Here is a 55855-nt window from a genome sequence, read left to right on the forward strand (position 1 = left end):
TTCGTGCCCGCGGTCTGCGTCCGGGGGACCGCGAACGCGGCCGTGCCACCGGCGGCGACGACCTTGCTGCCGAGCCCGGCGACGGTGACGGTTCCGGCGACCGGAGCGGTGACGCCCACGGTGCCACCCTTGCCGTACGCGGTGGACAGGCTCTTCGTCACCGGGACGGCCGGGACGAAGGAGAGGGGCGTGTAGGTCTCGAAGGCCGGGTTCGCGGCACCGCTGCCCGGGTACGTGTAGATGCCGAAGCTGCCGCTCATCTCGGGGTTGGCCTGCCGGACGGTGTCCAGGAGCGCCTTGCTGATCTCGAACGAGGTCTCGAACGTGCCGTCGGCGTTCAGCTCGAACGCGCCACCGCTGGAGAGGTCCTCGAACTGACCCGCCGGGAGCGCCCACTTCTGCTGGACGACCTTGCGTGCCGACGAGGGGGCGCCCGCGGACGGACGCCACGTCTCCGAGAAGTACCCGATGACCACGTACGCGCCGCCGGACCGGCCGGCGAAGGGCGGCCGTGTCCCGATGACGTCCTGCGGGTCGAAGCCCGAGCCGTTCACGGTGACCGTGGCGGTCTCGTCGGGAGCGAACGTCACCTTGGAGACGGTGACGGCCGGCTTCGAGGCGACCTCGAGCTGCGCGCTGATGGGATCCAGGGCCGTGCCCGGGGCGTAGAAGGCCGAGCCCTGGTTGGAGAGCAGACCGGAGCCGGCGGCGGTGATCGTGGTCGGCGCGTCGGTGATCGTCACGGCGACGGGGCTGGAGCTCACGGCACCGGCCAGCTGGATGTCGGCGAACGCGACGTCCTCGTGCGCGACGTCCTCGCTGTCGACGGCGTCGACGACGAGCTGGGCACCCGATCCGGCCACGACGATGCGCGGGTCGGAGATGGTGAGGTCGAGCGCGCCGTCGTGACCGTAGAACTTGACGGCACCCTTGGCGCCGACCGAGGCCTCACCGGCGGCCCACGAGCCCGAGGCCTGCGGGAAGACCGTCTGGGTGCCGGTGTCCGTGGCAGGGGCGGTGGGCGTGATCGTGCCGTGGGCGATCGGGCTGGTCAGGTAGTTCCTGAACGACGCCTTCAGGCCCCACGAGATCGAGCCGTCCTCGATCGTCTGCGACTCGGCGGCCTGGGCCGTGGCGGGAGTGAGCGCGAGGACGCCGGCGGTCAGTGCCGCGACGGTCGTCCCGGCGAGCAGGCGACGCCCGCGAACCAAGGTGTGGCGAGACATGCAGATCCTTCCGGAAAGGAAGCCGCCCAACCCGGCGGCCGCTGTAGGTAAGGCACACCTTATAGTGATGAGGTAAGGGTGACCTGACCGGGTCTGCATTCTGACCACCATCCGACGGGAGTGACCGTGCTCGAACGCGCCGACCGGCCCATGCACGTGCGAGTTCTGGGCGTCCTGCTGGCCGCCGTCCTGGCCGTCGCGGCGGCTCCCGCCGTCCGCGCGGATGCTGCCGAGGCTGGAACAAGAGTCACCACCGGGACGATCTCGTGGGGCCTGAAGACGTCCTTCCGGAACTACATCACCGGCCCGATCGCGCACGGCGAGGTCACCACCGGTGCGCCGGCCACCGCGGCGCCCGACGGATTCACGTTCCCCGCGGCCGCGGGCACGTGGGGCGACGCGAGCGATGTCGCCGCCCAGGGCTCCGTCCGCTTCGAGGGGCACGACGGCGTCCTCGACCTCACGATCTCCCGGCCGCGTCTCGTGACGTCGGGCGACTCCGCGCGGCTCGAGGTCGACGCCGTGGTCAACGGCGACAGCCGGTCCGGGATCGCGATCGCCGACGTGGACCTCGCCGGCAGGGTCACCTCCTCCGGCTCCAAGGTCACCGTCGCCGGCGCGCCCGCCGTGCTCACGCAGGCCGGTGCCGCTCTCTTCTCCTACGAGGGCTCGCCCATGTACGAGGCCGGCACGGCGCTCGATCCGGTGTCCGCGCAGCTCACGCTCGCGACGGTCGTGGAGCCCACCGACCCCGAGCCGACCGAGCCGGGTCCCACCGAGCCCACCGAGCCCGCTCCCACGACTCCGCCGGCCAACGACACGAAGGTCACCGGCGGCTCGCTCGCCTGGGGCCTCAAGCAGTCCTTCCGCAGCTACCTGAAGATGGGCTTCGTCGCCGGTGCCACCGAGGCGCTCGCGCCCGCCACCGACGACGGCACGCGCACCACCTTCTCCTCGGCCTCGGGCACCTGGAGCTCCCGGGTGGTCGATGTCCGCACGAGCGGCGGGGTGCGGTTCACGGGCCACCACGGCGTCCTGGACTTCACCGTGCGCAACCTGCGCCTCGTCGTCGACGGCACGCGCTCGGAGCTGCGCGCGGATGTCCGCGACAGCGAGGGCAACGACCTGAGGAACCTCGCCTTCGCGACGGTCGACCTCCGGGGCCGCGCCAAGGTCGCACGCAACGCCGTCACGATCGCGGGTGCACCGGTCACCCTCACCCGGGCCGGGGAGGCGATGTTCGACTACAGCGGCTCGCCGATGTACGGCGCGGGAACCGCACTCGATCCGCTGAACGGCACCATCACCGTCAAGGGCGCCACGGCTCCGCCGAAGACGGCACCCGTCGCCCAGCCGGGCAAGGTCACCCAGCCGAAGGGTGACCGGAGCCGCGGCGGTCGCGCCGGCGAGCTGACGTGGGGCGTCAAGGCCAGCTTCCGCTCGTACATCACGGGCCCCATCGCGAAGGGCTCGGTGTCGGTCTCGGGCGGCGCGTCGTCCACCGGCTCGGGCTACCGCTTCGGGCAGTTCTCCACCACGGCGACGCCGCCGAACCCCCAGGGCTCCACGTCCTACCGGGGCGGCGTGAAGTTCTTCGGACACCACGGGACGCTCGACCTGACGATCTCGCAGCCCTCCGTCCGCGTCACGTCGGGAACCTCGGCGACGCTCAGCGCGAGCGTCACGGGCCGTGGCCGCGTCGACCTGGCCACGCTCGACCTCGCGGCGGCGCAGCGCTCGACCGAGTCCGGCTGGGTCCGGTACGCCGGTGCCCCGGCGCGTCTCACCGCTGCCGGCGCCGGGATGTTCTCCTACCAGGGTCGCGCCTTCTACGCCCCCGGATCACTCCTCGATCCCGTGACCTTCTCGGTCGGATCGGTCTCCTCCGGTGGCGCGGCCAATGCGGTCGTCGCGGCCACCACGAGCGACGACTGGACGCCGCCGGCGACCCCACCCGCGACGACCGGCCTCACCCTCGAGCAGGACGAGGTGAGGGCCGGCGACCAGGTCACCGCGTCGGGCTCGGGCTTCCTTCCCGGCGAGACCGGCATCAAGGTGGTGCTCTACTCGTCACCCATCGTGCTGGCCGAGAACGTCACGGCCGACGCCGCGGGCCGTGCCACGTGGAAGGGCACGATCCCGGCCACCCTCGAGCCGGGGAAGCACACCCTGACGTTCCAGGGCTCGGTCGACCGCGGCATCGTGATCGACGTCGCCGAAGCCGAGAAGATCGTCGGCTGCGAGCTCTCCGACGCGCGCCTCGACTGGGGCTTCAAGGAGTCGTTCCGCGCCTACGTGTCCGGCTCGATCGCGAACGGCGACTGGACCACGCAGGGCGACGCCTCGTACGAGACGCCCGAGTTCACCTGGTCGAAGGGCGAGGGCGTGCTCGACGAGACGACACGCGCGGGCGAGCTGGAGTTCGGCGGAACCGTCGTCTTCACCGGCCACGACGGAGCGCTCGACACCACGATCGCGAACCCCTCGGTGACCATGACCGACGCGGAGTCCGCCACGCTCTCGGTCGACTACACCGGCGGCACGATGGACGCGGCGATGGCCGGGAAGGACGATCGCCGGACGATCGCCGCCGTCCCGTTCGCCGACCTCGACCTCGGCGCGGGCGAGGTCTCCGAGAACGGCCAGACCGTCACGATCTCGGGCATCCCCGCCACGCTCACGAGTGCCGGCAGCGCGGCCTTCCCGAACTACGAGACCGGCGCGGCACTCGATCCCGTGACGCTGACGTACACGGTGGCGAAGGACTGCGCCACCGTCGCGGCGCAGCCCGCCGCGGGCGCCGACGACGCGGCGGCCGTTGCCATCGCCCCGCTGACCCCGACCGCCTCCCGCGACTGGCTGGTGTGGATCGGCGCCACGGTCCTCCTGATGCTCGCGGCGATCGCCGGCACGGTGCTCGTCATGCGCCGCCGGACCCCGGGGTTGGACGCATGACGCGGCCCGTGCGCGCGGCCGCCGCGCTGCTGACCGCTCTCGCGATGCTGCTGCTCACGGCCTGTGGTCCCGGCGAGGCAGGCAGCGACCCCGCTGCCGGGGCCGACCTGCCGGCGCTGTCCGAGCTCGAGGCGTCGCAGCCGGCCAAGGAGATCACCGGACCCAGCACCGCGCTGCTCCGTGATCGTCACATCGAGCCGATCGACACGGACGAGAAGCCGCAGCTGCCGGCGACGGTGGTCTCCCACGTGCGCTCGGGCGACACCAAGGTCACCGTCACCGACACCTCGCGCATCGTCGCCTTCGACATGGCCGGCTCGATCGCGGCCTCGCTGTGGGGCCTCGGCCTGGGCGACCAGCTCGTGGCGCGCGACGTCTCCACCGACTTCCCGGGCGCGGAGGACCTCCCCCTCATCACCGCCGAGGGACACGCGGTCAACGCGGAGTCCGTCATGGCGCAGAAGCCCACCGTGATCATCACGGACGGGTCGATGGGCCCGCGCGACGTGGTCGAGCAGCTCGCCGACACCGGCGTGCCGGTGATCTTCCTCGACAACGACGCCAGCTTCGAGGGAGCCGCCCAGCTGGCTCGCGACGTTGGCGCCGCCGTCGGCCTGCCCGAGTCCGGCCGGGCCCTCGCCGACCGCATCGAGGCCGACGTCGAGGCCGCCAAGGCCGAGGTGAAGCGCTTCGTCCCGGAGCAGGAGTCCGACCGCCTGCGGATGGTCTTCCTCTACCTGCGCGGCAACTCCGGCGTCTACTACCTCTTCGCCGACGACTCCGGCGTGGGCGACCTCGTGGGCGCGCTCGGCGGCGTGAACGTCGCGAACGAGATGGGCTGGAAGGGCATGCAGCCGCTCACCGACGAGGCGCTGGTCAAGGCGAAGCCCGACCTCATCCTCGTGATGACGAACGGGCTCGAGTCCACCGGAGGCGTCGACGGACTGCTGGCCGAGAAGCCCGCGATCGCACTGACGCCCGCCGGCCAGAACAAGCGCTTCGTCGACATGTCCGACGGCGACGTCCTGTCCTTCGGTCCCCGCTCCGCGGGCGTCGTCGAGGCGCTGGCCCGCGCGATCTACGTGCCCGAGGCCCAGAAGTGACGCGGTGGTGAGCGCCGGCCGGCGCACCGCGGTGCTGGCCGGGTTCGCCGTCCTCCTGGTCGTCGGCACGTTCGTGTCGGCCTCGGTGGGCCAGCTCCCCGTCGGCCCTCGCGACGTCGTCGGCGCGATGCTGCACGGCATCGGCATCGACACCTCGTGGCGCCCGGACGACATGATCGTCGAGCAGACGCTGCTGCAGATCCGCTTCCCTCGCGTGGCGATGAGCCTGCTCGTCGGCGCCACCCTCGCCGTGGCCGGCGCGGTCATGCAGGCGATCTTCGGCAACCCGTTGGCCGAGCCCGGCGTGGTCGGGGTCTCCGCGGGTGCCGCCCTCGGCGCGGCCATCGCGCTGTCCTTCGGGTTCGTCGCGCTGGGCGGCTGGGGTGTCGCCGTGCTGGCGTTCGCCGGCGGCTTCGCGGCCACCGTGCTCGTCTACGCCACCGCCCGGGTCGGCGGTCGGACCGAGGTGGTCACCCTCCTGCTGACCGGCATCGCCGTGAACGCCTTCGCCGGCGCCGGCCTCGCGCTGGTGATGTTCGCCTCCGACACCGGCTCGCGCGAGCAGATCGTCTTCTGGCAGCTCGGCTCGATGAACGGCTCGCGCTGGAGCGAGGTCCTCATCGTCGCCGCGGTGGGCCTGCCCGCCGTCGTGGTCGCGTGCCTGCTGGCGCGCCGCTACGACCTGCTGGCGCTGGGGGAGCGCACGGCGGCCCACCTCGGGCTGCGGGTCGAGCGCCTGCGCATCGGCTCGATCCTGCTGGTCGCGCTGCTGACCGGCGTGGCGGTCGCGTTCGCCGGCATCATCGCGTTCGTCGGCCTGGTCGTGCCGCACCTCGTGCGCATGCTGCTGGGCCCCTCGCACCGCACGCTCCTGATCGCGAGCGTGATCGGTGGCGCGGCGCTGCTCGTGTGGGCCGATTTGCTCGCGCGCACGATCGTCCCGGGTTCCGACCTGCCGATCGGCCTGCTGACCTCGCTGATCGGCGGACCGTTCTTCTTCTACCTCGTCCGGGCGACGCGCTCGAAGGCCGGGGGATGGGCATGACCGCGGCGTACGAGGTCCGAGGCCTGGTGTGCCGCCTCGGCGGGCGCGACATCGTCCGCGGGGTCGACCTCGACGTCGTCCACGGTGAGGTGCTGGCGCTCGTGGGCCCCAACGGTGCCGGCAAGTCCACCCTGCTGGGCGCCCTGACCGGTGACGTCCCGATCGCCGAGGGCGACGTGCGCCTCGACGGCCGCCCCCTGGCGCAGTGGTCGGCGCGCGACCTTGCGCGCACGCGTGCGGTCCTCCTGCAGGCCAACCAGGTCAGCTTCCCGTTCACCGTCCGCGAGGTCGTCGAGATGGGGCGCAATCCCTGGGTCGGTCACGCCACGGCGGCGCAGGACGACGAGGCGATCGCCGAGGCCATCGAGCGCACGGACATCGCCCACCTCCTGGAGCGGCCGTTCACGGCCCTCTCGGGCGGCGAGAAGGCCCGCGCGTCCCTGGCTCGCGTGCTGGCGCAGCGCACCGGCGTGGTCCTTCTCGACGAGCCCACCGCGGCCCTCGACCTGCGCCACCAGGAGGAGGTCATGGTCGTCGCGCGATCTCTCGCCGCGGCCGGCCGTGCCGTCGTCGTGGTCCTGCACGACCTGTCGCTGGCGGCGGCCCGCGCCGATCGCATCGCGATGATCGACGGCGGACGCCTCGTCAGCGCGGGGACGCCGGCCGAGGTGCTCACGCCCGAGCGCGTCGAGTCGGTGTACGGCATCGCCGTGCACGTGCTGCCCGCCCCCGACGGTCACCTGATCGTCATCCCACATCGTGGTCTTTCGGACACAGTGTCATCTTGATCTGACAACGTGTCATATCATTGAGCCACACCCCCACAGAGAGGCGCGACCATGACCGTGCTGCCGACCGAGACCGGACTGTCCGTGCAGATGCGCGACGGCTCCCAGGCCGAGCACAAGGACGCCGAGGGCTCGAGCTTCATGTCGTGCCTGCTCGACGGCCGGGTGAACGAGACCGGCTACACCGAGTACCTGGCGATGCTGCGCCCGATCTACGCCGCGCTCGAGTCCGTGGGTGCCGGCCTGGCCGACGACCCGATCGCCGGCGCCGTGATCGATCCCGCGATCAACCGCCTCGCCGCGATCGACGCCGACCTCGCGTTCTGGTCCGGTGGTGCCGGCGTGCCGCAGGTCCGTAGCGCCGCCGTCGACCGCTACGTCGCGCGCATCGAGGCCTCGGCCGCCGACCCCGCGCTGTTCGTCGCGCACCACTACACGCGCTACCTCGGCGACCTGTCGGGTGGACAGGCGATCGGCCGCATCCTCGCGCGCACGTTCGACCTGCCCGAGGGTCAGGGCATCGCCTTCTACCAGTTCGAGGCCGTCCCCAAGCCGAAGCCCTACAAGGACGCCTACCGCGCCAGCCTGGACTCCCTCCCGCTGACCGCCCGCGACCAGCAGCGGGTCGTCGAGGAGGTCAAGGTGGTCTTCGGTCTCAACGGTGCGCTCTTCGCGGAGCTCTCCACCCAGCTGCCGCGCTTCGCCCGCTGACCCTCGCCGCGGGCGGTGACGCCGCCATGCGGGACAATCGGTACATGACCCATGTCGTGATCATCGGTGGCGGACCCGGCGGCTACGAGGCGGCGCTGGTCGCCAGGCGGCTAGGTGCCGAGGTCACGCTCGTCGAGCGCGACGGCCTGGGCGGCTCCACGGTGCTGACCGACTGCGTGCCCAGCAAGACCCTCATCGCGACGTCCGACCTCCTGCACGAGGTCAGCCGCTCCGCCGAGCTCGGCGTCGAGGTGCCCAAGGCGCCGCGCGCCGACCTGGCCTCCGTCAACGACCGTGTCCTGCGCCTGGCCTCGGCCCAGTCCGACGACATCGCCGAGCGCGTGGTCTCCGCCGGCGTCACCGTCCTGTCGGGCGTCGCCCGCGTCGCCGACGCTCGCACCGTGATCGCCTCGACGCCCGACGGTGAGGTGCGGCTCGCGGCCGACGGCATCCTCATCGCGACCGGCGCGCACCCGCGGGTCAGCGCCGACGCGCAGCCCGACGGCGAGCGCATCCTCACGTGGGAGCAGGTGTACGCGCTGCGCGAGCTCCCCGAGCACATGATCGTGGTCGGCTCCGGCGTCACGGGGGCGGAGTTCGCCAGCGCCTACAACGGCCTCGGCGCCGAGGTCACCCTCGTGTCCAGCCGCGACCGGGTGCTTCCGGGGGAGGACCCCGACGCCGCCAACCTCATCGAGGACGTCTTCCGCCGCCGCGGCATGAAGGTCCTCGGGAAGTCCCGCATGGCCTCCACCCGCCGGGAGGGCGACCAGGTCGTCGTCACGCTGACCGACGGCCGAACAGTCACCGGATCGCACTGCCTGCTGGCCCTCGGCTCCATCCCGAACACGGCCGACCTCGGCCTCGACGAGGTCGGCATCGACACCGACGACGGCGGCTTCATCGCGGTGGACAAGGTCTCGCGCACGAACATCCCGGGCGTCTACGCGGCCGGCGACTGCACCGGCGTCTTCATGCTCGCCTCGGTCGCGGCGCAGCAGGGGCGCATCGCGATGGCCCACCTGCTCGGCGACGCCGTGCACCCGCTCGACCTGCGCAAGGTCTCCAGCAACATCTTCACCTCGCCCGAGATCGCCACCGTGGGCGTCGGCCAGCGCGAGATCGACGAGCAGGGCCTGCTGGTCGACACGGCCATCCTGCCGATCGCGGCGAACCCCCGGGCGAAGATGCAGGGCATCCACGACGGCTTCGTCAAGCTCTACGCGCGCCAGGGCATCGGCGCGCTGATCGGCGGCGTCGTGGTGAGCCCTCGGGCCAGCGAGCTGATCCACACGATCTCGGTCGCGGTGTCGGCTTCGCTCACCGTCGACCACGTGGCCGACGCCTTCAGCGTCTACCCGTCGATGTCCGGCACGGTCGGCGAGGTGGCCCGCCGCCTGCACCGCCAAGTCTGAAGCATGACTTGAATCTGGGCTCCCCACGCGTGTAATCACACGCTTGTTGTTTCGCAGGTCAGACCCGAACTGCTGGAACGGCCTTTCAAAGTGTGGTCTGATGCGGGTGCTCCTCCTGCCACATGAGCAACAGATGTACCCGCCACAGAATGGACTTCCCCCATGCATTCCTGGCCGACCCGCTGCAGCATTGGTCTGACCACGATCGCCGTCGCCGGCGCCTGCTTGATGCTGCCTGCCCCCGCGCAGGCCGCCGGAACCGACATCGTCGTGTCGCGCCCTGCCGCCACGGCACCCACCGAGGCCACCACGACCGCTCCGGTCTCCGAGGCCGTCGAGGTCGAGCAGACCGCCGTCGAGCCCGACCCCGCTGCCGACGGTGACGCCGTCGAGCGCGCCACCGTGGACCCGTTCCGGATGGTCGGCGTCACGTGGGGCGCGGACTCCGACGCCGCCGACGTCACGGTGCGCGTCCAGGTGCGGACGAACGGCGCGTGGAGCGACTGGCAGCGTCTCGACGTCGAGGACAGCGCGGACGGCGGTCGCCCGGGGACGTCGCCGCTGTGGACCGAGGCTCCCGCCGATGGCGTCGCCGTCGAGGTCAAGGCCGCCTCCGGCACGGCCCAGGACGTCAAGGTCACGACGATCGACCCGGGCAAGCCCGAGGTCGTCACGCCGGTCACCCCGGCGTCCTACAGCCTCTCCGAGGAGGAGGAAGGCACCACCGAGGCGGTGGCCGCGGACGGCACCCCCAAGGTCGTGCCGATGCCCTCGATCATCACGCGGGCGCAGTGGAAGGCCGGCGCGGGCACCAGTTGCAGCGCCCCGGTCACCCGCCCCAAGGCCCTCGGTGTGGTCATCCACCACACGGCGGGCTCCAACACCTACACGAAGTCCGAGTCCGCGGGCCTCGTGCGCAGCTACCAGACGTACCACGTCAAGGGCCGTGGTTGGTGCGACATCGGCTACAACTTCCTCGTCGATCGCTTCGGCCAGATCTTCGAGGGCCGCAAGGGCGGCATGACCAAGCAGGTGCGTGCCGCGCACTCGGGCGTCGACGCGGTGAACCAGTACGCCACGGGCATCTCGATGATGGGCCACTTCGACTACGTGAAGCCCAGCGCCGCGATGCAGTCCGCGGTCGTGCGGCTCGCCGGCTGGCGGCTGAAGTTCTTCGGTGCGAACCCGAAGGGCACCTACGCGACCGGCGGAAAGCGGTACTCGGTCATCAACGGCCACCGCAACGTGACGTCGACCGGATGCCCCGGCAAGTACGGGTACGCGTGGATCGGCGCCGTCGGCGGCCTGCGCGACCGCGCCGCCACGTACATCTCCAAGGCCACCTCGGCCGCGGGCGCCCCGACGGCGGCTCCGGCCCCGATCAAGACCTACGCGACTCCCAAGGGCGTGAAGGTGTCCGCGTCGACGACCTCGGCGAAGGTCTCCTGGGCTGCCGTCGCAGGCGCTCCGGGCTACCGGGTGATGGTCTCGCCCACGGGCAGCTCGGCCGGCGCGAAGTACTACAACGTCGGCGCCACGTCCGCGACGATCACCGGCCTGTACTCGCGCCGCACCTACGTCTTCCGCGTGTCCGTCTGGAACCCCACGGCCAAGAAGCGCGTGAGCCCCTACACGGCCAAGCCCATGCCCACGGCGCGTACGCGGGCCTTCACGGCCCCCACGGGCCTGAAGCTGACCACGAGGACCTCGACGGGCCTGCGGTTCGCTTGGAAGGCGCAGGCGGGCGCTCCGGCCTACCGCGTCATGTACTGGGAGACCGGCACGACGAAGAAGCGCTACGTCACGGCCTACAAGAACGCCGTCGCGATCAAGAAGCTGAAGCGGGGCGGCAAGTACCAGGTGCGCGTCTCGGTCTTCTCGCCCGGCACGGGGGAGCGCGTGAGCGCCTACTCGGCCAAGCCCTACCCCGCCGGCACCACGCTCGGCGCCAGCGGAGCCAAGGCGCCCGCGCCGGCCCCGAAGCCGAAGCCGGCACCCGCGCCCGCCCCCTCGGCGCGCAACGTCGTGAAGCCCGCGGGCGGCAAGGTGACGTTCAAGGGCCACGGCTACGGGCACGGCATCGGGATGAGCCAGTACGGCGCCGAGGGCGGCGCCCGTGCCGGCCAGAAGTACGACGCGATCCTCAAGAAGTACTACCCGGGCACGAAGCTGACGTTCAAGTCCGCCACGATCCGCGTGCAGGTCTCGGCCGACACGACGAACTCCGTCCAGGTGAAGCACCAGAGCGGGCTGAAGCTGCGCACGCTGGCCAACAACGCCGTCCAGGCGCTGCCCGCGAAGGTGGGCTCGCGGACGGTCTCGGACTGGACGATCGACACCGCCCCCAGCAACCGCGGCCTGAACACGGTCTCCTACAAGTCCGGCTCGGCCTGGTACGCGTTCCGCACGTTCAAGTCGGACGCCCAGTTCGAGGGCCCCGCGACCATCCGGCTGGTGATGCCGAACGGCAGCACCCGCGCCTACCGCGGCGCGCTCCGCTCCGCCAAGCCGACGAAGACCACGCGCGACACGGTGAACGTCCTGAGCCTCGAGGCCTACGTCCGCGGCGTCGTCGCCCGTGAGATGCCGTCCAGCTGGAGCATGGAGGCGCTCAAGGCGCAGTCGGTCGCGGCGCGCACCTTCGGCTCGCGCTACCTCGGCTCGTCGCGGCACTACGACATCTGCGACACGGTCTCGTGCCAGGTGTACGGCGGGTACGCCGACGAGACGAAGCGCACCAACGACGCGATCCTCGGCACCAAGGGCAAGATCCTGACCTACCAGGGGGCCCCGGCTCTGACGCAGTTCTCGAGCTCCTCGGGCGGCTTCACCAACCAGGGCTCGACGCCGTACCTCAAGGCGGTCAGTGACCCGTGGGACAACTGGTCGGGCAACCGAAACCACGCGTGGAGCCACGCGGTGAGCGCCTCGGCGATCCAGAAGAAGTACCCGACGATCGGGAAGCTGACGTCGATCACGGTGACGAAGCGCAACGGTCACGGCTCGCTGGGCGGCCGCGTGGTCTCGCTGAAGCTGCAGGGCTCCAAGGCGAGCCGCACCATCACGGGCGTCGACGCGCGCTGGGCGTTCGGGCTGAAGTCGGACTGGTTCGGCTTCTGAGGGTCACGGATGGGATGATCGTCCCATGCTGAGCGCGCGACTCTGGATCACGATCGTCACGGCCGCCGTGGCCAATGCCGTCTCCCTTGGTGTCGCCGCGTGGGTGCTCGACGGCTTCACGCTGACGCTGGGCTGGTGGGTGGCGGCCGTCGTGCTGTTCACGGTCCTGAGCGTCGTGCTGCGCACCCTCGCGCTGCGCCTGCTCGGTCCGGGCTGGCTCCGCGTCTACACGATCGCCGGCGGACTGGCCGTCACGGCGCTCGCACTCGTGCTCACCGATGCGATCGTGCCGAGCCCGGGCTTCGACATCGACGGCTGGGGCACCTGGGCCTTCGCCACCCTGATCGTCTGGGCCACCGGCGTGGCCTTCGGCGAGGTCGACCACCACGCCCCGGCCTCCACGCCCGGCGTCTCGCCCGACATCCGCGCCGCCGTGCGCGAGGGCGACCGACGCGCCTCCTGAGCCAGCCTCAGGCCAGCGCCAGGAAGAGCTTCTCCAGCTTCTTGCTGTCGACGCTGTCGGGGCCCTCCTCGACCAGGCACTTCTGCAGTCCGGTCGACACGAGCGCGTAGCCGCTCCGCGCGATCGCCTTGTTGACCGCGGCGAGCTGGGTGAGCGCGTCCTCGCACTCGGTGCCCTCCTCGAGCATCCGGATCACGGATGCGAGGTGGCCGTTCGCCCGCTTCAGCCGGGTGGCGATCGCCTTGACCTCGTCAGGCTCGAGCTGCATCGTCGACCTCCTCGTGGTGGACCAGTGCGTCCATCATGCCGGTGAGCCGGCGACGTGCCTCGGCGGCCACCTCGTCGAGCTCGGCGGACGAACCTAGCTCGGTCATGACGGCGGGGTCCAGGACGTCGACCCGGCTGCCGTCGCCGCTCGCGGTCACGACCACGTTGCACGGCAGCAGCGTCGCGATGCGCGGGTCGGTGGCCAGGGCGCGGTGCGCGAGCTCGGGACGGCAGGCGCCGAGGATCACGCGGGGCGGGGTCTCGACACCCAGCTTCGCGCGCAGTGTGGCCCGGAGATCGATCTCGGTCAGCACGCCGAAGCCCGCATCGACCAGGAGCGCTCGGACGCGCTCCAGCGTCTGCTCGTAGGGCTGGGGCACGGTCGCGCTGAGAGTGAAGTCCGTCATGGTGCATCCCTTCTCTTGATCCCCCTGGGGGGTTGTCGGTAGGTTCTATCTTAACCCCCTGGGGGGATACAGCCAACCCGCAACGAGAGGTGTCGAATGAGTCACTCCGCCCCTGAGTCCGGACAGCACGGACCGGCCGTCCTGAAGGACCTGTCGCCGCTGCACCGCCAGCTGCGTCGCGCGATCCCGGACGTCTACCGCGGCTTCGCCGAGCTCTCCGGTGCCGCCTTCGCCGACGGCGCGATGGACCGCAGGACCAAAGAGCTGATCGCCCTCGCGATCGGCGTGGTCGAGGGGTGCGACGGCTGCATCGCCTCGCACGCCCAGGCGGCCGTACGCGCCGGTGCCACCCGCGAGGAGGCGGCCGAGGCCATCGGCGTCACGTTCCTCATGCACGGAGGCCCGGCGACGATCCACGGCGCGCGCGCCTACAGCGCCGTGTGCGACTTCGCGGACGCGCTCGAGGCGGGGGAGGGGGCGTCCTGATGTGCCGTCCCACGCGATGCCGGACGTGCGGCAAGACGACTTGGGCCGGCTGCGGGCAGCACGTGGCGGCCGTCAGGGCCGCGACCCCGCCGGGCCAGTGGTGCGGCGGCCACGAGGACAGTGACCGGGGAGGGTGGCTGAGCCGGATCCTGGGGCGCTGACCCGAACGCGACGACGCCCCGGTCGAGGACCGGGGCGTCGCGGGGTGGTGCGGTGTGGCTCAGGCGTCCTTGAGGTCGCAGATGACCGCGCCGGCGCCGACGGTCTCGCCGATGGCGGCGGAGAGGCCGGTGACGGTGCCCGCCTTGTGGGCGTTGATCGGCTGCTCCATCTTCATCGCCTCGATGACCAGGACCAGGTCGCCCTCGGCGACCTCCTGGCCCTCCTCGACGGCGAGCTTGACGACGGTGCCCTGCATGGGCGAGGTCAGCGAGTCGCCGCTGGCGGCCGCGCCTGCCGACTTGCCGGCCTTGCGCTTGGCCTTCTTGGTGCCCGTCGCAGCCGCGCTCGCGCCCAGACCGCCCGGCAGGACGACCTCGACGCGCTTGCCGCCGACCTCGACCGTGACGCGCTCGCGCTCGCCCGGCTCGTCGGTCTCGGACGGGCCCGAGTAGGGCTCGAGCTGGTTGTCGTAGTCGGTCTCGATCCACGTCGTGTAGACGTCGAAGGAGCCCTCCGAAGCGTTGTAGGCGGCGTTGTCCAGCACGTCGCGGTGGAACGGGATCACCGTGGGCATGCCCTCGACGACGAACTCGTCCAGGGCGCGGCGCGAGCGCTCGATGGCCTGCTCACGGGTGCGGCCGGTGACGATCAGCTTGGCGACGAGGGAGTCGAACGCGCCGGGGACGGTCTCGCCCTCCTCGTAGCCGGCGTCGAGGCGGACGCCGGGGCCCGACGGGGGTGCCCACTTGGTGAGGGTGCCGGGGGCGGGGAGGAAGCCGCGGCCGCCGTCCTCGGCGTTGATGCGGAACTCGATCGAGTGCCCGATGATCTCGGGGTCGTCGTAGCCCAGCTCCTCGCCGGCGGCGATCCGGAACATCTCGCGGACGAGGTCGATGCCGGTGACCTCCTCGGAGACCGGGTGCTCCACCTGCAGGCGCGTGTTGACCTCGAGGAAGCTGATGGTGCCGTCGCGGGCGACGAGGAACTCGCAGGTTCCGGCGCCGACGTAGCCGGCCTCCTTGAGGATCGCCTTGGACGACGCGTAGAGGCGCGCCAGCTGGTCCTCGGACAGGAACGGCGCCGGGGCCTCCTCGACGAGCTTCTGGTGGCGACGCTGCAGCGAGCAGTCGCGGGTGGACACGACCACGACGTTGCCGTGGCTGTCGGCCAGGCACTGGGTCTCGACGTGACGAGGCTTGTCGAGGAACTTCTCCACGAGGCACTCGCCGCGGCCGAAGGCGCTGACGGCCTCGCGGACGGCGGACTCGTAGGCCTCGGGGATCTCCTCGATCGTCTTGGCGACCTTGAGGCCGCGGCCACCGCCACCGAACACCGCCTTGATGGCGACCGGCAGGCCGTGCTCCTGCGCGAACGCGACGACCTCGTCGGCGTTCTTGACCGGGTCCTTCGTGCCGGGCGCCAGCGGCGCGTCGGCGATCTGCGCGATGTGCTTGGCCTTGGCCTTGTCGCCGAGGCTCTCGATCGCGGCCGGCGGCGGGCCGATCCAGATCAGCCCGGCGTCGATGACGGCCTGGGCGAAGTCGGCGTTCTCGGCCAGGAAGCCGTAGCCGGGGTGCACGCTGTCGGCGCCGGAGCGCTGGGCGACCGCGATGATCTTCTCGATCGACAGGTAGGAGTCGCCGGGGGTCGAGCCCTCGAGCGAATAGGCCTCGTCGGCGAGGCGCACGAACAGCGCGTCACGGTCGGGCTCGGCGTAGACCGCCACGCTGGCGATTCCGGAATCCTTCGCGGCGCGGATCACGCGGACCGCGATCTCGCCACGGTTGGCGACCAGGACCTTCTGCAGGGGCTTGCTCACGAATACTCCTCGCGTCTGAACGGCAGTGGCGAGTCTAAGGGAGTGTGGTGGAGGTCATTTCGTCGCCCCGGCGAGGTTAACGCCTGTTAACCTTCGTCCATGGACTTCGAACTGTCTCGTGAGCACGAGGACTTCCGGCGGGTCGTCCGTGACTTCGCCGCCGAGCGGATCGCGCCCCACGTCGCGCAGTGGGACCGGGAGCACCATTTCCCGGTCGACGTCGTGCGCGCGATGGGCGACCTCGGGCTGTTCGGCCTGACCGCTCCGGAGGAGTTCGGCGGCTCGGGCGCGGACTTCACCAGCCTGTGCCTGGCCATCGAGGAGCTCGGCCGCGTGGACCAGTCGATCGGCATCACCCTCGAGGCGGGCGTCGGATTGGGCATCAACCCGATCCAGACGTTCGGCACGCCCGAGCAGAGGGAGCGCTGGCTGCCCGACCTCGTCGCCGGCCGGGCGCTGGCGGGCTTCGGCCTCACGGAGCCGGGCGCCGGCTCGGACGCGGGAGCCACCGCCACCAAGGCCGTGCTCGACGGGGGCTCGTGGGTGGTCGACGGCGCGAAGCAGTTCATCACCAACTCCGGCAGCGAGATCACGTCACTCGTCACGGTCACGGCGCGCACGGGCACCCGCGACGCTGGGCGCCCGGAGATCTCGGCGATCGTCATCCCGGCGGGTACGCCCGGGTTCGTGGCCGAGGCCCCCTACGACAAGCTCGGCTGGCACATCAGCGACACGCACGCGCTCAGCTTCAGCGGCGTTCGCGTGCCCGAGGACCACCTGCTGGGCGAGCGGGGACGCGGCTACGCGCAGTTCCTGGCGACCCTCGACGACGGCCGCGTCGCGATCGCCGCACTGGCCGTCGGCCTGATCGAGGCCTGCCTCGAGGAGTGCGTGCGGTACGCGGGGGAGCGCCAGACGTTCGGCGGCCCCATCGGGCGCAAGCAGGGCGTGGCGTTCCAGATCGCCGACCTCAAGGTGATGGCGGACGCGGCCCGCGCGCTGACCTACCAGGCGGCGGCGATGAAGGACGCGGGGATCACCGGCCAGCGCTTCAAGCAGGCGGCGTCGGTGGCGAAGCTCTACAGCTCGGAGGCCGCCGTGACGGCGACGCGCGTGGCGACACAGGTGTTCGGCGGCTACGGATTCATGGAGGAGTACCCCGTGGCGCGGTTCTACCGCGACGCGAAGATCCTCGAGATCGGCGAGGGCACGAGCGAGGTGCAACGCATGCTCATCGCACGCTCGCTCGGCCTGCCGGTCGAGTAGTTCGGATCAGAGCGCGGTCATCGAACGGCACGGAAGCGGTACGTGCACCGCTCCGTTGCCGAAGTCGACCTGCGCCGAGTTCTTGCCCTGGACGCTGAGGACGCGACCGAGGCCGAACGAGTCGTGGGACACGCGCGCGCCCACTTCGTAGACCTCGTCAGCCACGTCGGGCTTCTTCGGGAAGGGGCTGCTCGCGAGGTGGCGTCGCGGACGCTGTGAGGTGGCCATCGTTCTTCCATGATCCCACGTCGAGCCTGAATGGTGGACCAATTCTTCGTTCCCTGAGACGGATAGGGGCCGAATCCGCATTCCGGGCCGATAGGGTTCAGCGGTTCGGTCGCACATTTCTCGGGAGGTACAGCGGTGTTCACCCTGTTCGTTTTGGTCGGTCTGGTCGCAGGAGTCGTCGGCGCGGTGCTGGTGGGTCGGCACCTGCGGGCGCAGTCCAAGCCGTCCGCGCCGGCGACCGCAACCGCGGTCGCGCTGGGCCTGCTCGCGGTGATCGTCGCGGTGGTCTCGATGACCGCCATCGTGCCGACGCGGGAGATCGGTGTCGTCACGTCGTTCGGTCGCCCCGTCGCCGTGTGGTCGAACGGCCTGCACGTGAAGGCGCCGTGGCAGAAGGTCAACAAGCTCGACGGAACGATCCAGACCGACAACTTCACCGGCGCCGACCGCGCGATCGACATCCGCATCGGCAACGGCTCCACCTCGGGCGTCGACGCGACGATCCGCTGGCGCATCCGCCTCGAGGCGGGCAAGGAGCTCTACCAGGACTATCGCCAGATGGAGAACATCCGCGACTCCCTCGTCACGCGCGAGCTCAAGGCCGCGCTGAACGAGGTGTTGGGCGACTACGACCCCCTGGAGTCGGTCAAGGCCGGGATCGGCTCCGACGGCGCCACCACCTCGGCGGGCGTGGACCTGAACGCCTACTCGGCCCAGGTGCACGAGGCGCTGTCCGAGCGCGTCGGCGAGGACGTCGAGGTGCTCAGCGTGATCCTGCCGATCATCCGCTTCGACAAGCAGACGCAGGAGAAGATCAACGCCTACCAGGCCGAGGTCGCCAACACCCGGATCGCCCAGCAGCGCGAGGCCACCGCGAAGGCACAGGCCCTCGCCAACAAGAACCTGGCCGGCTCGGTGTCCCGCGACCCGAACGTGCTCGTGTCCAAGTGCCTCGACTCCCTCGAGGAGATGGTCAAGGCCGGCCAGGAGGTCCCGATCGGGTTCTCCTGCTGGCCCGGCGGCGCCGGCACCTCGGTGGTCCTGCCGCAGGTGGGGAAGGCCGAGGCCGACCGCTGATCAGCGGCGGCGCCGGAGCACCATGACGATCCCGGCCGCGAGGACCAGGGCGGCCACCGCCCCGCCGACCACCCACGGCAGGGGCGAGGCGGAGTCCTCGCCGTCGGCAGCCGCCCGGGTGTCGGCGTCGTCGGTCTTCTGCGCCGCGGTCGTGACGGGCGAGTCGACGAGGCGCGAATCGGCCACCGGGGCGCTCAGCCCCTCGACGTCGGCGTACGTGGGCGCGACGTCGCCGAGCACGTTCTCGCGGTCGAGCGTCAGCGTGTACGGCAGGTTGGTCTCGTCGCCTCGCAGCTTGAGGCTGACGACGACGTAGTGCATCCCCGCCAGCGAGGCTCCCTCGCGGGTGGTGTCGTTCTGCGCGCGGTTCGCGGGGTGCAGCGGCCACGACATCGCGCCGGTGCGGAACGCGATGTTCTCGCGCAGGTTCGCCCACGGGTCACGGGTCCAGTCCTGGGGCCAGTTCCCGTAGAGGCTGATGGTCACGTCGCGCCGCAACGGGTTGATGACCGAGACGTCCAGCCCGCTACCGATGGCCGCGGCGTCGCGGACCTCGTCGGTGAGCTTCGCGTCGACCTGGGCCCGCACCTGCTCGCCCCAGTCGACCGGGACCGCGAGGACCTGCGTCTCGCCGGCGCTGATGTCCAGCTGGTAGGTGCCCGGCCCGACCTCGGGCGCGCTGGCGATGCTCGTGCCGGGGACGGCCTCGGTGGCGGTGCCGGGCGTCGGCGCGACCCAAGCGGGCTCGCCTCCGGCGGCACCTGGTGCGAGGTCGGAGGTGATGGGCGGCTCCTCGTAGACGGCCAGCTCGATCGGACGGCCCTCGATCTGGCCGACGCTGCGCTCCACCTGCACCCCGAGCTCGTCGTCGGTGCGGCACTCGGAGGCGGCGGCCCGCACCCAGCTGGAGACGCCGCCGTAGTAGACCGGCGACCGGCTGGACATGTCGAGGCCGTACGTGGTGGAGCCCGAGCACATGAGGCCGCCGATGCGCTTGGTCCGCAGGGTCGCGGATGCCCCGAGGTCGCCGCTGACGCCACTGATCACGGCGCCGACGTGGACGGTCGAGTCGGGCGCCGTCCGCGCGACGCGGTAGTTCGACGGCCCGCCGACGGCGACCGTGTCGGTGTACTGACCCGGCGCCAGCAGGGGAGCCCCGTCCTCCGTGGGCGTGCCCTTCACCGGGGTGCCGGTGAGGTCGAACGGTCGCGAGGCGCGCACCGAGGAGACGCGCAGGCTGTCGGTCAGGCTCTCGGCGTCGTCGGCGTCGTAGTACGTGCCGTTGCCCTCGTCGGCGACGCACTGCAGCGTCTTCCTCGCGCCGCCGGAGACGTCGAACCCGACGACGTCGATGCGGATGTCGATGCCGTCCTTCGCGATCTCCCGGGCGACGACGCAGGGATCGGGGTCGCACGTCGGCTCGCCGTCGGAGACCAGGACGATCGTGCGCTGGCCCGAGTCGCCGAGGTCCTTCGCCGCCTCGCGCAGGGCGTGGCTCGTGGGGGTCCAGCCGACGGGCTCGTAGTCGGCGACGGCCTGGCGGAGCGCGTCGCGGTTGTCCGTGTCGAGGTCGACGATGCGCTCGGAGTCGGTGCACGCCGCCGGGTCGTCCTCGGCGACGTCGCTCGCCCCGTAGACGCGGAAGCCGACGCGCTGCTCGTCGGGGAGGCCGTCGATCACCGCGTCGAGGCCGTCCTTCGCCGCCTGGATGCGGGTGGAGCCGCCGCCGGTGCGCTCGGCCATCGAGCCCGAGGCGTCCATCACCAGCATCATCGCGGTGTCGGCGGCGGGATCCTCCTGTGCGGAGGCGGCGGGCCAGCTCAGTGCGGTGGCCGCCAGCAGGATCGAGCCGACGACGGACAGGGTCTTCTTCAACGTGCTCTCCCCGAGACGAGTGACGATGCGTCGGGGGTCATGCTGCCACGTCAGCGCCAGAGGGAGGTCCACTCGACGCCGAGGTCGCGGGCCATCTCCCTCACCGCGGGGACGCTGACGCCGACCACGTTGTGGTGGTCGCCCTCGATGCGGGTCACGAACGCGGCGCCGAGGCCGTCGATGGTGAAGGCCCCGGCGACCTGCAGGGGCTCGCCGCTGGCGACGTAGGCGTCGATCTCGTCGTCGGTGACGTTCGCGAAGTGCACGCGGGTGGCCGCGTGGCGGACGACCTCGTCGGAGCCCAGCCGCAGGCAGTGGCCCGTGTGCAGGACTCCCACGTTGCCGCGCATCGCGTACCAGCGGTGGCGCGCGACGTCGGGGTCGTGCGGCTTGCCCAGGACCTGGCCGTCGAACTCCAGCACGGAGTCGCAGCCCAGCACGAGGGCGTCGGGGTGGTCGGCGGCGACGGCGCGGCACTTCAGGCGGGCCAGCTCGGTGGACAGATCCGCCGGCGTCGTCGCGGAGACGCCGTCCTCGTCGACGCCCGAGACGACGACCTCGGGGTCGACGCCGGCGCGCTGCAGGGTGCTGAGGCGGGCGGGCGAGGCCGACGCCAGGACGAACCTCATCGGTCCTCCTCGGGAGTGAAGGCGGGGACGACGCCGTGCGTGGCCGGGGCCGCGTCGAGATCCGGCGCGGCCAGGATCGCGTCGACGAGTGCCTGCGAGCCGCCCACGACCATCCACGACGGATCGACGTCGGCCGCGATGAACCAGGCCCGGTCGGCGGGCCACGTGATCGACGCGGGCGGCAGGGTGCGGTCGACGTCGGTGTCGTAGGGGCGTGCTCCCCAGTCGCCGACGCTCGCGGCCGGGCCGCGGAACAGCAGGTAGGCACGCTCGCCGCGCAGGTCGACCTTCGGCGCCTCGAGGACGTCGTCGTCGAACGCGGGGCGGATCCGCGGGGGAGTGGGCCGGAACCACAGGTCGCGCAGCCAGTTCCCGCGCAGGGTCGTGTAGGCGCGGCCGGCGTCGGTCAGCTCGCCCCAGCCGTCCCAGAGGCCGAAGAGCACGTCGTCGGGGGTGCGGGTGTGGGCGGCAGCCAGCCGGACGACGTGCGCCATGACCTCGTCGTCGCTGCGGTACGCGACGGACTCACCGTCGTCGAAGCGGACGGTCGCGTAGGCCTCGAAGCCGGGCGGTCCCTGCGTTGCGAGGACGGACCAGTCCGCCTCCGACCGGACGAACCAGTCGGCGTGCGAGACGTCGGGCTCGTGGCGCAGGCTCATGCCCCGATCGTTCCACACGCGCCAGCGCGACCGTCAGTACGAACTCAGAGCGCGGAGGCGCGCCACTGGCCGGGGCCGAAGCGGTGCGGGGTGCGGTGCTGGCGCACCGGGTGGCCCCACTGGCTGCGCTGCCTCGGCTTGGCGTCCGCAGCGGCGGCCGCGGCGGCGGCGTTGCGCGCGGCGACGACCGCGACGAGCGCCGCGAGCTCCTCGGCGGTCGGGTCGCCCTTGACGACCCGGAGCACGGGCTTGCGCTCCGGGGTCTCGGTCGCCTCGTTCTCGCTCACAGCGGGATGTTCCCGTGCTTCTTGGGCGGCAGCGTCTCGCGCTTGGTCGCCAGCAGGCGCAGCGCCTTGGCGACCTCGGCGCGGGTCTGGCTGGGCTTGATGACGCCGTCGATGTATCCGCGCTCGGCCGCCACGTAGGGGTTGCAGAGCGTGTCCTCGTACTCGGTCATCAGCTCGGCCCGCAGGGCCTCGGGATCCTCGGCCGCGGCGATGTCGCGGCGGTAGAGGATGTTGACCGCGCCGGATGCGCCGACGACGGCGATCTGGCCGGTGGGCCACGACAGGTTGATGTCGGCGCCGAGGTGCTTGGAGCCCATGACGTCGTACGCGCCGCCGTACGCCTTGCGCGTGATGATCGTGACGAGCGGGACGGTGGCCTCGGCGTAGGCGTAGATCAGCTTCGCGCCGCGGCGGATGATGCCGTTCCACTCCTGGTCGGTGCCGGGCAGGAAGCCGGGCACGTCGACGAAGGTCAGGACCGGGATGTTGAACGCGTCGCAGGTGCGCACGAAGCGAGCGGCCTTCTCGGAGGCGTCGATGTCCAGGCAGCCGGCGAACTGCATCGGCTGGTTGGCCACGACGCCGACGCTCTTGCCCTCGACCCGGCCGAAGCCGATGACGATGTTCGGCGCGAAGAGCGCCTGCACCTCGAGGAAGTCCTGGTCGTCCAGCACGGTCTCGATGACGGTGCGGATGTCGTAGGGCTGGTTCGCCGAGTCCGGGATGAGGGTGTCGAGCGCGATGTCGAGGTCGGACGGCTCGAGGTCGGCAACGTCGCCGTAGGCCTCGGGCTCCTCCATGTTGTTCTGCGGCAGGTAGGAGATCAGCGCCTTGACGTACTCGAGCGCGTCGTCCTCGTCGGAGGCCAGGTAGTGGGAGTTGCCGCTCTTGGTGTTGTGCGTGCGACCGCCACCGAGCTCCTCCATCGTGACGTCCTCGCCGGTGACCGTCTTGATGATGTCCGGTCCGGTGATGAACATGCCCGAGGTGCCGTCGACCATGACCGTGAAGTCGGTGACCGCGGGCGAGTAGACGTGGCCGCCGGCGCAGTTGCCCATGATGAGGCTGATCTGCGGGATGACGCCCGAGGCGTGCACGTTGCGGCGGAAGATCTCGCCGTACAGGCCGAGCGAGACGACGCCCTCCTGGATGCGGGCGCCGGCGCCCTCGTTGATGCCGATGATGGGGCAGCCGGACTTGATCGCCAGGTCCATGACCTTGGTGATCTTCTCGCCGTAGACCTCGCCGAGGCTGCCGCCGAAGATGCTGAAGTCCTGGCTGAAGACGCACACCTGGCGGCCGTCGATGGTGCCGTAGCCGGTGATCACGCCGTCGCCCAGCGGCCGGTTCTTGTCGAGGCCGAACGAGGTCGCGCGGTGGCGGGCGAGCGCGTCGAGCTCGACGAACGAGCCCTCGTCGAGCAGCAGCTCGATCCGCTCGCGGGCGCTCTTGCGGTCGCGTGCGTGCTGCTTCTCGGCGGCACGGTCGGCCACCTCGACGGTCGCCTCGTGGTGGCGCCGCTCGTAGTCAGCGAGCTTTCCGGCGGTGGTGTGGAGCTCGGGGTGCTCCTCCAGCGGGGTGTCGGGCAGGGCGTCGGTCATGGCGAACACCCTAACCGGGGCGGATTCCGGCCTCGCATCAAGGCAGGTGTGCCAGCCCCTGTCGCCAGGAGCGCACCGGTGCCATGCTCGGAGGATGAGTCTCGATCCGACGGTGACGAATCCCGCGCACTACCGAGTGATCCTGGAGAACGAGAAGGTCCGCGTGCTGGAGTACACGGACGTCCCCGGCGACGAGACGACGCCGCACGAGCACCCCGACAGCGTCATGTACACCCTCAGCTCGTTCAAGCGGCGCCTCATGTCGGGGGACTTCCAGATGGAGGTGGAGCTCGAGGCCAACACCGTGATGTGGCTGCCGGCGCAGGAGCACCACGCGAAGAACATCGGCGAGACCGACACGCACGTCATCTTCGTCGAGCTCAAGCAGCCCGGAGTCGATCCCACTCCGGCGGAAGCGGCCGTCGACGCGGTGCTCGGGCCGCAGTAGCGCCGGAGTCGCGTCCGGCCGCGCTGTGCCAAGGTGGGGCCGTGCAGCCACCTCGCCTCGCCCCGCTCGACCGCGATCGCCTGCGGGCGGAGGCCGACGGGTTCGACGTCCACGTCACCGACGAGACCGCCAGCACCAACGCCGACCTCGCGCAGGCGGCCCACTCGGGCGCACCGGAGTGGACGGTCCACACCACCGACCACCAGGCTGCGGGCCGGGGCCGGCTCGACCGCACGTTCACGATGCCGCGGTACACCGGGATCGCCGTCTCGACGCTCGTGCGGCCCGTCGAGGTCCCGCCGACCCGGTGGCCGTGGCTCCCGCTCGTCGCCGGGCTGGCCGTCGTCGACACCGTGCGCGACCTGGGCGTGGAGGCCGCGCTCAAGTGGCCCAACGACGTCCTCGTGGACGACCGGCGCAAGCTCTGCGGGATCCTCGTCGAGCGCGTCGAGACGCCCACCGGGGCCGCCGCGATCGTGGGCATCGGGCTCAACGTCGCGATGGCCGCCGAGGACCTGCCGGTGGAGCGGGCGACCTCCCTGCTGCTGGAGGGCGCGACCACGACCGACCGGAACGAGGTCCTCGTGGCGCTGCTGCACCGGCTGCGCGAGCGCCTCGAGCTGTGGCGAGACCCGGCGGGCGCCGAGCAGCTCACCGCGGACTACCTCGCGACCTGCTCGACGATCGGCCGGCAGGTGCGCATCGAGCGCGCCGACGGCAGCGACGTGGTGGGCCAGGCGACCGGGATCGACCCGTCGGGGTGCCTCGTCGTCGACGGCGTCCCGTGGTCGGCCGGCGACGTGACGCACCTGCGCCCGGTGTGACCCGTGCCGGGGGCGCGGCGTGGGATCATGGCCGCATGCTGTCCGAGAAGCTCCTGCTCGACGACGAGACGGTCGAGGCCGACACCCGCACGCACCTGAAGGTGCTCATCGTGCCGTTCCTCGTCGGCCTGGCCATCATGCTCGTCGGCGGGTACTTCGCCGGGGCGGTCGGCGACTCCGGTGGCGGCACCCCGCGCCTGGCCGGGATCGTGGTGCTGGCGGTGCTGTTCGTCTGGGGCACGCTGCTGCCGTTCCTGCGCTGGCTCACGTGGACCTACACCCTCACGAACCGGCGGCTGATCGAGCAGAAGGGCATCCTGACGCGCAGCGGCCGGATCATCCCGCTCGCCCGGATCAACGACGTGGCCTACGAGAAGGGCGTGATCGACCGCGTGCTGCGCTGCGGCACGCTGATCATCCACGACGCCAGCCAGCAGGAGGGCCTGCACCTGCACGACATCCCCCACATCGAGGACTTCCACCGCCGCATCTCGCGGCTCGTGCTGGAGTCCCACGCACCCGAGGCGCGCCGCGATGAGCAGTCCTGACGACCAGCAGCTGGTCGACGTCATCCTGGCGGAGCAGCTGCACTACACGAACGCCGAGACCGCCGAGCGCGGTGGCCTCACTCCCGAGCAGGCCGCCCGGCTGTGGCGGAACCTGGGCTTCCCCGACCCGGGGTCGGAGATGGCGTTCGGCGATGCCGACGTCAGCGCCGTGGCGATCGTCGCCACCGCGATGGAGCACCAGATCCTCGACGAGGAGACCGTCTTCCGGCTGACCCGCGCCTTGGGGCAGACCATGTCGCGGCTGGCGGACTGGCAGGTCACGATCCTCGTCGACCAGCTCGAGGCCGACATCGTGCGCGGCAAGTCCGACAGCCGCGCCGACGCGGCGCTCGAGCTGGCGCAGAGCTCGGTGCCGGGCTTCGAGCGACTCATGGTGCACGTCTGGCGACGTCACCTCGCGGCCGCGGCCGCCCGGCTCACCGCTCTCGGCGAGAACGACCAGGCCCTGCTCTCCACCGACATGACCGTGGGCTTCGCCGACATGACGCGCTTCACTGCGCTGTCGAACCGGCTCGACGAGGCCTCCCTCGCGTCGGTGGTGGAGGACTTCGAGACCCGCTGTGGCGACCTCATCACGGCGGCCGGCGCCCGCGTGATCAAGACGCTCGGCGACGCGATGCTGTTCGTGCACCCCGACCCGGTCAAGGCCACGCGGATCTCGCTCGACATCATCACCGCGATCGGCGCCCGGGCGAAGCTGCCCGACGTCCGGGTGGGCCTGGCCACGGGATCGGTGCTGAGTCGCCTGGGCGACGTCTTCGGGCCGCCGGTCAACCTCGCCGCCCGCCTCTCGCAGGTGGCCCGCGCGAACCGCGTGCTCGTCGACCAGCAGACGGCCGACGCGCTCGGCGACCAGTTCGACACCCGCGCCCTGCCGCCGCGCCCGATCAAGGGCTTCGGGCACCTCTCGCCCATCACGGTCACCGAGCGCCGTACCTTCCGGTCGCGCTGAGCCCACCGCGCTAAGCGCCCTCCGCCACCGTGCGCGCCGGGAGCGCTCTAGGCTGGCGCCGTGACGCACGAAGCTCCCGGCCGCGACGTCGCCGTGATCGGCGGAGGCCAGCTGGCCCGGATGATGCAACCGCCCGCGATCGCGCTGGGGCTGCGCCTGTGCCTGCTCGCCGAGGGCCCCGACGTCTCGGCGGCCCAGGTGATCGGTGACCACCGCGTCGGGTCGCACACCGACCTCGACGACCTCCGCGCGGCCGTGCAGGACGCCCCCGTCGTGACGTTCGACCACGAGCACGTCCCACCGGAGCACCTCCGGGCGCTCGCGCAGGAGGGGCACCAGTGCCGTCCCGGCCCCGACGCGCTCATCCACGCCCAGGACAAGCTCGTCATGCGGCGCCGCCTCACCGAGCTGGGCGTGCCGTGCCCGCGGTGGGCCGCGGTCGAGCAGCCCGCCGACGTCGAGGCCTTCGGCTTCCCCGCCATCGTCAAGACCGCTCGGGGCGGGTACGACGGCAAGGGCGTCTGGAAGGTCGAGTCGGCCGTCGATCTCGACGAGCCCTTCGGGGCGCCGGGAGAGCTGCTGGTCGAGGAGCTGGTGCCGTTCCGGCGCGAGCTCTCGGCCCAGGTCGCCCGCAGCGCCACGGGCGAGATCGTGGACTACCCGGTCGTCGAGTCGCGTCAGGTCGACGGCGTCTGCTCCGAGGTGATCGCCCCCGCGCCGAACCTCGACCCCGCGCTCGAGGCCCGGGCGCGCCACATCGCCCGCACGATCGCCGAGGAGCTCGACGTCGTCGGGATGCTGGCGGTCGAGCTGTTCGAGACCGACGACGACCGCGTGCTGGTGAACGAGCTGGCCATGCGCCCGCACAACACGGGGCACTGGTCGATCGACGGCGCGGTGACGAGCCAGTTCGAGAACCACCTGCGCGCCGTCACCGGCCTGCCTCTCGGCTCCACCACGCCGCGGCAGCCGTGGTCGGTCATGGTCAACATCCTCGGCGGTGCGGTGCAGGATCTCGCCGCCCAGCGCGAGGTGGCGCTCGCGGCGGAGCCCGACGTGAAGGTCCACCTCTACGGCAAGGCGGTCAAGCCCGGCCGCAAGGTCGGCCACGTCACCGCCGTGGGCGAGGAGCTCGAGGACGTGCTGCGCCGGGCCCGGCACAGCGCTGCACTGCTGACGGACGGAGTCCAGGCATGACGAAGCGCGTGGGAATCGTGATGGGGTCCGACTCGGACTGGCCGACGATGGAGGCCGCCGCCACCGCCGTGGCCGAGTTCGGCGTCGCGTATGAGGCCGACGTCGTCTCGGCGCACCGGATGCCCGACGAGATGCTCGAGTACGGCCGCACGGCCCACGAGCGCGGGCTCGAGGTCATCATCGCGGGCGCCGGGGGAGCGGCCCACCTGCCGGGCATGCTCGCCGCCGTGACGCCGCTGCCGGTCGTCGGCGTCCCGGTCCCGCTGAAGTACCTCGACGGCATGGACTCGCTGCTCTCGATCGTGCAGATGCCCGCGGGCGTCCCCGTGGCCACCGTCGCGATCGGCAACGCCCGCAACGCGGGGCTGCTGGCCATCCGCATCCTCGCCGCCGGCGACCCTGCGCTGACCGCGAAGATGGTCGACTTCCAGGCGTCGCTGGCCGACGCCGCACGCGCCAAGGGCGCCGCCGTCCGCGGCCACTGATTTCATCCGGGCGAGCGCGTATCGTCCGAGCATGGACATCGTTCTCGTCCCGGGGTTCTGGCTCGATGCCTCCTCGTGGGACGCGGTCACGCCCCAGCTCGTCGAGGCCGGCCACCGCGTCCACCCGCTGACGCTTCCCGGGCTGGAGTCCCGGGACGCTCCTCGTACCGGCATCGGCCTGCGCGACCACGTCGACTTCGTCGCCGCGCAGGTCGACGCGCTCGACGGTGACGTGGTGCTCGTCGGGCACTCCGGCGGTGGCGCCGTGATCCACGGCGTGGCCGACGTCCGCCCCGACCGGCTCGCGCGGAACGTCTACGTCGACTCAGGTCCGCCGTCCGAGGGTCAGGCGATCAACGAGGAGCTCCCGGCCGACGGCGACGACATCCCGCTGCCGCCGTGGGACGAGTTCATGGAGATGGACCTGGTCGACCTCGACGAGCAGCTCCGCGCCGACTTCATCGCTCGGGCGATTCCCCAGCCGAAGGGCGTCGCCACCGAGGGCATCACCCTGACCGACGACCGGCGACTCGAGGTCCCGGCCACGGTCATCTGCTGCGAGTTCCCCTCGCAGGTGCTGCGCGACGCGATCGAGGCCGGCGAGCCGTGGGTCGGCGAGCTCGCCCGGGTGCGCGACGTCGAGTACGTCGACCTCCCCACGGGTCACTGGCCGCAGTTCACCAAGCCCGTCGAGCTCGGCCGGCTCATCGTGGAGGCACTGGAACGGCACTGACTTCCCCGGGGCCCGAGGGCACCGGGGGCCCGGCGTAGGATGCGCGGAGTTCCTACCTTTTCCATGTCCGGGAGTTGAGCGTGTCCGATTTCTTCGCGTTGTCCGAGGAGCACCAGGCGATCCGCGAGGCGGTGCGTGCCGTGGCCGAGGCGAAGATCGCCCCCTACGCCGCCGACGTCGACGAGGCGCCGCGCTTCCCGAGCGAGGCGAACGCGGCGCTCATCGCGGCCGACTTCCACGCGCCGCACGTGCCCGAGCAGTACGGCGGCGCCGGTGCCGACGCGCTGGCCACCGTCCTGGTCATCGAGGAGGTCGCCCGCGTGTGCGTCTCCAGCTCGCTGATCCCCGCGGTCAACAAGCTCGGATCGCTCCCGGTGCAGATCGGCGGCAACGAGGAGATCAAGGCCAAGTACCTGGGCAAGCTCGCGCGCGGCGAGGGCCTCTTCAGCTACTGCCTGTCCGAGCCGGAGGCCGGCTCCGACGCGGCCAATCAGAAGACCACGGCCAAGCGCGACGGCGACGACTGGATCATCAACGGCACGAAGCGCTGGATCACCAACGCGGGCGAGTCCGAGTACTACACCGTCCTGACGCAGACCGATCCGTCCAAGCGCACGAAGGGCATCACCGCGTTCGTCGTGGAGAAGTCCGACGAGGGCGTCTCGTTCGGCGCGCCGGAGAAGAAGCTCGGCATCAAGGGCTCGCCCACCCGCGAGGTCTACTTCGACAACGTGCGGATCCCCGGCGACCGGATCATCGGCGAGGTCGGCGAGGGCTTCGCGATCGCCATGAAGACGCTCGACCACACCCGCGTCACGATCGCCGCGCAGGCCGTGGGCGTGGCCCAGGGCGCGCTCGACTACGCGCTGGGCTACATCCAGGAGCGCAAGCAGTTCGGCACGCCGATCGCCGACTTCCAGGGCCTGCAGTTCATGGTCGCCGACATGGGCATGAAGATCGAGGCCGCGCGACAGCTCACGTACGCGGCCGCCGGTCGGTCCGAGCGCGGCGACAAGGACCTCACGTTCTTCGGCGCTGCGGCGAAGGCCTTCGCCTCCGACACAGCGATGCAGGTGACCACCGACGCCGTCCAGCTGCTCGGCGGCTACGGGTTCACGCGCGACTACCCGGTCGAGCGGATGATGCGCGACGCGAAGATCACCCAGATCTACGAGGGCACGAACCAGGTGCAGCGCATCGTGATGGCGCGCCAGCTACTGGCCGGCATCCAGTCCACGCTCTGATCGGCTCCTCTGGATCAGGGTGATCCCCGGGGCGTCTAGGGGTGTTCCTACCGGGTGTGGTTTGAGAGTCTGGGTCAATGGCCCTCTCCCGGCGTTCCGAGGTGGTCGTGCGCGTGCGCGACTGGTCCCTCATGGCCGCCTTCGAGCTGGTCCTGCTAGCAGCGGTGTACCTCCTCTACCGCACGGGACGACTGCTGTCGATGGACGCCGAGGCGACCGCGCTGGCGAACGCCCACGCGGTGAACGGGGTGGAGCGCGCGCTCCGGCTGCCGAGTGAGGCGTGGATCCAGGACCTCGTGCCGACGGTGGACCTGCTCCAGCTGGCCAACACGTACTACGTCGCGGTGCACTTCCCCGTGACGGTGGCCTTCCTCGTCTGGGGCTTCCTGCGTCGGCCGGAGGTGGAGTACCGCTGGGCGCGCAACCTGATCATCCTGCAGACGGCGGTCGCCGTCGTGCTGCACATCGCGTTCCCCCTGGCGCCGCCGCGGATGTTCCCCGCGCTGGGTTATACCGACACGATGACGGTCTACGGCCCGTCCGCCTACGACGGCGCGAGCGGCGCGGTGGCGAACCAGTTCGCGGCGATGCCGAGCCTCCACGTGGGATGGGCCGTGCTGATCGCCGTGGTCGTGGCGCGCACGGCCGGCGGGCCGGTGCGGCAGTTGGCGATCTGGCACGCCGTGATCACCATCGTGGTGGTCACGGTCACCGCGAACCACTGGTTCATGGACGGCATCATCGCCGGCGTGATCCTGCTCGGCGCGCTGCGGCTCTTCCCCGGGCCCGGGGTGTCGCGGGTGCGCTGGCTGCAGCGCGTGACCTGAGCTCGTCCTGTCCCCGGCCCGTGCGAATCGGTGCCTGTGGATCGGTGCTTGACGCGGCCCATCGAGCACAATAAGTTGTGCTTCGATCGTTCAACCGGGCTTGCCCATCATCGAATCGGGGGATTCATGCACATCGTCAGTCGGACCTTCGCGGTCGTGGCCACCACGGCCGCTCTCACACTCTCAGCCCTGCCACCGACACAGGCCGGTGAGCGCGCCACCGTCGAGGACCGCCTCGGCCAGATCGCCCTGGTCGAGGACGCCGTCCCGCTCGCGGAGTCGCCCACAGGGGCGGTGAGGCGGGGCCGGGTGCCGATCGAGACAGCGGGTGGTGCGTCCGTCGCGCTGCAGCTGCCGGCCTCCGGCACGGCGACCAGGGTCGACGGTCGCTTCCACCTGTCCGCGTCCCGCGACGCGAGCCTCGCGGTCGCGCCCACGGCCACGGGCACCCAAGTGCTGATCGGGATCGACTCGGCGGCCGCTCCGGCCACCTACGACTTCGGGCTCCGCGGCGACGTCTCCCCGCGGCCGGCGCCCGACGGCGGGATCGACCTCATCGGCAAGGACGGGGTCGTGGTGGCGCAGGTCGAGCGTCCGTGGGCCGTCGACGCGAGGGGGCGTCACGTCCCCACGCGCTACGAGCTGCGCGGCAGCACCGTCCGCCAGGTCGTCGAGCACCGCACCCGAGACGTCGCGTACCCGGTGGTCGCCGACCCGAAGGTGAAGTTCTGCAGTCTGGGCACCGCAGTCTGCGTGAAGTTCGGCAAGAAGGACACGGCGAGGATCGCCAAGGCCATGAGCTCCTCGATCGGCGCCGGCATCAGCACGCTGTGCGGGAAGGTGCCTGCTTCGAGCCCGCCGGGCCTGGCGGCGCGCGCCGTGTGCGCCGTGGCCGTCAACCTGTACTTCAACAAGCTGCGCAGCGCCTTCAAGAAGGCCGCGAAGGCGAAGAAGTGCGCCGAGGCGAAGTTCCGCGTCATCGGTCCGGCCCTCGTCACTGCCAAGGTGGTCTCGTGCTGAAGATCCTTGGCGGATACCTGGTCATCGCGGCCGCTCTGGGCGCCTCCGTTCTCCTCTTCACCGAACGGGAGGCGGCCGACTGGAGCCTCGCGTTCGCCTGCCTGGTCGGCGTCGGCATCGGCGACCTGCTGTTCGGTGCGTTGCGACGCCGCAAGGCGAGGAAGTCGACGTGAGCCTCCGTCGCCCGGGCAGGGTGAGCCGAGTGAGGGAGGAGGATTGATGAGGACTTCCGTCGCGCTGGTCTTCGCCCTCGGCCTGTACTGGATGGGACTCAACCAGGGAGCCGAGTCCCCGGACTCGAACGTCAGGGACTTCGTCCCGGTGGCGGTCGTGCTGGTGGCTGCGGCCGTGACGTGGGAGATCGTGGCGCGGGCCGTGCGAGCGCGACGGGCCGACGCCCCGTGAGCGGGGCGCCTCGTGGGCGGGACGGTGTCGGGAGTTGGCACCGGCCCGCCCGCGGGGTGGTCCCCTCGATCGGGCCCGCGTGTGCGGCTCGCGCCCGTACGATGACGGCGTGATTCGTCGATTCGGCTCGGTCCTCGCCGGTGCCGCCCTGCTCCTGTCGGCCGCGGCGTGCACGAGCGAGGAGGAGCCGCTCGCGGCGCCGGCCGACGCGGCGTTCTACACCCCGCCCACCGACCTCTCCTCGTACACGCACGGCGACCTCATCTGGTCGCGCGAGCTCGAGGGCGCGATGGGACTGGAGCAGGCCGACGTCCAGCTGGTCCTCTACGCGCAGCAGGGGGTGGAGGGCGACACCGTGGCCACCTCGGGCTTCGTCGCGATCCCCGAGGGACCCGCCCCGCAGGGTGGCTGGCCCGTCGTCACGTGGGCCCACGGCACCACGGGCATCGCCGACCAGTGCGCCCCCACGCGCGCCGACTCCTCGATCGCCGACCCCGCCGCGATCGGCACCTCGACCACCCGGCTCCAGCGCTGGATCGACACCGGCCACGTGGTCGTGGCCACCGACTACGAGGGTCTCGGCACCCCCGGTGACCACCCGTACCTGATCGGCGCGTCCCAGGGCCGCGCCGTGCTCGACATCGTGCGCGCTGCCCGCCAGCTGGACGCCGACGTCAGTGAGCGCGTCATGACGGCCGGCCACTCGCAGGGAGGGCATGCGGCCCTGTGGGCCAGCTCGATGGCGCCGCACTACGCCCGCGAGCTCGACGTGGTTGGCACGCTGGCCTTCGCGCCGCCGTCGCACATGTCGCTGGCCGCGGAGGTGGGCCTGTCCGGCGAGGTCGACGTGCCGGCCGCGCTCGTCGCGATGATCCTGCGCGGGCTCGAGGTGGCCTACCCCGGCCAGATCCCGGTCGGCAAGCTGCTGAACGACAAGGGCGTCGCCCTCTACCCCCGCGTGAGCAAGGACTGCCTCGTCGACCTGCTCGCCGCGGACCGCTTCGGCGTCGCGCCCATGACGAGGTTCGCTGCCAGGAACGCCGATGCCGATCTCATCCGGGGCCAGCTCGACGCCAATGACCCCAGCTTCCCCGAGATCCGCGGGCCGATCCTCGTCGTCCAGGGCACGGCCGACAGCGTCGTGCCGCAGGTCCTGACCGACTCCCTGGCCAAGGCCTACCGCGCACGCGGGCTCGACCTGACGTACCGCCGGTACCGCGGAGCCGAGCACACCGATGTGATCGACCGCTCGGCCAAGCACGTCGCCGCGTTCACCGAGACGGCGTTCGCGGGCTGAGCCTCAGCTCCGCAGGCCGTCCTTGGTGCACAGGTCGCCCAGCTCGTCGGTGGTGCCGTTCTTGAGGTGACCGAAGTACTCCACGGCTCGCTCGCGGTCCCACTGCACCGACATGTCCGCGATGGGCACGGTGCAGCTGCGCCCGTCGCCGCCCATGGCCTTGCCGAGCTTCCACGCGAAGCGGGCGAACGAGAACATCGACACGTCGTCGCCCACGGCGATCGACTCGGCCGTGGTGGTGGCCACCCGGGTGAACGTCCAGGGGTTCAGCACGGTGGCGGGGGACAGGGCCGCGTCGCCGATCGCGCCGATCACCTCGCGCTGGTTCTGGCCACGGGCGATGTCGCCGCTCGCGAACGCCTTGCGGGAGCGGGAGTACGCCAGGGCGGTCTTGCCGTCGACCTCCTGGCAGCCCTTCTTGATGTCGAGCTTCGCGTCCTTGTCCTTGATGTCGTCCTTCGGGCAGACCTCGATGCCGCCCAGGGCGTCGACGACGTCCTCGAGGCCCGTGAAGCCGATCTCGGTGTACCCGTCGACCCGCAGGCCGGTCTCGCTCTCGATGGTCTCGACCAGCAGCGGCGGGCCGCCGAAGGCATAGGCCGCGTTGATCTTCGTGCGGCCGTGCCCGGGGATGTCGACGATCGAGTCGCGAGGGATCGAGGTCAGCACGGACGGTCCGCCACCGCCGTAGGTCAGCAGCAGGATCGTGTCGGTGCGACCACGGGACTTGTCCTTGGGGCGCTTGTCGGTTCCGGCCAGCAGCCACGTGGTGGCCTCGTCCTGCGGGCGCTCGCCGTCGGGGGTGGCATCGACCTTCGTGACCTTCGACCACGCGACCAACGGGACGATCACCAGGAAGGCGATCCAGGCCACGAGGATCAGCCACAGCAGGCGCAGCCGGCCGCGGGGCTTGGGCTCCTTCGGGGGCTCCGCCCCGCGCTTGCCGGACCCGGGCGGAGGCAGGTTCGGCGGAGGCACCGCGGAGCCGGAGGCCGACGGGCGCGACGCGGGTCGACCGGACTCGTCCTGGTACAGCCAGTCGTATCCGTCCGGATCCTTGGGACCTGAGGGGGGCATGGGGTGAAGGTACCGCGTGGCGCCACGTGGCGATTCCCTCGGCCGGGCATCGGCGCGTCCTCCCGGGGATGGCCCGGGCGCGCTTGATACTGAGGAAACCTACGGACACTTCCCCACCGTGAGGACACCGATGCACCACGACCGCACGAGCGCCCTGGGCGGCACCTACGCCGACCCGGCGAGCGCCACCGCCAGGATCCGATTCCGGCGCGCCCTGACCCTCGCCGCGATGACCCTGGTGATGCCCGGCTCCGCCCAGCTCGTCCAGGGCAACAAGCGCGTCGGCCGGATCGCGATCAGGATCTGGCTCGCTGTGCTGGCCGTCCTCGTGATCGGCGTCGCGCTCGCGATGACGGACCGCCAGTTCGTCTTCTCGCTGGCCACCAACGCCGCGCTGCTGAGCCTGGGCCGCTGGCTGCTCGTGGCACTCGCGATCGGCTGGGTCGCGCTGATCGTCGACGCGTGGCGACTGGGTCGCCCCCGCGAGCTCGCGCGCCAGCACCTGGCGATCTCCACGGCCTTCCACGCCGCGCTCGTCGTCGGCACGGCCGCCGTGCTGTTCTTCGCGTCGCACACCGTGTCGGTCATGAACGGCTTCACCGACACCGTCTTCGCCTCCAACACCGTCTCCAAGCCGCACGACGGCCGCTACAACGTGCTGCTCATGGGCACCGACTCGGGCAAGGACCGCTCCGGGATGCGCCCCGACTCGATCAACGTCGCCAGCATCGACGCCGAGACGGGCAAGGCCGTGCTCATCGGCCTGCCGCGCAACCTGGAGAACGTCCCCTTCCCGAAGGGCTCGCCGATGCGCCAGGAGTTCCCGAACGGGTTCGACTGCGACGGCTGCTACCTCAACGCCGTGAACACGTGGGCGAACGACCACGCCGACCTGTTCGACTCGAAGGAGCCGGGCATCGACGCCACGATGGACGCCGTCGAGACGATCACGGGCCTGAAGCTCAACTACTACGCGCTGGTGAACATGAAGGGCTTCTCCAAGCTCATCGACGCGGTCGGCGGCGTGGAGATCAACGTGCGCGAGCGCACCGCCATCGGCGGCATCGGCTCGCCGATCCGCGGGTACATCGAGGCGGGGGAGCAGAAGCTGTCGGGCGACAAGGCCCTCTGGTACGCCCGGTCCCGCGTGGAGAACGACGACTGGTCGCGGATGGGCCGCCAGAAGTGCGTCATGAACGCGATGGTGCGCCAGCTCAACCCGCAGAAGGTCATCACGAACATGCAGGACATCGCCACCTCCAGCTCGGCGATGCTGCACACGAGCATCCCGCGCCAGGACCTCAGCGTCTTCATGGATCTCGCGCTCAAGACGAAGTCCCAGCCGATCTCGTCGGTCTCGCTGGTACCGCCGGTGATCTACACGGGCAACCCCGACTACGACAAGGTCCGCCGCCTCGTCTCGGACGCCGTGGGCAGCTCCGAGGCCCGCGAAGAGGTCCAGAAGTCGGCCCTCGTCACGGCGAAGCTGCCCCCGATCGAGGTCGGCGGCGAGGCGACGAAGAAGGACCCGCGCAAGGCGAACCGCAGCGCCGATCTCGACGCGAGCTGCTGACCCCACCCCACGATGTCCCGTCATTGGGAACCGGAGGGTTTAATGGGGCGTCGGTCGCACGCAGGCGACCGGTCGGCAGGAGAGGGAACGGCGTGAGCGCTCTGGGAACACGACCCACCCGGGTCGCGCAGCGGGGTGGGCTGCGCCGTGCGCTGCTGCTGATCCTGGGCACCGTGGTGTGGCCGGGCATCGCCCAGTTCCTCGCCGGCGCCCGCCGCCTGGGCGCGGTCGTGATGATCCTGTGGGTCGCCGCGATCACCGCCGGGCTCGTGATGTGGTTCCGGTTCCGCCCCGACCGCGCGCAGGTCATCGACTGGCTCACCGATCCGTCGGTGCTGCAGGTGGCCCGCGTCGCCGGCCTCGTCCTGGCGATCGGGTGGATGTTCCTGTTCGTCGACGCGTGGCGCCTCGCGCTCGTCCGCAGCCTCGGCTGGTGGCGCCTCGGGGTGATCTCGGTCATCAACGTCACGATCGTCGCGCTGGTCACCTCGACCACCTACCTGGGCTGGAACACCGTGACCGCGTCGAAGGACGTCGTCGAGCAGGTCTTCCACGAGACCGAGGTGAAGTCGCCCCTCCAGGGCCGCTACAACATCCTGCTGCTCGGCGCCGACTCCGGCGACGACCGCACCGGTCTGCGCCCCGACTCGATCAACCTCGTCAGCATCGACGCCGAGACCGGCGTGCCCGTGATGGTGTCGCTGCCGCGCAACCTGCAGAACGTGCCGTTCCCGGAGGGCTCCCCGATGCGGGCGGTCTACCCCTACGGCTACAACTGCGGGTCCGAGTGCCTGCTGAACGCCGTGCACACGGCCGCGTCCGGCCGTCCCGACCTCTACCCCAAGAGCAAGGACCCGGGACTGGACGCCACGCTCGAGGCCGTCGAGGGCGTCACCGGGCTCAAGGTCAACTACTACGTGCTCGTGAACATGAAGGGCTTCTCCAGCCTCGTGGACGCCACCGGCGGCGTGACGATGGACATCAAGGAGCCCATCGCGATGTTCGGCAAGGACGACGCCTGGAAGCAGGTGTACATCCAGCCCGGCAAGCAGAAGCTCAACGGCAAGGAGGCGCTCTGGTACGGGCGCAGCCGCGTGCAGTCCGACGACTACACGCGCATGGGCCGCCAGAAGTGCCTCATGCAGGCGATGCTCGAGCAGCTGAGTCCCGAGCAGGTCGTGCTCAACGCGGGCAAGATCGCCACGAGCTCGGCCCAGATGCTCAGCACCGACATCCCCGCCTCGGAGCTGGGCGCCTTCGGCGATCTGGCCCTCAAGGCCAAGGATCGCCAGATCGCCACCCTCTCGGTGGTGCCGCCGGAGTACTCCACGGTCACGCCGAACTTCGAGCAGATCCGCGCCGACGTGGCGAAGCTGGTGGCCAAGAGCGAGCGCCAGCAGAAGAAGCAGGCCCAGCAGTCGTCGCCGACGACGGCCACGCCGGCCACCGAGGCGACGACAGCGGCTCCGACCACCGAGCCGACCACGAAGTCGCCGACCGAGGCCAACAACACCGAGGACCTCGCCGCGTCCTGCTGACGCACTCGCGGTGAGCGCGCGGGGGCTGGGTCAGCGGGTTTCTTCGTAGGCGGCGATGACCTCGTCGGGGTCGCCGTCCATCATCAGCTCGCCCTTCTCGATCCAGATCACGCGGTTGCACGTGTCGCGGATCGACTGCATCGAGTGGCTCACCAGGAATACCGTGCCCGCGTTGTCGCGGATCTCGCGGATGCGCTGCTCGCTGCGCTTGCGGAACTTTCGGTCGCCCACGGCCAGCGCCTCGTCGACGATGAGGATCTCGTGATTGCGGATCGTGGCGATCGCGAACTTCAGGCGGGCGGTCATGCCCGAGGAGTACGTGCGCATGGGCAGGTCGATGAAGGGGCGGATGCCGGCGAAGTCGACGATCTCCTCGTAGCGCTCCTCGATCTCGGCCTTGGAGAAGCCCAGGGCCAGGCCACCCAGGATGACGTTGCGCTGCCCGGACAGGGGCTTGATGAGGGCCGCCCCCACGCCGAGCATGCTCGGGCGCGAGCTGGCGTAGATGGCGCCGCGCGTGGCGGGGGTGAGTCCGGTGATGGCGCGCATCAGGGTGGACTTGCCCGAGCCGTTGGAGCCGATCACGCCGATGCTGTCGTTCTCGTACGCGGTGAACGAGATGCCCTTGAGGGCGTGCACGGTGCGGGTGCGCTTGGCGCGGCGCAGCAGCCCGCCGCGGTCGGCATCGGTGGCGCGCTTGCCGGTGGCGAAGACGCGGTACTCGACGTGCAGGTCCTGCACGACGACGACGGGACGACGCTCCTCGTCGGTGCCGGAGGTCTCGGGGGACTCAGTCGACGCGACCATAGCGCTCCTCCGCGGCCCAGAAGAAGACCGTGCCGATCACCAGCAGGCCGATCGACCAGACGGCGATGATGGGCCAGAACTGCATCCGCACGTCGTACAGCGGGTCCGAGTCCAGCAGCAGCTCGCGCGAGAGGCTCAGGAAGGCGTAGAGCGGCTGGTACTGGACGACGTCCAGCAGCCAGGGGTTGCCCTCGAAGCGGATGTCGAAGCTGAAGAAGATGCCGGTCGTGTAGAAGAAGAACCGCGTGATGAACGGGAGCAGGTTCGACAGGTCCGGCAGGTGGACGGTGAGCCGCGCGGTGATGAGGGCGACGCCGAGGCAGAACAGGAAGTACAGGGCCGTCAGCGGAAGCATCAGCAGCCAGTTCCACGTGGGCAGGTGACCCATGACGACCAGGAAGATCATCAGCAGCCCGATCGTGGGCACCAGCTGCAGGAACTTCTGCACGACCACCGAGATCGGCAGTGCCATCCGTGGGAACGCGAGGCTCTGCACGAGCGCCTGGTTCGACGTGATCGACTTCGACCCGCTGCCCATGCAGGCGGAGAAGAACTCGAACATGAACACGCCGATGATCAGGAACGCCACGAAGTCCGGGACGGACTTCGTGCTGGCCATCAGGATGCCGAAGACGATGCCGAAGACGGCGGCGTTGAGGATCGGCTTGAGGACGATCCACAGCATGCCCAGGCGCTGGCGCTGGTTCTCGGCCTCGATGCGGAACTTCGCCAGCGAGACGATGAAGTCCTTGCGTTGCGCGACGCCCCGCAGATATTCCGACAGCGGGGGTCGGCCGCCCACCCGGGTCAGGCCGTGGGCCTGCGGGTCGTCGACCGTTGGGGTCATGCGTGGTTCCTGTCGTGATGAGTCGCGGGCATCGGCGGGCGGCCCGGATGCCCCGTCGAGTCTAGGGCACCGACCATCGCCGTCCGGGTCACCGTCCCTCCTCGCCGAGCCGCGCGTGCTCCTGCGCCGCGATGCGCGCGAGGTCGTCGGGTCCGCCGCCGGCGACCATCACGAGCGAGCCGCCTCCCGCGAGCGCCGCCGCGAGGTCGGCGGCGTCGGCGGCGACCGGCTGCGGCTCGCGCACGATCCGGTCGGCGAGACGGGGACCCGCGAGCAGCTCGGCGTGCGTCGCCGTGCGCGCGCCGAGGTCGAGCGCGAGGTCGTCCGGCGCCGGCGGGTCGAGGTCGATGAAGACGTCGGGGCTCGACGGGACGTGGACCGCGACGTCGAGGAAGCCGTCCGGCTCGGTGGGGAACCGGCCCCCGAGGGGACGCAGGGAGGCGGCGAGCCGCACGGGCTCGGCGGCCTCGAGGTCGGGTCCGGCCAGGCCGATGTCGGCGGCGTCGTCGGTCACGACCGCGCCGACCCGCCAGGCGCCCAGGATCCACACGTAGCGCAGCCAGTGACTCGGCAGGCCGATCCGGATCCGGGTGCCGCGCCCGGCGTCGAGCTCGTCGACGAGGAAGTTGGCGACCTTGGCGACCCAGTTGGCCAGCGTCACCCCGCTGAGCTCCACGCGCTCGCCCGTGCCGACGTCGTAGTACGTCACCACGGGGGTGGGGGTGGGGCGAAGTACGGTGGCGAGAGTCGTGGTCACGCCTCGACGCTAGCGCGGTCCCTGGAGCCGCGACACGCCGAGGAATGCCTGACATTTGCTATTCGGCTTGACGTTTGGCAGGCAGACGTCTGTAATTACAGACATGTCATTAGTCGGTTGGATCGAGGGCGACGACCCCGAGCTCATGTGGCAGGAGCGCGCGCTGTGCGCTCAGACCGACCCCGAGTCGTTCTTCCCCGAGAAGGGCGGCTCCACGCGGGAGGCCAAGCGTGTGTGCCTGAGCTGCGACGTCAAGGGTGAGTGCCTGGAGTACGCACTGGCCCACGACGAGCGCTTCGGCATCTGGGGTGGACTGTCCGAGCGAGAGCGTCGCAAGCTCAAGAAGCGCGCCTGATCGAGAGCGCTCCTTCGACACCTGGTGGTTCGAGGCAACCGCCTAGGGTGGCGATCATGCACGACGACGAGCCTCTGGACGAGCCGGTCGCGGCGTGGCGTTCGCGCCCCCCGACCGTGGTCGCCGTCCTCGTCGCCCACCGCGGCTCGCGGTGGCTGCCCCAGACCCTGGCCTCGCTCGACCGGCTGCACCACCGTCCCGACCACCTCGTGCTGGTCCATGACGACAGCGACCCCGCCACCCGCGATCTCCTGACCGGCCACGCCGGCGCGAGCCGGATCGTGCAGGCACCGCCGCGGCTCGGCTTCGGCGGGCAGGTCGCTGCCGCGCTCGAGGCCGAGACCGAGGCCTACGACTGGATCTGGCTGCTGCACGACGACCAGATCTGCGATCCCGACGCTCTCTCCGGACTCCTCGACGAGGCCACCGCCGATCCCGGCATCGGCGTCGTCGGCCCGAAGGTGCGGGAGTGGCCCTCGCTGAAGCGCCTGCTGGAGGTCGGTCTCACCGTCACCGGCACCGGCCAGCGCGAGACCATGCTCGAGTCCGGCGAGCCCGACGCGGGTCAGCACGACCGCGCGCGCGACGTCCTCGCGGTGGGCTCGGCCGGCATGCTCGTGCGGCGCGACGTCTGGGAGAGCCTCGGCGGCACCGACCCCCGGCTCCCGCTGTTCTTCGACGACATCGACTTCGGCTGGCGCGCGAACCGCGCCGGCTACCGCGTGCGCACCGCGCCGCGAGCGATCGTGTTCCACGCCGAGGCCAGCAGCAACAAGCGGCGCGTCCGGCGCAAGGGCGTCCGCGAGCACGCGGGCGAGCGCCGCGCCGCTGCGCTGCACACGATGCTGGCCAACAGCGACGCGCTGCGGTTCCTCCCCATGAGCATCCGCCTGTTCGTCGGCTCACTGCTGCGGTTCCTCGGCTTCGTCGTCGGCAAGGACCTGCGGTCGGCGCGCGGCGAGATCATGGCGATGGTCACGGTGTTCGCGAACCCGGGTCCCATGATCGCCGCCCGCCGCCGCCGCAAGCCGCTGGTCCGGCGCTCCAACCGCGAGCTCGGCGACCTGTTCGCACCCTTCTGGATGCCCTACCAGCACGGCCTCGACCTCGCCGCCTCCACGATGCAGGCGGTCGTGCGGCCCGAGTCCGTCGAGTCGCTCGGGCTGCGCACGATCGGCGTCCCGGAGGACGACGAGGAGGATCCGGTCGTCGTCGACCAGCCGCCGTGGTGGCGCCGCCGTCCGTGGCTGACCTGGGTCATCGTGCTCCTCGTCGGCTCGCTCGTCGCCGCTCGGTCCGTCGCCGCCGGCCAGCTGTTCAGCCCGGTCCTGCCCGCCTCCCCTGACTCGATCACGGCGTGGTGGGGCCTGCTGTTCGAGCGCTCGCACGCGGTCGGCCTCGGCAGCGCCGACGTCGCGCCCGCCTACGTGGTCCCGCTCGCCGCGGTCGGTCTGCTCGCGTGGTTCGCCCCCGGGGCGATCCCGTGGATCCTCACCGTCCTGGCAGTGCCGTTCGCGGCCCTGACCGCCCACCGCTTCGGCCGTCTCGTCAGCGACGACCGCGGGGTGCGCATGACGTGGGCCGTCTCCTACGGCCTCGTCGTCGCCGTCACCGGCGCGGTCTCCGGCGGCCGTCTCGGCACGGTCATCGTGCTCGTGGTGGCTCCGCTGTTCGCCAACGTCCTGCTGCGGCTCGTGCTCGAGCCGACGTGGACCCGAGCGGTGCTCGTCGGGCTGTGGATCGCGCTCGTCGCCGCGTTCGCGCCCGTCGCGTGGGCGCTCGGGATCGTGGCGCTCGTGGTCAGCGCCCTGCTGGTGCGTCCCGCCGCGCGGTACCTCGCGCTCAGCGCCGTCGTGGGCACCGCGCTGCTCGGACCGTGGCTCCTCGACCGCGTCCTCTCGGGGCGCATCTGGTGGGAGGCCGGCAACCCCGTCGACGCGCCCGCCTCCGCGTGGGACGTCGTCACCGGAACGGGCGGCGGACCCGGGGCCGCGCCGTGGTGGATCGCGGTGCCGCTGCTGGTGCTGGCCGTCGCCGCGCTCGTGCCCGAGGCCACCCGTCGTTCGGTCACGGGCGCCTGGATCGTCGCGGTCGTCGGCCTGGCCGCCGGACTGCTCGCGTCCGTATCGACCTACGTGCCCTTCCCCGGTGCACCCGCGGTGCGGGCCTGGGCCGGGCTGGGTGCCGGGCTGTGGCTGGGCGGCCTGCTCACCGCCGTGCTCTTCGCGTGGCCCGTCCTGCGCACCCGGCGCCACCGCCGCTGGCGGCGCCCCGCGATCGCCCTGCTCGCCGCGTTCCCGATCCTGGCCGGCAGCTGGCTCGTCGTCCGGGGGATCGACGACCCGCTCGAGTCCGGCGACGCCCGGGTGGTGCCGGCCTTCCTGGCGGCCCGTCCCGGAACGACGGTCGTCCTCACCGGCGACTCCGAGTCCGGCATCGTCGCCGACGCGGTCGTCGGCCCCGGCCCCTACCTCGGCGCGGAGGCACTGCGCACCACCGCCGAACGTGAGGAGCGGCTGCACGACACGGTCGTCTCGCTCGTCACGACGCCCACGCGCGACGACGTCGACGAGCTGGCCCGGCTCGGGGTCGACAGCATCTACGCGCCCGACGTGGACCTGGACCTCGCGCGCCGCATCGACGCCGCCCCCGGACTGGCCCCGAAGGGCAGCGACTCGCCCGACTCGCGGGTGTGGTCGGTGACCTCCGACGTGGAGGCCGAGCCGGCACCCGAGGCAGGTCCCGCCCGCCCGTGGCTCGCGGGGCTGTGGGTCCTGGCGTGGCTCGGCGCGTTCGTGGGTGCCCTGCCGGTGCGCCGCACCGTGGCCTCCGCGCCCTCGCCCGACGAGGAGGACGACGCATGACCACGCGATTCCCCGTGCGCTACATCCTTCCCGTGATCGCGCTCCTGCTCGTCGGAGCGGTCTGGTTCGTGCCCGAGCCGGAGCCGCCCGTCGTCGCCGGGGGCAGCCAGACCGTGGAGGTGCGCCAGACCGTCTGGGCCTGCCCCGTGCAGTCGGGCTGGACCGTGGCCGCCGGCCAGGTCGCGCCCGGCACCGAGGCCGTGGCCCGGCCCATCCCGAAGGAGGCGGCCGCCGACCCCGTGTGGGCGCAGGCCGATCGCTGGCGCACGGCCGAGCCGGGCGGTGACGCCCTCGTGCTCGAGCAGTCCGGCGAGGGCTCCGGCTCGGTCGGCTACGTCGCCGGAACCACGCGGGGCGACGCCGTGCTCGGCTCGTGCCCGCCGGTGGTCGACGAGGCCTGGTTCACCGGACTCGGCGACCGAGGACGGTCCGGCGCGACGATCACGCTGGTCAACCTCGGCGAGAACCGCGCCGTCGCCGACCTGACGTGGTGGGGCACCAACGGCCCGATCCAGTCGCTCGACACCTCGGGCCTCGTCGTCGAGGCCGGGGAGCGGCGGGAGATCGAGGTCGACCAGGTCGCCGCGGGCGAGGGAGCCGTCGCGGCCCACGTGTCCCGCCGGCGGGGCTCGCTCACGGCCATGGCCCTCGACGCGGGTCCGGGCGGTGCCGACCTCCTCACGCCGGCACCCGGTCCCGCCACCGAGCAGGTCCTGGCCGGTCTGCCCGAGGGCGACGGCACGCGCCTCGCGCTGGTCAACCCCGGCACCTCCACGGCCCACGTCGCCGTCGCGGTGCGCGGCCCGGAGGGATCCTTCGCGGCCCAGGGGCTGGAGGACGTGGCGGTCGAGCCCGAGTCGACGCGGGTGGTGGCGATCCCCGGTTCGGTCGATCTCGAGCGCGCCTCGCTGTCGATCACGTCCGACCTCCCCGTGGTGGCCTCGGCGACGGTCGAGACCGACGGCGACGTCGCGCGGATCGCGCCGGCTCCCTCGCTCGCCGGGCCCGCGATCGTGCCCGTCCGGCTCGGGGGCACCGCGGTGCGGACCGTGCTGACGAGCAAGGAGGCGGCCGAGGTCGAGGTGGAGGCGTTCTCGGCCTCGATGGAGTCGCTCGGCACGAGCCAGGTGGTGCTCCAGGCCGGTGCCTCGGCGCTCGTCCCGGCGCCCGAGGGCCGACCGGCCTACCTCGTGCTGACGCCCAAGAAGGGTCAGCAGGTGATGGCCGGGGCGTGGCAGGCCGACGGCGACAGCGTGGCCGCCACGGCGGTGCGCCCGGCGCCCGTCTCGGTGGTCGCCCCGGGCGTCTCGGTGCGCTGAGCGCCGCTCAGGGGCGCGGGTCGAGGTCCTCGGGGTCGTGGTGCCAGACCTCGCCGAGCCGCGTCAGCAGGACGGTCCAGACCATCTCCTCGAGATCGGCGGCGGTGCGGGAGCGGCCGACCACGGGGAGCCGGTAGATCACGATGCGGAAGCCACCGGGGGCCGTGTTCACGATGCTGCGCGGCACCGGCTCGTCCCAGCCGGGCGGCAGCAGCGGAGCCTCCTCGACGACGACCTCGACGTGGTCGGGCTCGCGCGCGAAGTGGTGGTCGAGCCGGGTGAGCACCTCGGCGACGAGGTCGTCGAAGGCCTCGCGGGGGTTGCGGTGGGCCGGCGCCCCGCGCGGCGAGAGAGGGCCGGGCAGCGACATCACGCCCCGCGGACCGCGGCCGCGACGGTCGCGCGCCCGGCCGGGGCGGGGACCGTGGACCTCGGGTGCGGGTCCGGGTTCGCTGGCCATCCGGTGAGCCTACTGCCGGCGGCTGGGCCGGCGGGCTAACCTCGCCCTCGTGGGACTGCAACGTCGATGCTCGCGCGCAGGCTGCCCGAACTCCGCGGTGGCCACCTTGACGTACGTGTACGCCGACTCGGTGGCCGTGCTCGGTCCGCTGGCGACCTACGCCGAGCCCCATGCGTACGACCTGTGCTCGCGACACGCCGAGCGTCTCTCCGCGCCGCAGGGGTGGAGCGTCGTCCGGCTGGCCCCGGAGTTCACCGAGCCCGAGCCCACGCACGACGACCTGGTCGCACTCGCCGAGGCCGTCCGCGAGGCCGGGCGCCCGGCCCCCGAGCACACCCCCGACGAGGCGTCGCCCGTGCTGCGCCTGGTGCGCGAGGACTCGGCTACGGTGGTCCCGTGAACCTCGATCCAGCCCTCGTCGAGATCCTGGTGTGCCCGCAGTGCCGCTCCGGCCTGTTCGTGGACGCCCAGGCCGACGAGCTCGTGTGCAACGGATGCGCCCTCGCGTACCCGGTCCGCCGCGACGTCCCGGTCATGCTGGTCGACGAGGCGCGTCCGCTCGACGTCTCCTGATCTGTGTCGCAAGTGTCGAATGGGACGCCCGGGGGCGTCGACTCGACTACCATTCGTAGTGATCTGAGATGACTGAGCCGACCGCAATTCCCCAGCGCGAGGCCATGGTCGAGAACGGTTTGCTCCAGGGCCTGTCGGCGTTGGCGTCGGCCGTTGTCTCCATGCCCTTGGAACTCGAGGTGCCCGGCGTCGAGCGCGACCGGGCGCTGCAACGAGAGATCGCCGAGCAACTCGGCGACTACGTCGTACCCCGGCTCGAGCACATCGGTGCGCCGCTGCTGGTCGTCGTGGGCGGTTCCACCGGTGCCGGCAAGTCCACCCTGGTCAACTCCATCGTCGGCCGGCGCGTCTCCGCGACGGGCGTCCTGCGCCCCACCACCCGCACCCCGGTGCTGGTCCACCACCCCGCCGACACCGAGTGGTTCCGGTCGGGTCGGATCCTTCCCGAGGTCGTCCGCACCGGCTCGAACAGCCGTCGCGCCAACACGATCCGCCAGATCGCCAGCTCCACCCTGTGGCCGGGCGTGGCCGTGCTCGACGCCCCCGACTTCGACTCGATCGACGAGACCAACCGCGACATGGCCGAGCAGCTGCTGGGTGCCGCCGACCTGTGGCTCTTCGTCACGTCGGCGGCGCGCTACGCCGACCAGGTCCCGTGGGACTACCTGCGCCGGGCCGCCGACCGGAGCGCCTCGATCGCCGTGGTGCTGGACCGCACGTCGCCGGAGGCGCTCGTCGAGGTGCGCCGTCACCTCGCGCGGATGCTCAGCGAGCACGGTCTGGCCGACGTCGCGCTGTTCTCGGTGCCCGAGTCCACGCCCGACGCCGAGGGCGTCCTGCCGCCCGGTGACGTCGCCCCGGTCGTCTCGTGGCTGCGCGCGCTCGCCGACGACGAGGCCCAGCGCCGCGAGATCGTCCTCAAGACGCTGCAGGGAGCGATCCTGCACGACATCGAGTCCTCCCGCGTGCTCGAGACGGCCCTCACGCGCCAGGTCGACGCGGCCGCGCAGCTGCGTAAGGACGTCGAGTCGGTCTACCTGGCCTCGCACGCCGACCTGATGACCGCCGCCACCGACGGCTCGATGCTGCGGGGCGAGGTGCTGGCCCGCTGGCAGGACTTCGTCGGCTCCGGCGAGATCTTCCGCAAGCTCGAGCGCACCGTCGGCACGTGGCGCGACCGGATCTTCCGGCGCAAGCCCACCACGCCGGAGGAGGTCGAGGAGGCCGCCATCTCGGGCCTGCACCTGCTGATCCTCGATCGCGCCGAGCGTGCGGCCGAGGAGGTCGCGCGCGCGTGGGACGCCTCCGAGGCCGGGCACGTCCTGCTCGACAGCCAGCGCGGCCTCGACCGCGCCTCCCGCGACGTGCGGGTCCGTGCCGAGCGCATCGCGCGCGAGTGGCGCGAAGCGGTGTTCGAGCTCGTGGCCGAGCAGGGAGCCGACAAGAAGTCCAAGGCCCGCGCGCTGTCGCTCGGCGTCAACGCCACGGGCGTCACGCTCATGGTCGTGGTCTTCGCCGGCACCGCCGGGCTCACCGGCGCCGAGATCGGCATCGCGGGCGGCACGGCCGCGGCCGGACAGGCCGTGCTCAACGCCGTCTTCGGCGACCAGGCCGTCCGTGCGCTGGCCGAGCAGGCCGGGCGCGACCTCTCCCGTCGACTGGAGGACCTCTTGGAGTCCGAGGCCGAGCGCTACCTCGACCTGCTGCCCGACCCCGACGCCCTCGAGGCCGCGCACTGGCGCCTCCAGTCGGCGGTCGACGCGGTCGATGCCCCCCGGGGGAGGAGGAGCCGATGAGCGAGCGCCAGCGAGCGAACCATTCCGGATCACCAATCGCGACACCGGCCTATCCTGCACTTTCCGAGGCGGTGGCGCGATGAGCGCGCTCGACGAGCGGGTGACCGCGCTGAAGTCGGCGATCGAGGCCGCCGGTGACGTGATCGATCCAGCCCTCGCGGGTCCGGCCGAGGCCACGTTCACGCACGCCCAGGAGCGTCTCGACCTGTCGACCCAGCACACGGTCGTCGTGCTCGCGGGCTCCACCGGCTCGGGCAAGTCCTCGCTGTTCAACCGCCTGGCGGGGCTCGAGCTGGCCGAGGTCGGCTACCTGCGGCCCACCACCTCCACCCCCTTGGCCTGCGCGTGGGGGCCGGCCGGCGCCACCGAGCTGCTCGACTGGATCGGCGTCGCCCGTCGCGACCAGATCACCCGTCGCAGCGTGCTCGACGCCCCGCGCGACGACGCCTTCGAGGGGCTCGTGCTGCTCGACCTGCCCGACCACGACTCGGTCGTCGCCGCCAACCAAGAGGTCGTCGACCACGTCGCGCGCTACGCCGACCTGTTCGTGTGGGTCCTCGATCCTCAGAAGTACGCCGACGCCGCGATCCACGCCCGCTACATCACGCCGCTGGCCACGCACGCGGACGCCTCGCTGGTGGTGCTGAACCAGGCCGACCGGCTGAACGAGACCGACCTGAAGATGGCCATGGACGACCTCGAGCTGATCCTCGAGCGTGAGGGCTTCGCGGGCGTTCCCGTCATCGCCACGAGTGCCGTCACCGGCGCCGGTCTGCCCGAGCTGCGGGCCGAGATCGGTCGGCGCATCAAGTCCAAGCGGGCCTCGCAGGCGCGCCTCGTCGGCGACGTCCGGCAGGTCGCCCGGCGGCTGGCCGAGGCCGGGGGAGTCGAGCCGGTGCCCGGTCTCGAGCGCCCCGTCCGCGACTCCCTGGTCGAGACGTTCGTCGCCTGTGCCGGCGTGCCGCAGATCGCCGACGCCGTGGAGGACTCGATGGCCCGCCGTGCCGTCGTCGCCACCGACTGGCCGCTGATCGGCTGGGTGGGACGGCTGCGGCACGACCCGCTGCGCGAGCTCGGCTTCGGCCGCTCGGCACGCGACGCGGTCGCCGACACCATGCCCATCTCGCCGTCGGTGCAGCGCGCCCGCGCCGACCTGGCGCTGCGCGAGGCCACCGAGGTGGCCACCGAGGGGATGTCGCGCCCCTGGCGCGCCTCGGTGATCGACGCGATCGTGGGCGAGGGTGCCCGCGACGTGATCGACGAGCTCGACGAGGCCGTGGCCGGGGTCGACCTGGGCATCAAGCGCCAGCCGCTGTGGTGGACCGCCGTCGGCGCCCTCCAGTGGTTCACGTTCCTCGCCGTCATCGCCGGAGCGGCCTGGGCCGTGGCCGCGATCTTCGGCCTGGTGGAGCCCGACCCGTGGGAGGGCGCACCGCGGCCCCTCGGCCTGAGCCTGCCGCTGCTGCTGGTCGCCGGGGGACTGCTGTTCGGGGTGATCCTGACACTGGTCTCGCGCTGGCTGGGCGGGGTGGGCGCGCGCCGGGCCGGTGCGCGGGCCGAGAAGAAGCTCACCGAGGCGATCAACCGCACCACCGAGCGCATCGTCGTCGCGCGGCTGCGCAGCGAACTCGACCGGTACGACCGCTGGCGCAACGGCCTGGCCACCGCCGGCCGCTGACCGCTGCCGGTCGGCCGGGGTGCCGGTGTTCTCGCTACGCTGGGGGACATCATGGCTGACTACGTTCTCTCTCTGCGCAACGTCCGCAAGGCCCACGGCGACAAGGTCGTCCTCGACGACGTCACCCTCTCGTTCCTTCACGGGGCGAAGATCGGTGTCGTGGGTCCCAACGGCATGGGCAAGTCCACCCTGCTCAAGCTGATGGCCGGCCTCGACCAGCCCAACAACGGCGACCTCGTGCGCGACCCCGACGCCTCGGTCGGCATGCTCCAGCAGGAGCCGCCGCTCACCGAGGGCAAGACGGTCCTCGAGAACGTCGAGGAGGCCGTGTCCGACATCAAGGGCAAGATGAAGCGCCTCGAGGAGGCGTACGCCGAGATGGGCGAGCCCGACGCCGACTACGACGCCCTCATGGCCGAGACCGGTGACCTGCAGACGTACCTGGACAACACGAACGCGTGGGACATCGACAGCCGCCTCGAGCAGGCCATGGACGCGCTGCGCTGCCCGCCCACCGACGCGATCGTCGACAACCTCTCCGGTGGTGAGCGCCGCCGCGTCGCGCTGTGCAAGCTGCTGCTCCAGCAGCCCGACCTGCTGCTGCTCGACGAGCCCACCAACCACCTGGACGCCGAGAGCGTGCAGTGGCTCGAGGGTCACCTGAAGAGCTACCCCGGCGCCGTGCTGGCCGTGACCCACGACCGGTACTTCCTCGACAACGTCGCCGAGTGGATCGCCGAGGTCGACCGCGGCCAGATCCACGGCTACGAGGGCAACTACTCGACCTACCTCGAGACGAAGAAGGACCGCCTCAAGATCGAGGGCCAGAAGGACGCCAAGCGCGCCAAGATGCTCGAGCGCGAGCTCGAGTGGGTCCGCTCGAACGCCAAGGGCCGCCAGACGAAGAGCAAGTCGCGTCTGGCCCGCTACGAGGAGCTCGCCGCCGAGGCGGAGAAGGCGCGCAAGATCGACACGACCGACATCAACATCCCGGCGGGTCCGCGCCTGGGCGACGTGGTGCTGGACGCGCGGGACCTGACCAAGGGCTTCGAGGACCGGATCCTGTGGGACGACATCAGCTTCACGCTGCCGCGCGCCGGCATCGTGGGCGTCGTCGGCCCCAACGGCGTCGGCAAGACCACGCTGTTCCGGATGATCACCGGCAACGAGGAGCCCGACTCGGGCGAGCTCGAGGTCGGCAAGACGGTGCAGATCAGCTACGTCGACCAGAACCGCGCGAACATCGACCCGAGCAAGAACGTCTGGGAGGTCGTCTCGGAGGGCCTGGACTTCATCAAGGTCGCGAACTTCGAGATGAACAGCCGCGCCTACGTGGCGTCGTTCGGCTTCAAGGGCTCGGACCAGCAGAAGAAGGCCGGCGTGCTCTCCGGTGGTGAGCGCAACCGCCTGAACCTGGCGCTGACGCTCAAGCAGGGCGGCAACATGCTGCTGCTCGACGAGCCCACCAACGACCTCGACGTCGAGACCCTGTCGTCCCTCGAGGACGCGTTGCTGGACTTCCCCGGCTGCGCCGTGGTCACCTCGCACGACCGCTGGTTCCTCGACCGCATCGCCACGCACATCCTGGCGTGGGAGGGCACCGAGGAGAACCCGGGCCACTGGTTCTGGTTCGAGGGCAACTTCGCGTCCTACGAGGCGAACAAGATCGAGCGCCTCGGCGAGGAGGCGGCCCGTCCGCACCGCGTCACGCACCGCCGCCTGACGCGCGACTGACCGACCACGCATGCGGCCCCGGAGAATCACCGGGGCCGCACCTGTTCGGAGCGGTCAGGACGCGTCGACCGTGTCGTCGCACTCGGTCCCGTCGGCGACCTTGAGGCCGACGCCGTGTCCCGTTGCGCGGACCGTGTGGCTGAGTCCGAGCACCTGGATCGTGGCGATGGGCGAGTTCGCCACCCCTCCCTCGCCGGGAGAGTTGCAGGTGCCGTTGAACCTGGCACGCACGGCGAAGTGCTCGCTCTCGCCCGCTTCGATCGCGCCAAAGCCCACCGTGTCGAACACGGCATCGAGCTTGCCTCCGTAGGCATCCGGGACGAGCTCCGGGCCGCCCTGGACGGCCCACGACAGGCTCGCGCCCATGCCGCTCTCGGGGCCGAGCAGAGGCCACTCCAGGCGCTCCACCTCGATCGCGACGTCGGCGGAGCTGACGACCTGCGTCCGCAGGACGCAGTCGAGTCGTTGATCCATCCAGACTGCCTGGCTCGCATCGGTCCGGTCTTGAGGATCCGTGTCAGCTTGCAGCCGTTCACCGGCAGGGACGATCGACTCGGGGTCCGCGCATTCGACCAGCTCGGTGGAGGAGACGCCAACCATGGAGGCCTGCCACGCCGAAGCCCCCACCCAAGCCGCCACCCCCAGAACGGCCACCACGGCGACGACGATGGACCACCGGCTGAGGGTCGCGCTCATGGGTGAACGGTAGGGCTCATGGAGAGCCTTGGTCCGGGAAACGGGCGAAGGCGACCTAGAAGACGCGGCCGCCGATCGCGTCCTGGATCGCGTCCATCACGCGCTTGGTGGCCGCGAGGTCCTCGTCGGAGCACTGGTCGATCAGGTACTCGCGTACGCCACGCACGTGGGTGTGGGCCGCGGTGGCGAGCAGCTCGAACCCCTTGTCGGTGAGCACGGCGGTGACGCCGCGGCCGTCGGTGCCGCACTGGATGCGCAGGACGATGCCGTCGCGCTCGAGCCGGCTGATCGTGTGGGTGATGCGGCTGCGCGAGTGCGACAGCGCCGCGGCGAGGTCGGCCATCCGGATCGACCGGTCGGGTGCCTCGGAGAGCCGCACGAGGATCTCGTACTCCGACATCGAGAGGCCGTGCTCGGTGCGCAGGTCGCGGTCGAGGCGGTCCATCAGCACGGTCGTGCCGCCCAGGAACGAGCGCCACGCGCTCTGTTGGGTCTCGTCGAGCCAGCGCGTGTCGTTGACGGTGGCGATGGGCAGATCACTCATGTGAACTAGTTTACATCTTCAACGACTTGATTGAAAGTTCAATCATGCTGTAGAGTCAAACTTGTTGAACGATCAACAGCATGATCGAACCCACAGACTTCAGGAGAATTCATGAGCGACATCACCACGGGCACCTGGCAGCTGGACCCCACGCACACGGAGATCGGCTTCACCGTGCGCCACATCATGAGCAAGGTGCGTGGCAAGTTCGAGAAGTTCGAGGGCACCATCGTCACCGGCGAGGACGTCACAGCGTCCACCGCGACCGCGACGATCGATCTCTCCTCGATCAACACCGGCACCGCCGACCGTGACAACCACCTGCGCTCGGGTGACTTCTTCAACGTCGAGAGCACCCCGACGATGACGTTCGTCTCCACCGGCGTCGTGCGCAAGGGCGACACCGACTTCGTCGTCACCGGCGACCTGACCATCAAGGACGTCACCAAGCCCGTCGAGCTCGCGGTCGAGTTCCTCGGCGAGGGCAAGGATCCGTGGGGCGGCACGCGCATCGGCGTCGAGGCCACCGGTCAGATCAGCCGCAAGGAGTTCGGCATCGACTTCAACATCCCGCTCGAGGGCGACAAGGTCATGATCGGCGACAAGATCTCGCTGCAGATCAACGCCGAGGCGGTCCTGCAGGCCTGACCTGCACCCAGTCCGAAAGGGCCCGCGACGCATCCCCCCGGCGTCGCGGGCCCTTTCTTCGTGCCCGGAAGACGTCCAAGTTGAAACGGAACTCAAGTATGGTGATCCCGACCGACGGGTGACGTGGCTCACCCGGTCGTGGAAACGATGCCTTCAGGAGGAGTGCCAGGTGACGATCATGCGGTCACCCGTGCTCCTCGGGAGATGCACCGGACGACCGAGGTCGTCATGACCGAGGTGCGTGGCCCGGGGCCCGCCCAGATCCTCGGACTGCCGACTGCCGCCGTCCGGACGCTGGTGCTCGGCTTCCTGGCGAGGGTCCCGGCCGGCGCGCTCGGACTGGTGATGGTGCTGCACGGCCTCAGCCTGGGCCTCAGCTACACGGTGAGCGGGCTGATGGCGGCCGCGTTCGCGCTCGGGATGGCCGTCGGGGCGCCGGTCGTCGGTCGAAGCATCGACCGGTGGGGCCAGCCGGTGCCGCTGTCGATGGTCAGCGTGGTGGCCGTGACGATGATGATCGGGCTGGCCGCCCTGCCACACGGCAGCGGTCCCGCGGTGCCGGTGGCCCTGGCGGCGGCCACGGGCCTGGCCCAGCCACCTCTGGCCGTCTGCGCTCGGGCGATCTGGAATGAGCGCCTGGGGCCGGTGGACCTGAGCCGGATGCTGTCCCTGGACGCCTCGCTGCAGGAGATCACCTACATCCTCGGACCCTTGACGGTGGTGACCTGGGCGACGGTGCGAGGGACGGACGAAGCCCTGATCCTGGCGGCCGGCCTGATCCTGGTGCTCACCGCGGTGTTCGCCCTGACCCCGGAGTCCCGTGCGGCCTCCCGACGGTCCAGCCGCCCGGTGATGGGAACCCCGAGCCGTTTCCCGGCGACGGTGTGGATCCTCGTCGCCGTGACGTTCACGGTGGGGATCGCGATCGGGATCCTCGAGGTCGCGGTGGTGCGCCGTTCCGCGCAGCTCGACGCCTCGCACCTGATCGGTGTCTTCTACGGGCTGTGGTCCGCGGGGAGCCTCGCCGGCGGGCTCATCAACCTGCGTGCCGGGGGAGGGAGCCGTCTCACCCGGCGCCTGACGCTGTTCCTGGCCGCATTGGCGCTCACGCACCTGGTCGTCGCGGCGGCGACCACTCCACTCACCCTGGGCCTGGCTCTCGTGCTCGCGGGCCTCCCGGCGGCGCCGATGTTCGCCGCGTTCTACGAGCTCCTGGGGAGGGCGGCTCCGGAGGGCCGGGTCACGGAGGTCTTCGCCTGGGGGTCCACCGGGGGTTTGGCGGGGGTGGCGCTCGGGACGGCCACGGGCGGATTCCTCGCCGACGTGATCAGCAGCCGCGGGAACATCGTGGTCTGCGCGGCCGTCCTGGGTCTGGCCTCGGTCGTGGCGCTCGCCTGCCGGGCCCCCTTGGGGGCCATCGAGCGTCGTTGACGCTTCGGCGGAGCGGTCAGGCCGCGGCGCCGACCATCCGCAGGGCCAGGTCGCCGTGGAGCGAGGCGATCTCGTCAGGGGTCGTGGCGCCGCTCGGGTGGTACCAGCGCACGAGGTCGATGCTGAGCGACAGCAGCGCCAGCGCGGTGCCCTTCGCGTCCGAGACCGTCATGGTGCCGGCCTCGACGCCGGCCTCCAGCGCATCGCGCATGAGCGCCTCGATCGCCCGGCGGTACTCCGCGATCTCGGCCCGGTGCTCGGGCGTCAGCGCGTCGAACTCGTACTGCACGATGCGACCGACGCGGCTGTTCACGGCGTGCCACCGGCTGAACTCGGCCACCATGTTCCGGACCTGCTCGACCGGGTCGGGGGAGGACTGGGAGGCCTTCTCGATGATCTGGACCGCCGAGCGGTGCCCCCGCCGGGAGATCTCGAACAGCAGATCCTCCTTGGTCGCGTGGTGCACGTAGACGGCCGCGGGGCTCATCCCCGCGCGCGAGGCGATGTCGCGCGTCGTCGTGCCGGCGAATCCGGAGGTGGCGAAGGCCTCGACGGCCGCATCCAGCAGGCGCTCGCGCGTCGAGGCGGAGCGGTCGCGACCGGTCGCCGAGTCGGTGGTCATGGTGGACAGCATGACGCAGGAATGACAGACTAAGCAAGCGCTTAGTCATTGGCGGTTCGCCGCCGGCACACCGAAAGGCAACAACATGCCCGAAGCAGTCATCGTCTCCACCGCACGCTCGCCGATCGGCCGCGCGGGCAAGGGTTCGCTCAAGGACATGCGTCCTGACGACCTCACCGTCCAGATGATCGAGGCCGCGCTGGCGAAGGTGCCCGGCGTCGACCGCAAGGAGTTCACCGACCTGCACCTCGGCGTCGGCCAGCCGGCCGGCGAGGCCGGCCACAACCTGGCGCGCGCCGTGGCCGTGCTGTCGGGCATGGACCACCTGCCGGGCGTGACGGTCAACCGCTACTGCTCCTCCTCGCTGCAGACCACCCGGATGGCGTTCCACGCGATCAAGGCCGGCGAGGGCGACGCCTTCATCTCCGCGGGCGTGGAGACCGTGAGCCGGTTCGGCAACGGCTTCTCCGACATCCCGGGTACCGAGAACCCGCTGTTCGCCGACGCGATCGCCCGCACCGCCAAGCGTGCCGAGGGTGGCGCCGAGACGTGGGTCGACCCGCGCGGCAACAGCGAGCTGCCCGACCTCTACATCGCGATGGGCCAGACGGCCGAGAACGTCGCGCAGCACCTGGGCATGAGCCGCCAGGAGCAGGACGAGTTCGCCGTCCGCAGCCAGAACCTCACCGAGCAGCGCATCGAGGAGGGCTTCTGGGCCAAGGACATCACGCCCGTCACGCTGCCCGACGGCACGACCGTGAGCAAGGACGACGGCCCGCGCGCCGGCACCACGATGGAGGCCGTCTCCAGCCTCAAGCCGGTGTTCCGCCCCGACGGCACCGTCACCGCCGGCAACGCCTGCCCGCTCAACGACGGCGCCGCCGCCGTGGTGATCATGAGCGACACCCGCGCCAAGGAGCTGGGCCTGACCCCGCTCGCGCGCATC

55 protein-coding genes (2 of these 55 running past the window's edge) are annotated in these 55855 nt (G+C 71.3%); 37 read left to right on the forward strand and 18 right to left on the reverse strand.

Annotation, left to right across the window (positions count from 1 at the left end):
- A protein-coding gene (locus B2363_RS15620; RefSeq protein ID WP_286931339.1) for an HtaA domain-containing protein crosses the window boundary here: on the reverse strand, window positions 1-1226 show its 5' portion. Its footprint begins 385 nt before the window's first position; only the first 1226 of its 1611 coding nucleotides appear in the window; it begins with the start codon at window positions 1224-1226; its stop codon lies beyond the left edge, outside the window.
- Window positions 1227-1346: 120 nt separating this feature from the next.
- Here B2363_RS15620 and B2363_RS15625 point away from each other — a divergent pair, with 120 nt between their 5' ends.
- From B2363_RS15625 to B2363_RS15660, 8 genes are all read left to right on the forward strand, one after another.
- Window positions 1347-4181, forward strand: a complete 2835-nt coding sequence (locus B2363_RS15625) for an HtaA domain-containing protein (RefSeq protein WP_286931341.1) — start codon at window positions 1347-1349, stop codon at window positions 4179-4181.
- A complete protein-coding gene (locus tag B2363_RS15630) occupies window positions 4178-5284 on the forward strand; it encodes a heme/hemin ABC transporter substrate-binding protein (RefSeq protein WP_286931343.1) in 1107 nt (368 codons plus the stop codon). Before B2363_RS15625 ends, B2363_RS15630 begins: the two co-directional genes overlap by 4 nt.
- A gap of 4 nt (window positions 5285-5288) precedes the next feature.
- Complete coding sequence (locus B2363_RS15635) at window positions 5289-6329, forward strand: FecCD family ABC transporter permease (protein WP_286931345.1); 1041 nt, start codon at window positions 5289-5291, stop codon at window positions 6327-6329.
- Entirely contained in the window at window positions 6326-7117 is a 792-nt protein-coding gene (locus tag B2363_RS15640; RefSeq protein ID WP_286931347.1) for a heme ABC transporter ATP-binding protein, read from the forward strand. Before B2363_RS15635 ends, B2363_RS15640 begins: the two co-directional genes overlap by 4 nt.
- Before the next feature lie 51 nt (window positions 7118-7168).
- Complete coding sequence (locus B2363_RS15645) at window positions 7169-7828, forward strand: heme oxygenase (biliverdin-producing) (RefSeq protein WP_286931349.1); 660 nt, start codon at window positions 7169-7171, stop codon at window positions 7826-7828.
- Window positions 7829-7872: 44 nt separating this feature from the next.
- A complete protein-coding gene (locus B2363_RS15650) occupies window positions 7873-9243 on the forward strand; it encodes an NAD(P)H-quinone dehydrogenase (RefSeq protein ID WP_286931351.1) in 1371 nt (456 codons plus the stop codon).
- A gap of 162 nt (window positions 9244-9405) precedes the next feature.
- Window positions 9406-12363 (forward strand): SpoIID/LytB domain-containing protein, encoded by a 2958-nt coding sequence (locus B2363_RS15655; protein ID WP_286931353.1) that lies wholly within the window; start codon window positions 9406-9408, stop codon window positions 12361-12363.
- A gap of 25 nt (window positions 12364-12388) precedes the next feature.
- Window positions 12389-12826 carry a phage holin family protein gene (locus B2363_RS15660; RefSeq protein WP_181752689.1) on the forward strand — a complete coding sequence of 146 codons (438 nt, stop codon included), beginning with the start codon at window positions 12389-12391 and terminating at the stop codon, window positions 12824-12826.
- Between the two features lie 7 nt (window positions 12827-12833).
- Here the strand turns inward: B2363_RS15660 and B2363_RS15665 are convergent, their stop codons facing one another.
- Entirely contained in the window at window positions 12834-13094 is a 261-nt protein-coding gene (locus tag B2363_RS15665) for a metal-sensitive transcriptional regulator (RefSeq protein ID WP_181752687.1), read from the reverse strand.
- Entirely contained in the window at window positions 13078-13500 is a 423-nt protein-coding gene (locus B2363_RS15670) for a DUF302 domain-containing protein (protein ID WP_181752685.1), read from the reverse strand. Before B2363_RS15670 ends, B2363_RS15665 begins: the two co-directional genes overlap by 17 nt.
- 96 nt (window positions 13501-13596) lie before the next feature.
- Between B2363_RS15670 and B2363_RS15675 the strand changes: the two genes are divergently transcribed.
- Entirely contained in the window at window positions 13597-13986 is a 390-nt protein-coding gene (locus tag B2363_RS15675) for a carboxymuconolactone decarboxylase family protein (protein WP_181752683.1), read from the forward strand.
- Window positions 13987-14206: 220 nt separating this feature from the next.
- Here the strand turns inward: B2363_RS15675 and B2363_RS15680 are convergent, their stop codons facing one another.
- A complete protein-coding gene (locus B2363_RS15680; RefSeq protein WP_414632743.1) occupies window positions 14207-15955 on the reverse strand; it encodes an acetyl/propionyl/methylcrotonyl-CoA carboxylase subunit alpha in 1749 nt (582 codons plus the stop codon).
- A 111-nt stretch (window positions 15956-16066) separates the two neighbouring features.
- Between B2363_RS15680 and B2363_RS15685 the strand changes: the two genes are divergently transcribed.
- Window positions 16067-17233, forward strand: coding sequence for an acyl-CoA dehydrogenase family protein (locus B2363_RS15685; protein ID WP_286931360.1), 1167 nt, complete (start codon window positions 16067-16069; stop codon window positions 17231-17233).
- A gap of 6 nt (window positions 17234-17239) precedes the next feature.
- On the opposite strand, the gene B2363_RS15690 is transcribed toward B2363_RS15685, so the two are convergent.
- Window positions 17240-17461, reverse strand: coding sequence for a hypothetical protein (locus B2363_RS15690; protein WP_181752677.1), 222 nt, complete (start codon window positions 17459-17461; stop codon window positions 17240-17242).
- A gap of 135 nt (window positions 17462-17596) precedes the next feature.
- On the opposite strand from B2363_RS15690, the gene B2363_RS15695 reads away from it, so the two are divergent.
- On the forward strand, window positions 17597-18538 hold the full coding sequence (locus B2363_RS15695) for an SPFH domain-containing protein (RefSeq protein WP_181752675.1): 942 nt from the start codon (window positions 17597-17599) through the stop codon (window positions 18536-18538).
- Here the strand turns inward: B2363_RS15695 and B2363_RS15700 are convergent, their stop codons facing one another.
- Genes B2363_RS15700 through B2363_RS15720 form a run of 5 tightly spaced genes read right to left on the reverse strand, consistent with a single transcriptional unit; the run spans window position 18539 to window position 23589 of the window.
- Window positions 18539-20413, reverse strand: a complete 1875-nt coding sequence (locus B2363_RS15700) for a VWA domain-containing protein (protein WP_286931363.1) — start codon at window positions 20411-20413, stop codon at window positions 18539-18541.
- A 50-nt stretch (window positions 20414-20463) separates the two neighbouring features.
- A complete protein-coding gene (locus tag B2363_RS15705) occupies window positions 20464-21042 on the reverse strand; it encodes a Maf family protein (RefSeq protein ID WP_286931365.1) in 579 nt (192 codons plus the stop codon).
- Window positions 21039-21701, reverse strand: coding sequence for a hypothetical protein (locus B2363_RS15710; protein WP_286931367.1), 663 nt, complete (start codon window positions 21699-21701; stop codon window positions 21039-21041). Before B2363_RS15710 ends, B2363_RS15705 begins: the two co-directional genes overlap by 4 nt.
- A 44-nt stretch (window positions 21702-21745) precedes the next feature.
- Window positions 21746-21988, reverse strand: coding sequence for an acyl-CoA carboxylase epsilon subunit (locus tag B2363_RS15715; RefSeq protein WP_286931369.1), 243 nt, complete (start codon window positions 21986-21988; stop codon window positions 21746-21748).
- The gene (locus tag B2363_RS15720; RefSeq protein ID WP_286931370.1) at window positions 21985-23589 is read right to left on the reverse strand and encodes an acyl-CoA carboxylase subunit beta; all 1605 of its coding nucleotides are present in this window, start codon (window positions 23587-23589) and stop codon (window positions 21985-21987) included. The genes B2363_RS15715 and B2363_RS15720 overlap by 4 nt, the downstream gene beginning before the upstream one ends.
- A 94-nt stretch (window positions 23590-23683) precedes the next feature.
- Here B2363_RS15720 and B2363_RS15725 point away from each other — a divergent pair, with 94 nt between their 5' ends.
- The 13 genes from B2363_RS15725 (at window position 23684) to B2363_RS15785 (ending at window position 33590) form a co-directional block, all read left to right on the forward strand.
- On the forward strand, window positions 23684-24037 hold the full coding sequence (locus B2363_RS15725) for a hypothetical protein (protein ID WP_286931371.1): 354 nt from the start codon (window positions 23684-23686) through the stop codon (window positions 24035-24037).
- 41 nt (window positions 24038-24078) lie between these two features.
- Window positions 24079-24861 carry a biotin--[acetyl-CoA-carboxylase] ligase gene (locus tag B2363_RS15730; RefSeq protein WP_286931374.1) on the forward strand — a complete coding sequence of 261 codons (783 nt, stop codon included), beginning with the start codon at window positions 24079-24081 and terminating at the stop codon, window positions 24859-24861.
- 35 nt (window positions 24862-24896) lie between these two features.
- On the forward strand, window positions 24897-25409 hold the full coding sequence (locus tag B2363_RS15735; RefSeq protein ID WP_181752661.1) for a PH domain-containing protein: 513 nt from the start codon (window positions 24897-24899) through the stop codon (window positions 25407-25409).
- Window positions 25396-26382: an adenylate/guanylate cyclase domain-containing protein gene (locus B2363_RS15740; protein WP_286931375.1), complete on the forward strand. Its 987-nt coding sequence runs from the start codon at window positions 25396-25398 to the stop codon at window positions 26380-26382. Before B2363_RS15735 ends, B2363_RS15740 begins: the two co-directional genes overlap by 14 nt.
- 120 nt (window positions 26383-26502) lie before the next feature.
- A complete protein-coding gene (locus tag B2363_RS15745; RefSeq protein WP_376785985.1) occupies window positions 26503-27579 on the forward strand; it encodes a 5-(carboxyamino)imidazole ribonucleotide synthase in 1077 nt (358 codons plus the stop codon).
- On the forward strand, window positions 27576-28064 hold the full coding sequence (purE, locus tag B2363_RS15750; protein ID WP_286931378.1) for a 5-(carboxyamino)imidazole ribonucleotide mutase: 489 nt from the start codon (window positions 27576-27578) through the stop codon (window positions 28062-28064). The genes B2363_RS15745 and purE overlap by 4 nt, the downstream gene beginning before the upstream one ends.
- A 31-nt stretch (window positions 28065-28095) precedes the next feature.
- Complete coding sequence (locus B2363_RS15755; protein ID WP_286931379.1) at window positions 28096-28797, forward strand: alpha/beta fold hydrolase; 702 nt, start codon at window positions 28096-28098, stop codon at window positions 28795-28797.
- Window positions 28798-28877: 80 nt separating this feature from the next.
- Entirely contained in the window at window positions 28878-30041 is a 1164-nt protein-coding gene (locus B2363_RS15760) for an acyl-CoA dehydrogenase family protein (RefSeq protein ID WP_376785983.1), read from the forward strand.
- Between the two features lie 77 nt (window positions 30042-30118).
- A complete protein-coding gene (locus B2363_RS15765; RefSeq protein ID WP_181752651.1) occupies window positions 30119-30868 on the forward strand; it encodes a phosphatase PAP2 family protein in 750 nt (249 codons plus the stop codon).
- A gap of 126 nt (window positions 30869-30994) precedes the next feature.
- The gene (locus B2363_RS15770; RefSeq protein WP_181752649.1) at window positions 30995-31888 is read left to right on the forward strand and encodes a hypothetical protein; all 894 of its coding nucleotides are present in this window, start codon (window positions 30995-30997) and stop codon (window positions 31886-31888) included.
- A complete protein-coding gene (locus B2363_RS15775) occupies window positions 31882-32061 on the forward strand; it encodes a hypothetical protein (RefSeq protein ID WP_181752647.1) in 180 nt (59 codons plus the stop codon). The genes B2363_RS15770 and B2363_RS15775 overlap by 7 nt, the downstream gene beginning before the upstream one ends.
- 46 nt (window positions 32062-32107) lie before the next feature.
- A complete protein-coding gene (locus B2363_RS15780) occupies window positions 32108-32293 on the forward strand; it encodes a hypothetical protein (RefSeq protein ID WP_181752645.1) in 186 nt (61 codons plus the stop codon).
- A 109-nt stretch (window positions 32294-32402) separates the two neighbouring features.
- The gene (locus B2363_RS15785; RefSeq protein WP_286931383.1) at window positions 32403-33590 is read left to right on the forward strand and encodes a lipase family protein; all 1188 of its coding nucleotides are present in this window, start codon (window positions 32403-32405) and stop codon (window positions 33588-33590) included.
- Window positions 33591-33593: 3 nt separating this feature from the next.
- On the opposite strand, the gene B2363_RS15790 is transcribed toward B2363_RS15785, so the two are convergent.
- Window positions 33594-34667 carry an LCP family protein gene (locus B2363_RS15790; RefSeq protein ID WP_286931384.1) on the reverse strand — a complete coding sequence of 358 codons (1074 nt, stop codon included), beginning with the start codon at window positions 34665-34667 and terminating at the stop codon, window positions 33594-33596.
- Window positions 34668-34785: 118 nt separating this feature from the next.
- Between B2363_RS15790 and B2363_RS15795 the strand changes: the two genes are divergently transcribed.
- Window positions 34786-36240, forward strand: coding sequence for an LCP family protein (locus B2363_RS15795; RefSeq protein ID WP_286931385.1), 1455 nt, complete (start codon window positions 34786-34788; stop codon window positions 36238-36240).
- 92 nt (window positions 36241-36332) lie between these two features.
- Window positions 36333-37778 (forward strand): LCP family protein, encoded by a 1446-nt coding sequence (locus B2363_RS15800; RefSeq protein WP_286931386.1) that lies wholly within the window; start codon window positions 36333-36335, stop codon window positions 37776-37778.
- 30 nt (window positions 37779-37808) lie between these two features.
- On the opposite strand, the gene B2363_RS15805 is transcribed toward B2363_RS15800, so the two are convergent.
- From B2363_RS15805 to B2363_RS15815, 3 genes are all read right to left on the reverse strand, one after another.
- A complete protein-coding gene (locus B2363_RS15805) occupies window positions 37809-38585 on the reverse strand; it encodes an ABC transporter ATP-binding protein (RefSeq protein ID WP_286931388.1) in 777 nt (258 codons plus the stop codon).
- Window positions 38569-39432 (reverse strand): ABC transporter permease, encoded by an 864-nt coding sequence (locus B2363_RS15810; RefSeq protein WP_181752633.1) that lies wholly within the window; start codon window positions 39430-39432, stop codon window positions 38569-38571. Before B2363_RS15810 ends, B2363_RS15805 begins: the two co-directional genes overlap by 17 nt.
- Window positions 39433-39520: 88 nt before the next feature.
- A complete protein-coding gene (locus B2363_RS15815; protein WP_286931391.1) occupies window positions 39521-40189 on the reverse strand; it encodes a TIGR03089 family protein in 669 nt (222 codons plus the stop codon).
- A gap of 103 nt (window positions 40190-40292) precedes the next feature.
- Between B2363_RS15815 and B2363_RS15820 the strand changes: the two genes are divergently transcribed.
- From B2363_RS15820 to B2363_RS15830, 3 genes are read left to right on the forward strand one after another with little or no spacing between them, the layout of a single operon-like run.
- Window positions 40293-40544, forward strand: a complete 252-nt coding sequence (locus tag B2363_RS15820) for a WhiB family transcriptional regulator (RefSeq protein WP_146828372.1) — start codon at window positions 40293-40295, stop codon at window positions 40542-40544.
- A gap of 56 nt (window positions 40545-40600) precedes the next feature.
- On the forward strand, window positions 40601-43408 hold the full coding sequence (locus B2363_RS15825) for a glycosyltransferase family 2 protein (RefSeq protein ID WP_286931396.1): 2808 nt from the start codon (window positions 40601-40603) through the stop codon (window positions 43406-43408).
- On the forward strand, window positions 43405-44727 hold the full coding sequence (locus B2363_RS15830; protein ID WP_286931398.1) for a DUF5719 family protein: 1323 nt from the start codon (window positions 43405-43407) through the stop codon (window positions 44725-44727). The genes B2363_RS15825 and B2363_RS15830 overlap by 4 nt, the downstream gene beginning before the upstream one ends.
- Before the next feature lie 7 nt (window positions 44728-44734).
- Here B2363_RS15830 and B2363_RS15835 read toward each other — a convergent pair whose 3' ends face one another.
- Window positions 44735-45187, reverse strand: coding sequence for a metallopeptidase family protein (locus B2363_RS15835; RefSeq protein ID WP_286931401.1), 453 nt, complete (start codon window positions 45185-45187; stop codon window positions 44735-44737).
- A gap of 49 nt (window positions 45188-45236) precedes the next feature.
- On the opposite strand from B2363_RS15835, the gene B2363_RS15840 reads away from it, so the two are divergent.
- The 5 genes from B2363_RS15840 (at window position 45237) to ettA (ending at window position 50968) form a co-directional block, all read left to right on the forward strand.
- A complete protein-coding gene (locus B2363_RS15840; RefSeq protein ID WP_286931403.1) occupies window positions 45237-45587 on the forward strand; it encodes a DUF3499 domain-containing protein in 351 nt (116 codons plus the stop codon).
- Window positions 45584-45760 (forward strand): Trm112 family protein, encoded by a 177-nt coding sequence (locus B2363_RS15845; protein WP_181752621.1) that lies wholly within the window; start codon window positions 45584-45586, stop codon window positions 45758-45760. The genes B2363_RS15840 and B2363_RS15845 overlap by 4 nt, the downstream gene beginning before the upstream one ends.
- A gap of 68 nt (window positions 45761-45828) precedes the next feature.
- A complete protein-coding gene (locus tag B2363_RS15850; protein ID WP_286931405.1) occupies window positions 45829-47556 on the forward strand; it encodes a dynamin family protein in 1728 nt (575 codons plus the stop codon).
- A 79-nt stretch (window positions 47557-47635) separates the two neighbouring features.
- Window positions 47636-49234, forward strand: a complete 1599-nt coding sequence (locus tag B2363_RS15855) for a GTPase (RefSeq protein WP_286931407.1) — start codon at window positions 47636-47638, stop codon at window positions 49232-49234.
- Window positions 49235-49285: 51 nt separating this feature from the next.
- Window positions 49286-50968, forward strand: coding sequence for an energy-dependent translational throttle protein EttA (ettA, locus tag B2363_RS15860; protein WP_286931409.1), 1683 nt, complete (start codon window positions 49286-49288; stop codon window positions 50966-50968).
- A 54-nt stretch (window positions 50969-51022) separates the two neighbouring features.
- On the opposite strand, the gene B2363_RS15865 is transcribed toward ettA, so the two are convergent.
- Window positions 51023-51664, reverse strand: coding sequence for a hypothetical protein (locus B2363_RS15865; protein WP_286931411.1), 642 nt, complete (start codon window positions 51662-51664; stop codon window positions 51023-51025).
- Between the two features lie 55 nt (window positions 51665-51719).
- Window positions 51720-52208, reverse strand: coding sequence for a MarR family winged helix-turn-helix transcriptional regulator (locus tag B2363_RS15870; protein ID WP_181752613.1), 489 nt, complete (start codon window positions 52206-52208; stop codon window positions 51720-51722).
- A 111-nt stretch (window positions 52209-52319) separates the two neighbouring features.
- Between B2363_RS15870 and B2363_RS15875 the strand changes: the two genes are divergently transcribed.
- Both B2363_RS15875 and B2363_RS15880 read left to right on the forward strand, forming a co-directional pair.
- Window positions 52320-52856, forward strand: coding sequence for a YceI family protein (locus B2363_RS15875; RefSeq protein ID WP_078700156.1), 537 nt, complete (start codon window positions 52320-52322; stop codon window positions 52854-52856).
- A 228-nt stretch (window positions 52857-53084) separates the two neighbouring features.
- Window positions 53085-54287 carry an MFS transporter gene (locus tag B2363_RS15880; protein ID WP_286931420.1) on the forward strand — a complete coding sequence of 401 codons (1203 nt, stop codon included), beginning with the start codon at window positions 53085-53087 and terminating at the stop codon, window positions 54285-54287.
- Window positions 54288-54303: 16 nt separating this feature from the next.
- On the opposite strand, the gene B2363_RS15885 is transcribed toward B2363_RS15880, so the two are convergent.
- Window positions 54304-54909: a TetR/AcrR family transcriptional regulator gene (locus B2363_RS15885; protein ID WP_206679940.1), complete on the reverse strand. Its 606-nt coding sequence runs from the start codon at window positions 54907-54909 to the stop codon at window positions 54304-54306.
- Window positions 54910-54994: 85 nt separating this feature from the next.
- Here B2363_RS15885 and B2363_RS15890 point away from each other — a divergent pair, with 85 nt between their 5' ends.
- A protein-coding gene (locus B2363_RS15890; RefSeq protein WP_286931422.1) for an acetyl-CoA C-acetyltransferase crosses the window boundary here: on the forward strand, window positions 54995-55855 show its 5' portion. 357 nt of this gene lie beyond the right edge of the window; the window shows 861 of its 1218 coding nt (coding positions 1-861); the start codon lies at window positions 54995-54997; its stop codon lies off the right edge, out of view.

The organism is Aeromicrobium sp. UBA7512 (genome assembly GCF_002476985.1).
In the GTDB taxonomy this organism is placed as follows: Bacteria; Actinomycetota; Actinomycetes; order Propionibacteriales; family Nocardioidaceae; genus Aeromicrobium; species Aeromicrobium phoceense.

What these genes read in the sequence shown, in the direction of transcription:
- B2363_RS15630 (WP_286931343.1), top strand. Translation starts at nt 4,178, where the DNA reads ATGACGCGGCCCGTGCGCGCGGCCGCCGCGCTGCTGACCGCTCTCGCG.
- B2363_RS15640 (WP_286931347.1), top strand. Translation starts at nt 6,326, where the DNA reads ATGACCGCGGCGTACGAGGTCCGAGGCCTGGTGTGCCGCCTCGGCGGG.
- B2363_RS15645 (WP_286931349.1), top strand. Translation starts at nt 7,169, where the DNA reads ATGACCGTGCTGCCGACCGAGACCGGACTGTCCGTGCAGATGCGCGAC.
- B2363_RS15650 (WP_286931351.1), top strand. Translation starts at nt 7,873, where the DNA reads ATGACCCATGTCGTGATCATCGGTGGCGGACCCGGCGGCTACGAGGCG.
- B2363_RS15655 (WP_286931353.1), top strand. Translation starts at nt 9,406, where the DNA reads ATGCATTCCTGGCCGACCCGCTGCAGCATTGGTCTGACCACGATCGCC.
- B2363_RS15660 (WP_181752689.1), top strand. Translation starts at nt 12,389, where the DNA reads ATGCTGAGCGCGCGACTCTGGATCACGATCGTCACGGCCGCCGTGGCC.
- B2363_RS15665 (WP_181752687.1), bottom strand. Translation starts at nt 13,094, where the DNA reads ATGCAGCTCGAGCCTGACGAGGTCAAGGCGATCGCCACCCGGCTGAAG.
- B2363_RS15670 (WP_181752685.1), bottom strand. Translation starts at nt 13,500, where the DNA reads ATGACGGACTTCACTCTCAGCGCGACCGTGCCCCAGCCCTACGAGCAG.
- B2363_RS15675 (WP_181752683.1), top strand. Translation starts at nt 13,597, where the DNA reads ATGAGTCACTCCGCCCCTGAGTCCGGACAGCACGGACCGGCCGTCCTG.
- B2363_RS15685 (WP_286931360.1), top strand. Translation starts at nt 16,067, where the DNA reads ATGGACTTCGAACTGTCTCGTGAGCACGAGGACTTCCGGCGGGTCGTC.
- B2363_RS15690 (WP_181752677.1), bottom strand. Translation starts at nt 17,461, where the DNA reads ATGGCCACCTCACAGCGTCCGCGACGCCACCTCGCGAGCAGCCCCTTC.
- B2363_RS15705 (WP_286931365.1), bottom strand. Translation starts at nt 21,042, where the DNA reads ATGAGGTTCGTCCTGGCGTCGGCCTCGCCCGCCCGCCTCAGCACCCTG.
- B2363_RS15710 (WP_286931367.1), bottom strand. Translation starts at nt 21,701, where the DNA reads ATGAGCCTGCGCCACGAGCCCGACGTCTCGCACGCCGACTGGTTCGTC.
- B2363_RS15720 (WP_286931370.1), bottom strand. Translation starts at nt 23,589, where the DNA reads ATGACCGACGCCCTGCCCGACACCCCGCTGGAGGAGCACCCCGAGCTC.
- B2363_RS15725 (WP_286931371.1), top strand. Translation starts at nt 23,684, where the DNA reads ATGAGTCTCGATCCGACGGTGACGAATCCCGCGCACTACCGAGTGATC.
- B2363_RS15735 (WP_181752661.1), top strand. Translation starts at nt 24,897, where the DNA reads ATGCTGTCCGAGAAGCTCCTGCTCGACGACGAGACGGTCGAGGCCGAC.
- B2363_RS15740 (WP_286931375.1), top strand. Translation starts at nt 25,396, where the DNA reads ATGAGCAGTCCTGACGACCAGCAGCTGGTCGACGTCATCCTGGCGGAG.
- B2363_RS15745 (WP_376785985.1), top strand. Translation starts at nt 26,503, where the DNA reads ATGATGCAACCGCCCGCGATCGCGCTGGGGCTGCGCCTGTGCCTGCTC.
- purE (WP_286931378.1), top strand. Translation starts at nt 27,576, where the DNA reads ATGACGAAGCGCGTGGGAATCGTGATGGGGTCCGACTCGGACTGGCCG.
- B2363_RS15755 (WP_286931379.1), top strand. Translation starts at nt 28,096, where the DNA reads ATGGACATCGTTCTCGTCCCGGGGTTCTGGCTCGATGCCTCCTCGTGG.
- B2363_RS15765 (WP_181752651.1), top strand. Translation starts at nt 30,119, where the DNA reads ATGGCCCTCTCCCGGCGTTCCGAGGTGGTCGTGCGCGTGCGCGACTGG.
- B2363_RS15770 (WP_181752649.1), top strand. Translation starts at nt 30,995, where the DNA reads ATGCACATCGTCAGTCGGACCTTCGCGGTCGTGGCCACCACGGCCGCT.
- B2363_RS15780 (WP_181752645.1), top strand. Translation starts at nt 32,108, where the DNA reads ATGAGGACTTCCGTCGCGCTGGTCTTCGCCCTCGGCCTGTACTGGATG.
- B2363_RS15790 (WP_286931384.1), bottom strand. Translation starts at nt 34,667, where the DNA reads ATGCCCCCCTCAGGTCCCAAGGATCCGGACGGATACGACTGGCTGTAC.
- B2363_RS15805 (WP_286931388.1), bottom strand. Translation starts at nt 38,585, where the DNA reads ATGGTCGCGTCGACTGAGTCCCCCGAGACCTCCGGCACCGACGAGGAG.
- B2363_RS15810 (WP_181752633.1), bottom strand. Translation starts at nt 39,432, where the DNA reads ATGACCCCAACGGTCGACGACCCGCAGGCCCACGGCCTGACCCGGGTG.
- B2363_RS15820 (WP_146828372.1), top strand. Translation starts at nt 40,293, where the DNA reads ATGTCATTAGTCGGTTGGATCGAGGGCGACGACCCCGAGCTCATGTGG.
- B2363_RS15825 (WP_286931396.1), top strand. Translation starts at nt 40,601, where the DNA reads ATGCACGACGACGAGCCTCTGGACGAGCCGGTCGCGGCGTGGCGTTCG.
- B2363_RS15830 (WP_286931398.1), top strand. Translation starts at nt 43,405, where the DNA reads ATGACCACGCGATTCCCCGTGCGCTACATCCTTCCCGTGATCGCGCTC.
- B2363_RS15835 (WP_286931401.1), bottom strand. Translation starts at nt 45,187, where the DNA reads ATGGCCAGCGAACCCGGACCCGCACCCGAGGTCCACGGTCCCCGCCCC.
- B2363_RS15850 (WP_286931405.1), top strand. Translation starts at nt 45,829, where the DNA reads ATGACTGAGCCGACCGCAATTCCCCAGCGCGAGGCCATGGTCGAGAAC.
- B2363_RS15855 (WP_286931407.1), top strand. Translation starts at nt 47,636, where the DNA reads ATGAGCGCGCTCGACGAGCGGGTGACCGCGCTGAAGTCGGCGATCGAG.
- ettA (WP_286931409.1), top strand. Translation starts at nt 49,286, where the DNA reads ATGGCTGACTACGTTCTCTCTCTGCGCAACGTCCGCAAGGCCCACGGC.
- B2363_RS15865 (WP_286931411.1), bottom strand. Translation starts at nt 51,664, where the DNA reads ATGAGCGCGACCCTCAGCCGGTGGTCCATCGTCGTCGCCGTGGTGGCC.
- B2363_RS15870 (WP_181752613.1), bottom strand. Translation starts at nt 52,208, where the DNA reads ATGAGTGATCTGCCCATCGCCACCGTCAACGACACGCGCTGGCTCGAC.
- B2363_RS15875 (WP_078700156.1), top strand. Translation starts at nt 52,320, where the DNA reads ATGAGCGACATCACCACGGGCACCTGGCAGCTGGACCCCACGCACACG.
- B2363_RS15880 (WP_286931420.1), top strand. Translation starts at nt 53,085, where the DNA reads ATGACCGAGGTGCGTGGCCCGGGGCCCGCCCAGATCCTCGGACTGCCG.
- B2363_RS15885 (WP_206679940.1), bottom strand. Translation starts at nt 54,909, where the DNA reads ATGACCACCGACTCGGCGACCGGTCGCGACCGCTCCGCCTCGACGCGC.